Here is a 57671-nt window from a genome sequence, read left to right on the forward strand (position 1 = left end):
AGCCTGAGCCTGAGCCTGATTTCACGCCAGGCAATCCCGATAAGTACGTCGAACTTCAGCAGCTACGCAATCGCAGCAAGGGCTGGACTATTCAGCTGGTGGCTGGAAACCTGGAGCAAACTGCGCTGAACGTTATTTCTCGCTATCCATCTCTTGATGAGATGGTTTACACCTTGGGCGAGCGGAAAGGCGAGCCTTGGTTTATGGTGTTTTATGGGAATTACTCGACCAAGGATGAAGCCCGTACGGCAGTCGATCGGCTTCCGGATTCGCTGGTTTCCCGCCCTCCCTGGGTGCGCACAACCGATGGTTTGTGACAACTGGTCCAGATAAGGGTTCGATGCTTGTAACCTGTTATTTCGTATCCTGAAAGCTATCGAATCACAGGAATCTCTTCTGGAAATATTTTCAAATCTGTTTGAGTACGTGTTTGTGCGTGTGTAAAATGATCAGCCCATTTTTTTTATGTCGGTTGATTTTTGCACTATTATGGTGCATAAGTCACTGATTAAAAAGCATTTACATGTAAGAGAGCTTATATGAAGTCAGGTTTGTATCATCCCGACGAATTTAAAGACAACTGCGGCTTTGGGCTAATGGCCCACATGAAAGGCGAAGTTAGCCATCGGTTGTTACAAACGGCCATCGGGTCGCTCACGAGCATGACTCACCGGGGTGGTATTGCGGCGGATGGAAAAACCGGAGATGGTTGCGGTCTGCTCGTTCAAAGCCCTGATGCTTTCCTGAGAAAAGCTGCCAGAACTGAGTTTGGCAAAGAACCGGACGGGCTGTTTGCGGTTGGTCAGGTTTTTCTGAACCAGGACCCGGATAAGGCGTCCAGAGGGCGTGCCGCACTTGAAAAGGGGCTTGTTGATCAGGGGCTGGAAGTCATGGGCTGGCGCCAGGTGCCGGTTAATGATGACTGTCTGGGGCCAATGGCGTTGGATTGCATGCCGCGGATAGAGCAGGTGTTTGTGACGCCTGCGGCCAAGTCAGAGCGGGAATTCGCCATAAGTCTGTTTCTCGGGCGTCGAAGTGCTGAGCGGGATATGGCGGATGATTCCGAGTTCTATATCTGCAGCCTCTCCCATCGCACACTAGCCTACAAAGGCCTGATGATGCCGGCGGATCTGGCGAATTTTTATCAGGATCTGGGCGATCCCGATTTCGCCACGGCCATTTGCGTATTCCATCAGCGCTTCTCAACCAACACCATGCCTCGCTGGCCGCTGGCCCAGCCGTTCCGTTACCTGGCTCATAATGGTGAAATCAACACAATTGATGGCAACCGCAACTGGGCCATTGCCCGGGCTGCGAAGTTCAGCTCTCCGGATCTGCCAGACCTGCAGACCCTGCAGCCTCTGGTCAACTTGTCAGGCTCCGACTCATCCAGCATGGACAACATGCTGGAAATCCTCCTGGCGGGGGGGGTCGACCTGTTTCGCGCCACGCGCATGATGATTCCTCCGGCTTGGCAGAATGTCGATACCATGGATTCTGAACTCCGGGCGTTCTATGAGTATAACTCCATGCACATGGAGCCCTGGGATGGCCCTGCTGGTCTGGTTCTGTCCGATGGCCGCTATGCCGTCTGTATGCTCGATCGCAACGGCCTCCGGCCTGCACGCTGGGTGGTTACCAAAGACGATTTCATTACACTGGCTTCGGAAATAGGTACCCATAACTATCAGCCGGAGGACGTGGTTTCAAAAGGTCGCGTCGGGCCGGGACAGATGCTGGCAATTGATACCGAATCCGGTGAAGTGCTGCATACCAGGGATATTGATCAGCGACTCAAGACCGCGAAGCCTTATAAACGCTGGCTGCGCGAAAATGCGCTACGAATGGAAACGACCCTGAATTATGAGACTCCGGAGTTCCGGTTGATGGACCCGGATGAGCTTAAGGTGCACCAGAAGATGTTTATGGTGTCCTACGAGGAGCGTGACCAGATTCTGCGTCCTCTGGCGGAAAACGCCCAGGAGGCCGTGGGGTCCATGGGCGATGATACGCCTATGGCCGTATTGTCCAGCAAAGTTCGTCATGTTGCTGACTACTTCCGGCAGAAGTTTGCTCAGGTGACCAATCCGCCTATCGACCCACTGCGGGAAGCGATCGTTATGTCGCTGGAAACCTGTATCGGGGCGGAGCGTAATGTTTTCGAGGAGACCGCGGAACATGCCGACAGAATTATTCTGACTACGCCGATTCTGTCGCCGACCAAGTTTCTCCAGATTACCAATAACGAACGCCCTGGGTTTTCGGTTGCCCGGATTTCCATGGGTTACTCACCGGAACTTGGGCTTGAGCAGGCTATTCGTCGTGTCTGCGATGAGGCTGAGCAAGCGGTTCGCAGTGGCAAGGTGCTGTTGATCCTCTCAGATAAGGATCTGGTGCAGGGTGAGTTGCCTGCGAGCTCTCTGATGGTAACCGGCGCGGTTCATCACCACCTTGTGTCAAAGGGGTTGCGTTGTGACTCCAACATTATCGTGGAAACCGGCTGGGCCCGGGATCCCCATCATTTTGCTGTGCTGTTTGGATTTGGCGCTACTGCCGTCTATCCGTACCTGGCCTATCAGGTACTGAATGATCTGATCCGTACCGGTGAGTTGCTGATGGATCCCCTTGAGGCGAAGAATAACTACCGCAAGGGGATTAACAAGGGACTTCTGAAGATCCTGTCCAAAATGGGTATTTCGACCATCACCTCCTATCGCGGGGCTCAGCTGTTCGAGGCCATCGGGCTTGCGGATGAGGTGGTCGACCTTTGCTTTACGGGGGTGCCCAGCAGGATTCAGGGCGCTGGCTTCGTTGATTTTCAACAGGATCAGGAACAGCTGGCATCCGATGCCTGGAAGCCGCGGAAGCCGATTTCCCAGGGTGGTTTGTTGAAATATATCCACGGGCAGGAATATCACGCATTCAACCCGGATGTAGTTGGCAAGTTGCAGGCGGCAGTCACCACAGGTGATTACGGTCATTACAGGGAGTACGCCGCGCTGGTTAATGAGCGCCCGGTTGCAACCCTGAGGGATTTGCTGGGCTTCCGTGAAGGTATTCAGGCCATTGATATTTCCGAGGTTGAGCCGGTTGAGAATATTTTCCCCCGGTTCGACTCCGCAGCCATGTCTCTGGGAGCTCTGTCACCAGAGGCACACGAAGCGCTGGCTGTAGCCATGAACAACCTTGGTGGTCGCTCAAATTCCGGTGAGGGTGGTGAGGATCCTGCACGATATGGCACTGAAAAACGATCCAAGATCAAACAGGTAGCTTCGGGTCGCTTTGGTGTAACCGCAGAATACCTGCGTAGCGCTGATGTCATGCAGATCAAGGTTGCCCAGGGTGCCAAGCCAGGAGAAGGTGGCCAGTTGCCAGGAGGCAAGGTTAACGAACTGATCGCCCGCCTGCGCTATTCGGTACCTGGCGTCACGCTGATTTCGCCACCGCCGCACCACGACATATATTCGATTGAAGATCTTGCGCAGCTGATCTTCGATCTCAAACAGGTTAATCCGCAGGCCTTGGTGTCGGTAAAACTGGTTTCTGAGCCAGGCGTTGGCACCATTGCTGCCGGCGTGGCAAAAGCCTACGCGGATCTGATCACGGTTTCCGGATATGACGGTGGTACCGCTGCAAGCCCGCTGGCATCCATCCGTTATGCCGGTTCTCCCTGGGAACTTGGACTGACTGAAACCCAGCAAGCGCTGCGTGCCAATGATTTACGTGGCAAGATTCGCCTGCAAACCGATGGCGGTATCAAGACTGGCCTGGATGTAGTGAAAGCGGCCATTCTTGGTGCTGAAAGTTTCGGTTTCGGGACTACCCCCATGGTGGCCCTGGGCTGCAAATACCTGCGTATTTGTCATCTGAATAATTGTGCGACCGGTGTTGCAACCCAGAATGAGTATCTCCGTGAGGAGCACTTCAAAGGCACGGTGGAAATGGCCATGAATTTCTTCCGCTTTGTGGCGGAAGAAACCCGTGAATGGTTGGCTCGACTGGGTGTTCGTAGTCTGGAGGAGCTGGTTGGACGAGTTGATCTTCTCGAGCGTTTGCCGGGTGATACCGAGCGCCAGAAAAAACTGGATCTGTCGCGTTTGTTGTCTAACGATAATATTCCGGCCGACAAGCCCCAGACCTGTCAGATTGAGCGCAATATACCGTTTGATCAGGGGTTGCTGGCTGAAGAAATGCTTGCGGCAATAGCGCCCGCGATTGAAGGGAAAACCGGTGGTGCCTGGAATTTCCGGGTGACCAACTGTGATCGTTCAATCGGAGCGCGCCTTTCCGGTGAGATTGCTGCCAGGCACGGCAATCAGGGTATGAGTGATGCGCCAATTACCCTGGACCTTGTGGGCACCGCAGGCCAGAGCTTTGGTGTCTGGAATGTTGGCGGGCTGAACCTGGTTCTCGAGGGTGATGCCAATGACTATGTCGGCAAAGGTATGACTGGTGGCAAGCTGGTTATCAAGCCGCCACGTGTGAGCGCCTTCAACACCCAGGAAACTGCGATTATGGGTAACACCTGTCTGTATGGTGCTACCGGCGGCAAGCTGTTTGCTGCGGGCACCGCAGGTGAGCGTTTTGCTGTTCGCAACTCCGGGGCTCATTCCGTTATTGAAGGTGCGGGTGACCACTGCTGTGAGTATATGACCGGTGGCCTGGTAACGGTGCTGGGTTCTACGGGCGCCAACTTTGGCGCAGGTATGACCGGCGGGTTTGCCTATGTGTTGGACAGGGACAACACTTTTGTAGACAAATATAACCATGAACTGGTTGAGATCCAGCGTATTGCCCGCGAAGAAATGGAGTCTTACCGCAACCATCTGCGCAGTGTGATCCGGGAGCATATCTCGGAAACCGGCAGTGCATGGGCGGAGCATATTCTTGAAAATTTCGACGACTACATCGGCCGTTTCTGGTTGGTGAAACCCAAAGCTGCCAATTTGCGCAGCCTGTTGGCAAGTACCCGTGCACGCCCTGAATAAGCGCTGCTCGTTGAGTCTGATTACTTGCAAGGGTTCAGGGCTGCCACTAAGAGCAGCCCGTGTCGATATTGAGCTGATGAGAGCGTCAACATGAAAGAACGACTTGGTAACGATTTCCAGTTTGTGGAAGTAGGGCGGCTAGACCCAAAGAAAGTGCCTGCTAAAAAGCGCAAGAAAGAGTTCGGCGAGATATATCGCCCCTTTACCGCTGATAATGCAGCGTCTCAGGCTCACCGTTGCCTCGAGTGTGGTAACCCATATTGCGAATGGAAGTGCCCGGTGCACAACTACATTCCCAACTGGCTGAAGCTGGTTTCTGAAGGCAACATCATGAAGGCCGTCGAGTTGTGTCATCAGACCAACTCGCTGCCGGAAGTGTGTGGTCGCGTTTGTCCTCAGGACCGTTTGTGCGAAGGGGCTTGCACCCTTAATGATGGATTTGGGGCTGTTACCATCGGCTCAGTTGAAAAGTACATCACTGATACGGCTTTCGCACTCGGTTGGAAGCCGGACATGTCGGCTGTCAAATGGACAGATAAAAAAGTCGCGGTTATTGGTGCTGGCCCTGCGGGTCTGGGGTGCGCTGATGTACTGGTGCGCAATGGCGTCAAGCCTGTGGTATTTGATATTTATCCGGAAATCGGAGGCTTGCTGACTTTCGGTATTCCCGAGTTCAAGCTGGAAAAATCTGTGATGGCCCGGCGGCGCCGGGTATTTGAAGAAATGGGTGTCGAATTCCGCCTCTCAACAGAAGTGGGTAAAGACGTTCAGATGCAGGATATCCTGAATGAGTTCGATGCGGTGTTCATGGGTATGGGCACCTACAATTATATGAAGGGCGGCTTCCCGGGCGAAAATCTGCCCGGGGTATACGATGCTCTGCCGTTTCTCATCTCCAATGTGAATCGTCGTCTCGGTTTTGAAAAAGACCCTGCGGATTTCATCGATATGAAAGGCAAGCGTGTAGTGGTGCTGGGTGGCGGTGATACTGCCATGGACTGCAACCGCACTTCGATTCGACAGCAGGCGGAGAGCGTGACCTGCGCCTACCGACGCGACGAGGCCAATATGCCAGGCTCGCGCCGTGAGGTGGCGAATGCCAAGGAAGAAGGGGTGAAATTCCTGTTCAACCGCCAGCCTATTGCCATCATTGGTGAAGATCAGGTGGAAGGTGTGAAGGTGGTTTCAACACAGCTTGGTGAGCCTGATGAAAATGGCCGTCGCCGCCCGGAGGTTGTTCCCGGCAGTGAAGAGGTTATACCTGCGGATGCCGTGCTGGTTGCATTTGGTTTCCGCCCGAGCCCGGCCGAATGGTTTGACGAATATTCGATTACTATCGACGATTCCGGCCGGGTAACCGCGCCTGCAAAGGCGGATTATGGTTTCCAGACCAGCAACCCCAAGATATTTGCGGGTGGGGATATGGTTCGCGGTTCGGATCTTGTTGTTACCGCGATCTGGGAAGGTCGTCAGGCGGCTGAAGGCATCATGGATTATCTGGATATCTGAAAATTGTTTTGCTCTGGATCATCAGGCCGGCTTACTTAGTTAGGGTAAGCTGGCCTTTTTTATTATGGCAAACGGGGTATCATTGCCTCCGTTCCACTAAGACCATCTGAAAGAGACAACGTTGGAATCCTTATGACCGAGTTGAAGAATGACCGCTTCCTGCGCGCCCTGATGCGCCAGCCTGTTGATCGTACCCCGGTATGGATGATGCGCCAGGCGGGTCGTTATTTGCCAGAGTATCGCGCTACCCGGGAGAAAGCAGGTGATTTTCTCAGCTTGTGCAAGAACACGCCTCTGGCGTGTGAGGTGACCCTTCAGCCTCTTGAGCGTTTTCCGCTGGATGCGGCGATTCTGTTCTCTGACATCCTTACCGTTCCTGATGCCTTGGGGCTGGGTCTGTATTTTGAAACCGGCGAAGGCCCTAAATTCAGACACACAATTCGATCCAAAGCGGATGTGGATGCGTTGCCAAAGATCAACGCGGAAACAGATCTGGACTATGTCATGAATGCTGTTTCCACCATTCGCAGCGCCCTGAACGGTCGAGTCCCTCTGATTGGTTTCTCCGGCAGTCCGTGGACGTTGGCGACTTATATGGTTGAAGGTGGTTCCTCCAAGGACTTCCGTGAGGCCAAGAAGCTCATGTACGGCCAGCCTGAGGTGATGCACAGTTTGCTGGATCGCCTTGCTGATGCGGTCATCGATTATCTCAACGGACAGATCAGGGCCGGTGCTCAGGCAGTACAGATCTTTGATACCTGGGGTGGCGTGCTGAGTAGCTGGGCGTATGAAGAGTTTTCACTGCGCTATATGAAGAAGATTGTTGATAACCTGATTCGCGAGAATGACGGACGCTACATTCCCGTCATTCTGTTCACCAAAAATGGTGGCCAGTGGCTCGAATCAATCGCTGATTCCGGTGCTGATGCTGTTGGGCTGGACTGGACAACGGATATCGGCAATGCCCGCTCTCGTGTGGGCGACCGAGTGGCCTTGCAGGGTAATATGGATCCCACCATGCTCTATGCGCCACCTGAGCGGATTCGCCAGGAAGTGGGAGACATTCTTCGCCGCTATGGCTCAGGTTCTGGCCATATTTTCAATCTTGGTCATGGCATTACCCCGGATGTTGATCCGGAACACGCCAGAGCGTTCATTGAGGCTGTTGTTGAGTTGAGTCCTGAGTATCATCGCTAGTGCCGGTTTCCCTGAATAGCGTCCATCTGGATGGAGGTCTATAGTCATAGCAGAGATATCGACAACATGAGGAGTGCTATTTTGTCCGCCAAAGCGCCCGAGAAACGGAAGTTCCACCGCATAACCTTTGATGCCCCATGCGAGTTGCACGCATTGGAAAGCATGTGGACAACGGAAGTGCTGGATATCTCCATGAAAGGTGTTCTGGTCAGACGACCGGAGGGGTGGAATGTGCCGTTGAGCCAGCCCTGCGAGCTGATCGTTCACCTGGACGATCAGCAGGCAGGTATTGTTATGGCTGTGGATTTAAAGCACGTTGAGGCGCACAGACTGGGTTTTCGGTGTCAGTACATTGATCTGGAAAGTGCTGGTCACCTGAGGCGCCTGGTCGAGTTGAATCTTGGGGACCAGGTTCTTCTTGAACGGGAGTTTGCCCGCCTGATTGACTAGCCAGGCATTCATGCTGTTCATGCCCCGGAGATAAGAGTGTGAGCCTGGGGTCTAAAGCTCTTCCAGAGCCGTAATTGCTTCACTAAGCTTGGTCACAGGGATCACCTTCATGCCCTGTATGGCTTTACGGGGTGCGTTGGCTTTGGGCACAAGCGCGCGGGTAAACCCGTGTTTTGCCGCTTCATTGATCCGCTCCTGACCGCTGGGCACAGGGCGGATTTCTCCCGACAAGCCGACTTCCCCGAAAATTACCAGATCCTGAGGCAGGGCCCGGTCACGGAATGACGATACGATCGCAGCCAGCAAAGCCAGATCAGCGCTGGTTTCGTTAACTTTTACGCCCCCTACAACGTTCACAAACACATCCTGGTCTGATACATGCAGACCGCCATGACGATGCAGCACAGCCAGCAGCATTGCCAGTCGGTTCTGATCAAGGCCAACGGCTACACGCCGCGGGTATCCGCCCTGAGCCATATCCACCAGCGCCTGAATCTCCACCAGCATCGGCCGGGTGCCCTCCCAGACCACCATTACGACACTACCAGGAGAAGCTTCCTCGCCACGGTTCAGGAAGATTGCACTGGGATTTTTAACTTCCTTCAGGCCCTGCTCCAGCATGGCAAATACGCCCAGCTCGTTCACCGCCCCAAAGCGATTCTTTATGCCTCGCAGTGTGCGGTAGCGGCTGTCGCTGGAACCTTCCAGAAGAATCGAGCAGTCGATCATATGTTCCAGCACCTTTGGGCCAGCTAGGCTGCCGTCTTTGGTGACATGGCCGACGAGAAACAGAATGGTGCCCGTTTGTTTGGCAAACCGGGTCAGGAAGGCTGCACTTTCACGAACCTGGGAAACGGAGCCTGGGGCAGATTCAATATCTGCCACGTGCATTACCTGAATACTGTCTACTACCAGAATTCTTGGCTTTTCGGTTTCTGCTACCTGCATGACCCGCTCAACGCTGGTCTCAGAGAGCATTTTAAGGTCTTTGGTGGGCAGGCCCAGGCGTTTTGCGCGCATGGCCACCTGTTGCAGGGATTCCTCGCCAGTTACATATAGCGCCGGAACGCTGGCGGCCAGGTGACATACAGCCTGGAGCAACAAGGTACTCTTGCCGGCGCCGGGATGACCGCCCATCAGTACGGCAGATCCTTCCACAAGTCCGCCCCCGAGAACGCGGTCGAACTCCTGCATGCCTGTACTGATGCGCGTTTGCTCGGCGAGGCTTACGTCGTCCAGGCTTTGCACGGCTGATAAACTGCCGGCAAAGCCTTCAAAACGAACGCCGCGGGCGCCTTTTGCATTGTTACTGACGCCACGAACCTCGCTGATGGTATTCCAGGTCTGGCAGGCCGTGCACTGGCCTTGCCATTTGGAATAGTCTGCACCGCACTCGGTGCAGACATAAGCAGTTTTTGCTTTTGCCATCAGGCGAGCTTCTTGTACTTCATGCGCTGGGGCACCATGGCGGAATCCCCTTTGCGCTTTTTGTGATCTTCATCGTATTCGTTGAAGTTGCCTTCGAAGTACACCACTTCACCATCATCCTCAAATGCGAGAATGTGCGTGGCTACACGGTCAAGGAACCAGCGATCGTGCGAGATAACCAGGGCTGAACCGGGGAAGCTCAGCAGTGCTTCTTCCAGGGCTCGCAGGGTTTCAACATCCAGATCGTTGGTAGGTTCATCCAGTAGCAGTACGTTGCCGCCTTCCTTCAACAGTTTGGCCAGGTGCAGACGGTTCCGTTCACCTCCGGACAGGTCGCTCACGCGTTTTTGCTGATCCGAGCCCTTGAAATTGAAGCGTCCGGCGTAGGCCCTCGAAGGGGTTTCATAGTTACCTACTTTGATGATGTCCAGCCCGTCACTGAGCAGTTCCCAGACGGTTTTCGACCCGTCCAGGTCGCGACTCTGATCTACGTAAGCCAGTTTCACGGTTTCGCCTAGGGTAATCGTGCCAGCATCCGGCTGATCCTGACCGGCGATCATGCGGAAGAGTGTTGATTTACCGGCACCGTTGCCGCCGATAATGCCAATGATGGCGCCCGGTGGCACGGAGAAGGAAACGTTTTCATAGAGCAGACGGTCACCAAACGCTTTGCTGATGGCTTCCACTTCGATGACCTTGTCGCCAAGGCGGGGTCCGGGCGGGATATAGATTTCGTTGGTTTCGTTACGTTTCTGGAAGTCCTGGGAACTCATCTCTTCGAAGCGGGCAAGCCTGGCCTTGCTCTTGGACTGACGGCCTTTGGCGTTGCTGCGGACCCATTCCAGTTCCTGCTTGATCGCTTTTTGTCTTGAAGCTTCCTGTTTGGCTTCGGTTGCCAGGCGTTGTTCTTTGTTTTCCAGCCACTGGCTATAGTTACCTTCAAACGGAATGCCCTGGCCCCGGTCCAGCTCCAGAATCCAGCCAGCTACATTGTCGAGGAAATAGCGGTCGTGAGTGATGGCGACCACTGTGCCTTCGTAATCGTGCAGGAAGCGTTCCAGCCAGGCCACGGACTCTGCATCAAGATGGTTGGTTGGCTCGTCCAGCAGCAACATATCCGGGCCGGAGAGTAGCAGGCGGCACAAGGCTACACGACGGCGCTCGCCACCAGAGAGGTTCTTCACCGGCTGGTCCCAGGCGGGCAGGCGCAGTGCATCCGCGGCAACTTCCATTTTGCGTTCGATATCATGGCCGTCAGTGGCCTGGATCAGAGCTTCCAGCTGGCCCTGTTTTTTTGCTAGTGCGTCGAAATCCGCATCCGGCTCTGCATAGGCGGCGTAAACCTGATCCAGCTCCGCCAGGGCCTTATGGACGTCAGCCACGGCTTCATCAACAATTTCCTTGACGGTTTTGCTGTCGTCCAGTTCGGGCTCCTGGGGCAGGTATCCTACATTGATGCCTGGCTGTGGCCGCGCTTCGCCTATGTAATCCTGGTCTACGCCCGCCATAATGCGTAAAAGGGTGGATTTGCCTGAGCCGTTGAGACCGAGTACGCCGATTTTGGCGCCAGGGAAGAAGCTCAGAGAAATATCTTTGAGAATCTCGCGTTTGGGTGGAACCACTTTGCCCACGCGGTTCATGCTGTATACATACTGGGCCATAAAAGCACTACCCTCTTTGAAAGCGATATATGTCAGGGTGTCTGAGGCGCTGTCAGTCAGCGCATCGTTGAATGTTTCAATTGGGTTGGTAAGGTATCGAAACCCGGGAGCTATAGCAATTTCAGGAAAATGGGGGATATCGGCATGACGGTAACTGCGAACTGCATATAAGGGTGATTTTTAACCCGGTAATGGGCTAGAATAGCGGCCCGAATTTTAAGGGATTCCGGGGTCTGTTTCCAAGACTGTCCGGGCCAGCCAAGCACACAGGGGCAGCGCACCGATGTTTAATCGCGATATGAAGATCTCCGGTTTTGACGACGAACTCTGGAACGCCATGCAGGCAGAAAGCAGGCGCCAGGAGGCTCATATTGAGCTGATTGCATCTGAGAACTATACCAGTCCCCGGGTCATGGAAGCCCAGGGCAGCGATTTGACCAACAAGTACGCAGAGGGTTATCCCGGCAAGCGTTACTACGGTGGGTGCGAGTTTGTTGATATCGCTGAGCAGCTGGCAATTGACCGCGCCAAAGAATTATTTGGTGCAGCATACGCCAACGTACAGCCTCACTCTGGCTCGCAGGCTAACTCAGCTGTATTCATGGCGCTGGTGAACCCGGGTGATACGGTTCTTGGAATGAGCCTGGCCCACGGTGGTCACCTGACCCATGGTGCCAGCGTGAACTTTTCTGGCAAGATTTATAACGCCGTCCAGTACGGTATCAACACCGAAACCGGCCTGATAGATTACGATGAGCTGGAAGCCCTGGCCGTCGAGCACAAGCCGAAGATGATCATTGCCGGTTTCTCTGCCTACTCCCAGGAGCTTGATTTCGCACGCTTCCGTGCTATTGCGGATAAGGTTGGTGCATACCTGTTTGTGGACATGGCCCACGTGGCTGGTCTGGTCGCCGCAGGCGTATATCCCGACCCTGTGCCCCACGCGCATGTGGTGACCACCACCACGCACAAAACACTGCGCGGCCCCCGTGGCGGGCTGATTCTGGCCTGTGACGATGAAGCACTGCACAAGAAGCTGAACTCTGCTGTCTTCCCGGGCGGCCAGGGCGGCCCGCTGATGCACGTGATTGCTGCCAAGGCTGTTTGTTTTAAAGAAGCCATGAGCGACGAGTTCAAAGCCTATCAGCAGCAGGTGGTCAAGAACGCCGCCGCCATGGCGGATGTGTTTATTGACCGGGGTTATGACGTGGTATCTGGCGGTACCAAGAACCACTTGTTCCTGGTAAGCCTGATTAAACAGGATATTACGGGTAAGGATGCAGATGCAGCCCTGGGTCGCGCTCACATCACTGTGAACAAGAATGCAGTTCCCAATGACCCACGTTCCCCGTTTGTGACCTCAGGCCTGCGTCTGGGCACTCCAGCGGTTACCACCCGTGGTTTTGGTGAAGCAGAATGTCGTGAGCTGGCAGGTTGGATCTGCGATATTCTTGATAATCTGGACGATGAAGCTGTAAATACCCGGGTTCGCGAGCAGGTAGCAAGCCTCTGCGCGCGCTTCCCGGTATACGGCTAAGCGTTTGCAAGACCTCCCGGGCAGCGTGCTAAATAGCAGCGTTGCCCGGCATTCTCTCCGGAGTTCCTGATATGCACTGTCCTTTCTGTGGTGAAGCAGATACCAAGGTTATTGACTCTCGCCTGGTGGCTGAGGGGGATCAGGTGCGCCGCCGCAGAGAGTGCATCTCCTGTCGTGAACGTTTTACCACGTTCGAGTCGGCCGAACTGGTTATGCCCAGGGTCGTTAAGCAGGACGGTGTACGACAGCCCTTTGATGAAGAGAAGCTGCGTTCGGGGATTATGAAGGCTCTGGAAAAGCGCCCGGTCAGCATTGAGCAGATTGATGCGGCGTTGAATCGCATCAAATACCGCCTGCGGGCGACCGGGGAGCGTGAGGTTAAATCCATGCAGCTGGGTGAAGAGGTCATGACTGAACTGCGTCAGCTCGATAAAGTTGCCTATGTCCGGTTTGCCTCAGTTTACCGCAGCTTTCAGGACATCAATGAGTTCAAGGAAGAAATTGAACGGCTCTCTGCCTCCAGTGGCGAGACTGCCGTTGATGTTGCGAAAGCACTGGCGGACAATCATCGCCCTGAAGGAAAAAAATGACCGAGTTTCGTGAACGGTCCATGATGGCCCGGGCTGTGCAGCTTGCATGGCGGGGCCGCTATTCAACTCATCCCAACCCCCGGGTTGGCTGCGTGATAGCTCGTGGTGACAAGATCCTGGGCGAAGGTTGGCATGAGCGGGCCGGAGAGGCACATGCGGAAATTCGCGCCCTGAGCCAGGCTGGCCCGGCAGCCCGTGGTGCCACAGCCTATGTAACACTGGAGCCCTGCAGTCATTTCGGGCGTACACCTCCGTGTGCAAGAGCATTGATTGATGCGGGTGTGTCGCGGGTCTATGCGGCTACCAAGGATCCGAATCCATCTGTCTCCGGAAGGGGGCTGGATATGCTTCGCGAGGCAGGGATCAGAGTGAGGGAAGGGCTTTTGGCCGATGAGGCTGCCCGTCTGAATCCCGGATTCATGAAGCGCATGAACACCGGCCGTCCCTGGGTCCGGCTCAAAATGGCTGCCAGCCTGGATGGTCGGACAGCTATGGCGTCGGGTGAAAGTCAATGGATAACCGGTGATGAGGCCCGCCGTGATGTTCAGAGACTGAGGGCCACAAGCGATGCCATTCTTACTGGAGTAGGAACCGTACTTGCAGATGACCCCTCATTAACGGTGCGGCGTGAAGAGCTCGGAGATATCGGTGATGCAACCGAGCCTTCCCGGCAGCCATTGCGCGTTATTGCTGACCGGGACGCCAGAACGCCTCCTTCCGCAACCATTCTGCGCGGTGGCAAAGTTCAGGTGTTTTGTGCCTCGTCTACCCTTGCAACGGCCCCGGCACAGGATCTTGCCGCTTTGGGTATCCGGCTGAAGGGTGTTGCCTGGAAAGATAACGGTATTGATGTTGCCGAGCTGTTGGATTCGCTGGGCAAATTGGGCATTAACGAGTTGTTGGTCGAAGCAGGGCCAACGCTGGCGGGAACATTTATCCGTGAGAAGCTGGTGGATGAACTCTGGCTTTACCAGGCCCCGGTTTTTTTGGGAAGTACAGGCCGTCCGACAGCGCATCTTCCGCTGGAGACCATGGCCGACAAGATTGAGTGGATCGTACAGGACCGGCGACAGGTAGGAGACGACCAGCGTCTGATCCTGGTGCGCCGCTAAACGTTTAAATTCACAGTGCACCCCAAGGTTTTTGCGTAAGGCTGCGGCGGGTGCATTGAAAGGGTGCAAAACAGTATGGCACTGAACAGCGTTGAAGAAATAATTGAGGACATCCGCCAGGGTAAGATGGTTATCCTGATGGATGATGAAGACCGGGAAAACGAAGGCGACCTGGTGATGGCGGCCGAGTATTGCTCAGCCGAGGACATCAACTTTATGGCGCGATTTGGTCGGGGGCTTATCTGTATGCCCATGACCCGTGACCGCTGTGAACAGTTGGGCCTGCCGTTAATGGTGCAGCAAAATGCTTCAGGCTTTGGTACCAAGTTTACGCTTTCTATTGAAGCCGCTACAGGTGTAACCACCGGCATTTCGGCGGCGGATCGCGCCCGCACTGTGCAGGCAGCGGTAGCCCGTAATGCCAAAGCTTCGGATCTTGTTCAGCCAGGGCATATCTTTCCTCTGATGGCAGATCCCGGTGGTGTGCTCAGCCGGGCCGGCCATACTGAGGCTTCTTGTGATCTGGCTGCTTTGGCGGGGTGTGAGCCTGCAGGTGTTATCTGCGAAATCATGAACGACGATGGTTCCATGGCGCGGAAAGAAGATCTGGAGCGTTTTGCTGAAGAGCACAACCTGAAGGTCGGGACGATTGCTGACCTGATTCACTATCGCACCACTCATGAGCGCACAATTGAATGTGTTGAAGAGAATCAGCTCGATACCGAGTACGGCATATTCAAGCTGCGTACATACCGGGACATTGTTCAGGGTTCCACGCACCTGGCTATGGTATTTGGTGAAATTCCCACCGACGAGCCTGTGCACGTGCGCGTTCATATTACCGATACGCTTCGTGACCTGCTTGGAGCGCGCCGAAAGGATTCCCGTAGCTGGCCTTTGCATCACGCGCTTGCCAAGGTGGCAAAGGAAGGTTGCGGTGTCGTAGTTCTGCTGAACAGCGCTGAAGACAGTTATAATCTGGAAGACCGCATTCAGGAATTTTTTGATCAGGGGCACGGCCCCGCGGGTAAGGGCAGCTCTGGTGTATATTTCACTGTCGGCACTGGCTCTCAGATTCTGCGGGACATTGGGGTCAGCAAGATGCGATTGTTGAGCCCTCCCGTGAAATATTCAGCAATTTCCGGGTTTGATCTGGAAGTGGTTGAGTACATTCCCTACACCCCGGACTGATAAACCTGGCTGCAGCATTGTGTCTGCAGCCCGAGAAGGAGCCACCGATGGCAGATATCAAAGTAATTGAAGGTGATTTTACCCAGTGCAGTGGTCGTTACGCGCTGGTGGTTGGACGTTTTAACGGCTTTGTAGTGGAGAGCCTGGTAAGTGGCGCCGTTGATACCCTGCGCCGCCATGGTATTGCCGATAGTGACATCACCATTGTGCGTGTCCCCGGAGCCTATGAAATGCCGCTGGCTGTAAAGCGTGTTGCGGAAACCGGAGGATACAGTGCCATCATTGCGTTGGGTGCCGTTATTCGTGGTGGAACCCCTCATTTTGAGTATGTGGCGGGCGAAGCTTCCAGCGGCCTTGGCGCGGTCAGCCTGGAAACAGACGTGCCTGTAACCTTCGGTGTACTGACTGTTGATTCTATCGAGCAGGCAATCGAGCGCTCTGGCACAAAAGCCGGCAATAAAGGCGCTGAAGCGGCAATTACGGCGCTGGAAATGGTCAGCCTGTTCAACAAGCTGGGTGAGTAATGAGCGACACTGAAGAATCGACACCCCGCCCAGCGCCATCTGGCCAGCCAAAAGCTGGTGATCGCCGCCGGGCCCGGGTTCTGGCAATGCAGGGGCTTTATCAACGCCACTTTACCAAGAGCCCTATCTCGGATATCGAAGCCGAGTTCATGGTCGACAACGACATGACCAAGGTGGATACCCTGTACTTCCGTGACGTCCTGCGCGGGGTGCATCGCGATCAGGTAGAGCTGGATAAACTGATCGAGCCGTTTCTTGATCGCCCTCTGCATGAAGTAGATCCCGTGGAACTGGCGATTGTCCGCGTGGGTGCCTATGAGTTGCGCCACCGCTTGGATGTGCCATACAAAGTGGTGATCAACGAAGGTATTGAACTGGCCAAGCGGTTTGGTGGCACAGACGGACACAAGTTCGTGAACAGCGTGCTGGACAAGCTGGGCCGGCGTTTACGCCTTGCCGAGACCCGTCCGCGCTGATCGATGGGTGAATTTGAGCTCATCCGGCAGTTTTTTATGCCGTTAGCCCGTTTGCACGGCCCTCATTCTATTATTGTTGGGCCGGGCGACGACTGCGCAATTCAGCGCGTACCCTCTGGTTCCGATCTGGTTTTTTCCCTCGATACGCTGGTTGAGGGAGTGCATTTCCCCTTCCATTACCGCCCGGACTATCTTGGCTGGAGAGCGCTTGCGGTAGCCACCAGTGATCTGGCCGCTATGGGCGCTGATCCGACGTCCTATACTCTTGCGTTAACCTTGCCTGAGGCTGATGAATCCTGGTTGCGTGGCTTCGCTTGCGGGCTTGGGAAAGCAGCGGATGCATTCGGGCTTGTACTTGCCGGTGGTGATACAACCCGTGGTCCTCTGGCGTTGAGTTTGCAGGTGCATGGTCTGATTCCGCGTGGGGCTGCCATTCTTCGTTCCGGAGCCAGACCAGGCGACCTTGTTGCGGTATCCGGTACCCTGGGAGACGCCGGCGCTGCACTGGACTATCTCGGGGCTCAGGCGTGCTCTGACCCCCAGAGTTTCTCTGCGGATGAGGCATTTGTGCTGAAGCGTTATCATCACCCCGAACCCAGGCTGGAGCTTGGTGCTGGTCTGAGAGGTCTGGCGACGGCTGCTATTGATATATCAGATGGCTTGCTGGCAGACCTGAGTCATATTCTGGAGGCTTCCTCGGTCGGGGCGAATATCGAGGTTGCCAGGATCCCTGTTTCGGCTGCACTCAAGCGCCTGAAAGGCACTGGGGCGCGGGATTATGCGCTTCATTCCGGAGATGACTACGAGCTTTGTGTGACGATCCCTGAAGCAAACTGGACAGGTGCGCCACCATCGCTGAAGCAGCAATTCACGGTTATCGGAGTTATTGAGGAAGCGCCGGGTCTGCGACTTGATGGTGCTGCTGTAGTGTCGGAATCTGATACCCTTGGCTTTGATCACTTCAGGAGGAAATCATGAGTCAGGAAGATCAGTGGCCGGAGCCTGATTTGACCCAAGCTATATTGCCGCCGGGGTTTCTGAAAAATCCTGTACACCTATTAGCCTTCGGGTTTGGCAGCGGTGCAGCGCCCCGCGCGCCGGGAACCTGGGGTAGTCTGGCAGCGATTCCTCTATGGTACGGGTTTGCCTGGCTACCTCCTGTTGCTTACTGGTTTATTGTTGCGCTGGCCTTCGTGGTGGGCATCTGGCTATGTGGAAAAACAGCGACAGACCTGAAGGTGCATGATCATGGCGGAATAGTATGGGATGAGTTCGTAGGAATGTGGATTGCCCTGGGGCTCTTTCCTGATCAGATATACGGTGTGTTGCTGGCATTCCTGATTTTCAGGTTTTTCGATGTTCTCAAGCCCTGGCCCATCAACTGGCTCGATGAGCGCCTGCCCGGCGGGCTGGGCATCATGGTGGATGACGTGGTTGCAGGCATTATGGCATTGCTCTGCCTGCTCGCCATTGATGTCTGGCTGATGCCGTACATCCTTTAAAGCGGCTTTTCCCCGGTACTCTGGAGGTTCTTGGGGCTTTAGTGCACCACTGGTTCTTCCGGAAGCAGTTTTACTACGTGCAGAAAGCGTCTTAGTCCGGCTTCAGCTCGCTCTCTGGATGCAAAGGGGCCGCTGTCAAAGCCTTCTCTGGTCGTGAAATACCATCTGTTTCCGACACAGAAAAAACGATTGCTGCGAAAGGGCGCGCTCCCATCTTCTCCTGATCTAACCTGTACGTCCATGGCCGACTCCTGAGCCCTTGGCTTACACCCGTACTCCGGGCGCTACGTAATTAATAGGCGTGTGTTTAAAATTAATACAAATCTGGGCAAATTCAACATTTTTTAACAATTATATGGGTACTCTTGCAGTCTGGCTCACGCCGCGCTCTTTTGCGTATCTTGTTGCCCTCCGCGGCTGCTGTGTTCAGAATACGGGATAACAGGCTGTATCCTTCGTCCGTCCATGGTCTCACCCGAATCTTAAAGGAGATAAAATGAGTGTCCGTCACGTTATACGTCTTAGCAGGTTGAAGTTTAGCCATTCTGGCAGATTGATTCGGATGCTGTTTCCGGCAGTTCTTCTCGGTTTATTGGTTGGCTGCTCATCGGCGGTTACCAAGCTTGAGACCTGGGAGGGGAATCCGGCCACTGCGGTTAACGCCTCTACCCTTGAAGCGCCCGGTGCTATCAGTGTGAGCCAGGTGAACGGGCGTGCGATGACCAACTATATGATGGATGACCTGGCGCTGGATTATGCGCTGCTCCCAGGGGAAAACGAAGTTGTCTTCACCTATAAAACTATCTGGGCCAAGCCGGGAGTCGTGGGTAATGGCGAGTCGAAGGTCTATGTGATTGAAAGTGCGCCGCAGGTTGTACGGTTTGAGGCGGCCCCAAATGAAACCTATCGGTTTGAGTTTGACGAGCCGGAAAACCGGCGGCAAGCGGAACAGATGATGCCACAGTTCTCAGCTTCCATCGTCGGTGCAGGTGGTGAGGTATTGGCGCAATCGTCGGATTGGTCGCCCGCAGACAGCACCCTTGCGGTGAGAACGCCTGTTCCGACTGGCCAGCTCGCTGAAGACGGGGCTGTGTCAGGCAGTGAAATGAGTTCTCTGGATCGTTTGAAGGCCGTATGGGCTACCGCCAGTGATGAAGAGAAAAAAGCGTTTTTGCGTTGGGCCTTCGAGTAAGTGCCGGTAGTTTTACTTGCTGTTAGCGCATGAAGCGGCCTTTAAGTCTGTTTTGTGCGCTGGCGGCTTTTTCGATGGCCTCAAGGCTTTCAGTGACATGGTTTCGGAGCCTGTTGCCTTGAGCCACCACATCGGGGCAGATGGTAAAGTTGAGTGTCAGGCTGCCTTGATAGCTCATGGCCACAATAACGAGCCCCATACCTTCGGATAACGGTGCAGCATTGTATTGATGTATGAGTTTCGCGCCCTGTAAATACAGGGGCACCTGGGGGCCGGGTACATTGATAATGGGCAGGTTGAATACCGGCCAGTGGCGCTGGGTAATCTGCAGCTCAGAATACAGGCGTGCCGATAGTGCCAGCATTCCGGAGGGTAACAGCTCTGTAAGCCGGGCTGCTGCAATGGCATCCCTGTAAGGCTTTGAGGTAACAGCATTCCCGTGAATTTTGTGAATACGCAGGGCCGGATCCGGTTCGTTGGTGGCAAGATCCAGCAACATGGCGGATATTTGGTTTCCGGTGGTTCTTCGCAGTGTGTTTGAGCGCACTGAAATGGGGATCAAGGCAACCAGAGGTTGGTTCGTACGCTCCTTCTGTCCGTGGAGATATCGTTGCAATGTTTCTGCGCAGAGCCCTAACACCACGTCATTCAGTGTGACATCACCAAGCATGGCCCTGATTGCTTTGAGCCGGGATAATTGAATGCTGGCAGACAGGATTTGGCGATTAGCCGTGATTCTGCGGTTGAACGGGCTGTGGGGTGTGGAGAACAGGGGAATTTTCAGCAACTGTTTCTGGATCAGCTCCCTGGCCCTTGTTTCTGCGGCGCTTGCTGCCAGCGAGACTATTCGCCATGGGTTGCGTAGTATGTTGGCACCGGCCCGTATTAATACCTGCTCTTCAGATGGTTCCGGGCGTGATTGCCAGGGGCGGGGCGGGCGTATGGGTTGTGGCTCCGGGGTGTACTCCAGAAGTTTACTGATAATTTCCTCGCCGCTGAAGGCATCAATGGCTGCATGATGCAGCTTTACGATAAGTGCAAAGCCTTCATGGCTCTCTTCATCATCGCCGTTTTCTCCATCCAGCCGGAAGCCGTCTACGAAGGTAATATGCCAAAGCGGGCGGCCCCGTTCGAGTGGCTCTTCAAGAATCTTCGATGCAAGGTCCATAAGGCTTGCCTCTGTGCCGTTTTCGCTGAGGCTGATATAGGACAGATGTCTTTCGATATTGAAGTCAGGATCGTCGATCCAATAGGGGCGGCCCAGGCGCAGGGGAACTTCTTTCAGGCGTTGACGAAATACAGGCACCGCGTGCAGACGGCTCTGCAGGTAAGCAACAAATGTACTGAACGTCAGAGGCGCTTCCCGTTCGCTGGCATCAAACAGGTAGACGCTTTCGATATGCATCGGCGCTTTGACGGATTCAAGGTGCAGGAAGGAAGCGTCCAGTCCGGTTAGATGCCGCATCAATGGGCTCCTTTCTCTATCAAGGTTCGTCCCAGTATAGATTACTCCGGGATATCCCCGGTTGCCTCCAGGAAGTACCGGGGCTATGCAACGGACGTATTCTGGCCTTCTTCAGTTATTCAGCCAGTTAGCTATGGCAGGGTCTTTGGTCAGCCTTTGCCAGAACCATGTCAGAGCCTTGCCTTTATCATCAGTGTGTCTGGCAGCGAGAAGCGTGGCGGGTTGCCTTGGTTCGCATACCTGTTTCTCTATGAGCTGGCCCGAGGCAAGGAGTTCTTGTATGCGAGGTTTTGGTAGCCAGCCCACGCCGAGGCCTGCTTTTTGTATGGAAATTTTATGATCGATATTGGCAGCGGTCAGAGTGCGCTGTCTGCGGAAGATACCGGCGTGGCCAGCGGGTAAGGCGCGGGATGTGTCTGCGGCAACCGCTGCGGGAAAGCCAGAGATATCTTCTTCAGTTAATGGTTCTTTTGCGCTCGCCAGCGGGTGACCGGGTGCAACAGCAAAAGTAAAAGTGATATTGCCAAGTACGTGACTGGTAAAGTTTCCGGAGGGTTTACTGATGTCGTCGGCCCCGATAATCAAGTCCACTCTCCGGCTTTGGAGAGCATCCCAGGCGCCTGCAAAAACTTCTTCTATGATTTGAACGTCCACAGGAACGCCGAGCGCAAAGAAGTCCTTGATAGCCGGGAACAGGCATTCCGCCGGTAATAGCGAGTTGAAGCCGATGCGCAATCTGGGTTCCCAGCCTTGCGCAACTTGTCGGGTTGAGTGTGCCAGGTTTTCGGCGGCATCCAGCAGGGTTCTGCCTTCCTTTAGCAGGTACCGGCCGGCGGGAGTAAGCACCGCCCGGTGTCCACTCCGGTCGAATAGAACTACATTCAGGTCTTCTTCAAGCTTTTGTACGGTGTAACTAATAGCTGATGGAACCCGGAAAAGTTCACCTGCGGCACCTGCAAAACTGCCTTTGCGGTCAATGGCGTCGAGCACCCGGAGGGCGTCTATAGTAATGGCTGTGTGCATGTTCGAATTATCTGAAGTTGTTGGCCAGAATTGCTTGTTTGTGAGGGTAGCAGGGTCGCCGTTATTCTGCTCCCATTAAATGCAGGATACAGGTGTATGTTGGTTCCTGTGTCTGCACACGCACTGGCAGTTTATTCATGGGGGCAAATAGTGGGTCTTCTCGTCAACGGCAAATGGCATGATCAGTGGTATGACACCGGTAAGACCGGCGGCAGGTTCGAGCGTGAGGCTGCGCGCTTCCGGAACTGGGTGACCGTGGATGGCTCACCGGGGCTGACGGGTGAGGGTGGCTTCAAGGCTGAGTCGGGGCGTTACCATCTGTATGTTTCCCTGGCTTGCCCCTGGGCGCATCGTACGTTGATTGTCCGGCAGCTGAAGGGGCTTGAGGCTCATATTTCAGTATCAGTAGTGCATCCGGATATGCTGGAGAGTGGCTGGGAATTCCGACCTGGAGAAGAGGAGCACAGGGATGATTTGTACGATTTTCGTTTTTTGCATCAGGTTTATACGAAAGCAGCGTCGGAATATACGGGGCGGGTAACTGTTCCGGTTTTGTGGGATAAGCACGGGCAGACCATCGTCAGTAATGAGTCGGCGGATATTATCCGGATGTTTAACTCTGAATTTGATGGCCTGGATGGTGTGCGCCATGATTTGGATTTGTATCCTCAGGAGTTGCGGGCCGAGATCGATGCCGTGAATGAGCGTGTGTATCGCACAGTTAATAACGGTGTTTATAAGGCAGGCTTTGCGACGGCTCAGGCGCAGTATGAAAATGCATATTCTGAACTGTTTGATACTATGGACTGGCTGGACGCAAGGTTGTCGGGGCAGCGTTATCTGGTGGGAAACTATGTTACAGAGGCGGATTGGCGCTTGTTTACAACACTGGTCCGGTTTGATGCTGTGTATCATGGGCACTTCAAGTGCAATCGCCAGCGAGTCAGTGATTTTCCCTCTCTGTCAGGGTATCTGCGAGACTTGTATCAAGTACCTGGTGTAGCCGGTACAGTGGATATTGGCCAGATCAAGCGTCACTACTACGTGAGCCAGCGCACCATTAATCCCACGCAGATTATTCCTGTGGGGCCGCGACTGGATTTCAGCTCGCCCCATGGGCGGGGCCGTCTTAGCTGACTCGTGCTACGGCAACCTGGGTCAACAGCTCCAGAGCTTCTTTGTGTGGTGAGGCTGCAAGAGTCTTAAGGGTAGCTAGGGCTTTGGCAGCTTCCTCTCTGGCTTTCTCCATGGTGTACTCCAGGGCTCCGGATGTCTCAACAATTTTCAGGATTTGTGGCAAGTCATCCAGCCCGCCTTTGCGGATCGCCTTACGTATGAGCTGACGGTCTTCTTCACTACTGTGGGCCATGGCGTGGATAAGGGGAAGGGTGGTTTTTCCTTCCGCCAGATCGTCGCCGACATTTTTGCCCATAGTTTCGGCGTCGCCGCGATAATCCAGAACATCGTCCACCAGCTGGAACGCTAACCCCAGATGTTTGCCATAGTTTTTCAGTGCCTGTTCCCGGCCTTCGTCTGCGTTGGCTAGTATGGCTCCGGTATGGGAAGCGGCCTCGAAAAGCATGGCTGTTTTATTGTGGATAACCTGCATGTATTGATCTTCAGTCAGATCCGGGTTTTTCACGTTCGTCAGTTGCATGACTTCGCCCTGCGCAATTACTGCTGTGGCATGGGAAAGAATGGTCATAATCGGAAGGCTTTGCAGCTCTACCATCATTTCGAATGCGCGGGCGTAGAGGAAATCACCTACCAGCACGCTGGGGGCATTTCCCCACTTTGCATTTGCAGTGCTCCGCCCCCGGCGCATGTCAGAGGTATCCACCACATCGTCATGCAGGAGGGTGGCCGTATGCAGGAATTCGATGACAGCGGCCAGCTTGAGGTGCTCGTCTCTGCTATAGCCTGCAGCCTGACTGGAAAGCAGAACCAGCAAGGGTCTCAGGCGCTTGCCGCCGCTTTCAATGATGTAGTGGGCTATTTTTTCTACCAACGGGACGTCTGAAGAAAGTCGTTTGATGATCAGGTCATTAACGCGCTTGAAGTCGTCTGCCACGGTATCGTAAATGCGCTGGGCTGTCATACGGCTTCTGGATCCCTTGGTGGTGTCGTAGTTATGTGACTGTCTGGTCTGCTGATAATACAGGGAGGACGCGGCAATGCTAGGTATTGCTGCGGTTAGTGTCAACTTGACTTGTATTGCCGGGCGCGTTTTCGTACAATCACGCGCCCAACTCATCCCAACCTGCGCTCCCTGCTATAGGGTCGCCAGAGCGCTTCCCTTAGAACCAGGTGGATAAGAGCAGGGATGGGTCAATCGCGGAGAATGTGAATGTACGCAGTTATTGTTAGCGGTGGTAAACAGCACCGTGTTAAAGAAGGCGAAACTCTGAAGCTGGAAAAGCTGGAAGTGGAGACCGGTGGCAACGTCGAGTTTGATCGCGTTCTGCTGGTCGCTGATGGCGAAAACGTCAAAGTTGGTGCGCCGGTTGTTGATGGTGCCAAAGTGACTGCGGAAGTGGTTAGCCACGGTCGTCACGACAAGATCCAGATCATCAAGTTCCGTCGTCGTAAGCACTCGATGAAACGTCAGGGCCACCGTCAGTGGTTTACTGAAGTCAAGATCACGGGTATCCAGGGCTAAGCTCCCGGAAAAACCCCTTAATCAGGAGGCTTGTCATGGCTCACAAAAAAGCAGCAGGTAGTACCCGTAACGGTCGCGATTCCGAGTCGAAACGACTTGGTGTCAAGCGCTATGGCGGCGAAACAGTATCCGCAGGCAGCATTATTGTTCGTCAGCGTGGTACCCGTTTCCACGCAGGCGTTAACGTTGGCCTGGGTAAAGACCACACGTTGTTTGCGAAAGCAGACGGCCAGGTCAAATTTGAAGTAAAAGGTCCGCAAAACCGTAAGTTCGTAAGTATCGTTCCTGCTGCGTAAGCAGCGGCGATCCGGTTCTGTCGAACCTTGGGTAGGCCTGATATCCTGTTAGTATAATCAGGATTCAGAGCCACCCGGAGCCCCGCAAAGCTTCCTTGAGGCTGCGGGGCTTTTTAGTTTATGCGCTATGCGCAAAGGGTTGAATCATGAAATTCGTAGACGAAGCCACAATCATCGTTGAAGCCGGTAAGGGCGGACACGGTTGTCTCAGTTTCCGGCGTGAAAAATACGTCCCCAGGGGAGGTCCTGATGGCGGCGATGGAGGTGATGGTGGCTCGGTGTATCTTGAGGCGAGTGATGCCCTTAATACGCTGGTGGACTACCAGTTTCAGCGTAAGCACAAGGCGCCTGGTGGTGAGCAGGGTTCCGGCCGTAACTGTACCGGCACCAAGGGTGAGGATCTCGTGCTGCCTGTACCGGTTGGTACAACGGTGGTTGATGTGGATACCCATGAGGTACTTGGAGATCTGACCCGTGTCGGGCAGCGCCTGAAAGTAGCTCAGGGTGGGTTTCATGGCCTTGGGAATACCCGGTTCAAGTCATCGATCAACCGAGCGCCTCGTCAGACCTCCAAAGGCTCCGAAGGTGAGCTCCGGAATCTGCGGCTGGAGTTGAAGGTCCTGGCGGACGTCGGTCTTCTGGGGCTGCCTAATGCCGGCAAGTCCACGTTCATACGTTCTGTTTCGGCCGCGACGCCGAAAGTGGCAGATTATCCGTTTACGACACTGGTGCCGAACCTGGGTGTTGTTAGTGTGCAGGCGCACCAGAGTTTTGTTATAGCGGATATACCTGGCCTGATTGAAGGGGCTGCAGAAGGCGCAGGCTTGGGGATTCGTTTTCTGAAGCACCTTGTTCGCACCCGTTTATTGCTTCATCTGGTAGACGTGGCGCCTTACGATGGTTCCTCGCCAGCTCATGCAGTAACAACAATTGCGCACGAACTTGAAAAATTCAGCGAGACGCTGGCGGGCCGCGATCGCTGGTTGGTGCTGAACAAGGTGGATATGGTGCCGGAAGCGGATCGTGACGCCCATTGTCAGGCGATTATCGATGAGCTTGGCTGGCAAGGTCCGGTATTCCGTATTTCTGCATTAAGTGGCGAGGGTACCAGGCCGCTGACTCAGGCGGTTATGCGCTGGATTGAAGAGCGTGCAGAGGAAGAGGCTGAGAACCCTGAGGTTGCCGAACAGGAAGCGGCAAGACGTAAGCGCATGGATGAGGAGGCCCGGGCAGGTATAGAGGAAGAGCGGCAGGCTCGCCGTGCAGCCCGGGAAGAAAGTGACGATGACTTCGACGACGATGATTACGACGTTGAAGTGGTGTATGCGCCTGAGTAGATTTTGGATTTCCTTATGACAGAACGCGCCCGGCTGCATCAGGCACGCCGTTTGGTAGTGAAAATTGGTAGTGCCCTTCTGACAAACGATGGTAAGGGGCTGGATGTGCCCGCGCTCGGGCTTTGGGTGGACCAGATGGCGGCGCTGGTTGAGCAGGGTGTCGAGCTCGTTGTGGTGTCTTCCGGCTCGGTGGCTGAGGGTATGAGCCGTCTGGGATGGGAAAAGCGCCCGGAGCAGTTACACGAACTTCAGGCTGCAGCCGCAGTAGGCCAGATGGGGTTGGTTCAGACCTGGGAGGCCGAGTTCAAGCGCCATGGTATTCACACGGCTCAGATTTTGCTCACTCACGATGATCTTTCAGACCGAAAGCGTTATCTGAACGGGCGCAGTACGCTGAAGGCGCTGCTGGATTTTGGTGTCGTTCCGATCGTAAATGAAAATGATACGGTGGTGACTGATGAAATCCGCTTTGGCGATAATGACACCCTGGGGGCTTTGGTGGCCAACGTGGTTGAGGCTGACGGGTTGATTATTCTGACCGATCAGCTTGGGTTGTTTGATAAGGATCCTCGCAAGAATCCGGATGCAAGTCTGGTAACAGAGCGATTTGCCGGTGATCGGGAGCTGGATGCCATGGCCGGGGGGAGTGCGGGTGTTCTTGGTCGTGGAGGTATGCAGACCAAGCTTCGTGCTGCGCGCCTTGCTGCGCGTTCGGGAGCGTTTACTGTGATTGCGGGTGGACGCGTTGAGGGTGTTCTTGCCAGGCTGCGCCGAGGGGATGTTCTTGGCACTTTGCTGCTTCCTGAGCAGGAGCGTATGGCTGCGCGCAAGCAGTGGCTGGCAAGTCATCTGAAAACCCGGGGCAAGCTGATGCTTGATGATGGTGCAGTGAAGGTGCTTCGGCAAGGTGGTCGTAGCCTTCTGCCGGTCGGAGTCCGGCGCGTTTCCGGGCAGTTCCGGCGTGGAGAGATGGTTTCTTGCGTTGACTCTGAGGGTAACGAGATTGCCCGTGGGCTGGTTAACTACGATTCCCGCGATGCCGGGGCTATTGCTGGCCGGTCAAGCCACAGTATTGTCGATGTTCTTGGCTATGTTTCCGACGAGGAGATGATTCATCGGGACAACATGGTTATTGTCTGAAATAAAAAAACCGGCCAGAAGGCCGGTTTTTTTATAGCAGTAAGAGCTTTGCGCTAGTGCTGCAAAATGCTATCAGGCGCTTTTCAGAGCCTTGATTTTTGCGCTCATGCGGCTCTTCTGACGGGCAACCTTGTTCTTGGCAAAGATGCCTTTGTTGACCATGCTGTCCATGATCGGCTGGGCAGCTTTGAAAGCAGCCTGGGCTTCTTCGTAGTTGCCGGCTTCAATCTGAACCTGAACTTTTTTCATATAAGTGCGAGTCATGGAACGCAGGCTTGTGTTGTGCTTGCGGTTCTTCTCGTTCTGACGTGCGCGCTTTTTGGCTTGCGGGGTATTTGCCACCGTAAAACTCCTGAAAGTACTTAAATTCGTTACTGAATGATTCGTACAGAAAACTCTGGGCAAAATACCAGCCAGAGAATTCCTGAAATCGCGGGCGCGCCCATAACCAGCGCGTCGAAATAAATGACGCGGAACTATGCCGCCCAAACCCGTAAATGTCAATACTAAACCCCATTTGATCCCATGGATCAACAGGGCTGTGGTAAACTCCCGGCTCGCTGTGTACGGGGCTTGGCGGGGAAACAGGTAATTCCCGAAGTGCCCGGCCGAAAGAGTGTGCAACCCGGATATAAAGCCCGAATGTCATCACAACCCGAAACGTCACAGGATCAACAACCTCCCGCGAGAGCACCAGGCTTGCTCAGGTCTTCCGGATTGGTGGGTATAATGACCATGCTCTCCCGGGTCCTGGGCCTGGTGCGAGACATGGTCATAGCCCGTTATTTTGGTGCCGGAACCGGTGCCGATGCATTTTTTGTTGCCTTCAAGATTCCCAATTTTTTACGCCGGCTTTTTGCTGAGGGTGCATTTTCCCAGGCATTTGTTCCCGTACTCTCATCTTACCGCGAGAACTGCCCAACCACTGACGTAAAGCGCCTGGTCGATGCTGTTGCAGGCTCTCTCGGCCTTGTTCTGCTGGGTATTACCCTGGCCGCTATGCTGGGCGCCCCGCTTTTGACCGCGGTTTTCGCTCCGGGGTTTCTGGATGATGATGTCAAATTTGCGCTGACCAGCGACATGTTGCGCATTACCTTTCCTTATCTCTTGCTGATTTCTCTGACTGCGTTTGCTGGTGGCATTCTGAACAGTTATGACAGGTTTGCTGTCCCTGCTTTTACGCCGGTGCTGCTTAATCTCGCGATGATTGGTGCGGCTGTGTACCTGGCACCTTTAATGAACGAGCCGGTTATGGCCTTGGCCTGGGGGGTCTTCATTGCCGGGGCGCTGCAGCTTTTCTTTCAGTTACCGTTTTTGATGCGGCTGGGGTTGATGCCCCGGCCCCGGGTGGACTACCGGCACGAAGGTGTCAGCCGAATTCTCAAGCTGATGGTGCCAGCGCTGTTCGGTGTATCGGTCAGTCAGCTCAATCTGCTGCTGGACACTGTTTTGGCCTCATTTCTGCAAACCGGGAGTGTATCCTGGTTGTACTATTCCGACAGGCTCTCAGAATTGCCTTTGGGGGTATTCGGAATTGCTATAGCAACAGTGATTCTTCCGAGCTTGTCCCGCAAGCACGCAGCGGCTTCCAACGATCAGTTTGCCGCAACGCTGGATTGGGCTGTTCGTGCTGTTCTGATTATAGGTGTGCCTGCAGCCCTGGCTCTGGCGCTGTTGGCTGAGCCCCTGATAGCGACGCTCTTTCATTATGGTGAAGTCACCGACCGGGATGTTGCCATGTCAGCTCAGAGCTTACGGGCATACTCCGCCGGTTTGCTCGCTTTTATGGTAATCAAGGTTTTGGCGCCGGGGTTCTTTGCCCGCCAGGACACGAGTACTCCAGTGAAAATCGGGATCATAGCCATGGTCGCGAATATGGTATTCAATCTGGCTCTTATTGTTCCTCTGGCGCACGCGGGTCTGGCTCTGGCAACGTCTCTGTCCGCATGGCTTAATGCGGTTTTACTCTGGCGTGGCCTGAAGCATCAGGGCGCCTGGAAAAGCCAGCCTGGCTGGCCCGAATACCTCGGGCAAATTGGTGTGGCGAATGTCGCGATGGTTGCAGTCATACTCTGGTTGAATATGCCTGTCATGCACTGGCTGGCGGCGGATGGCATCGAGCGCTCTCTGCATATGGGCATGCTGGTGGCTGTGGCGGGTGGTACCTACTTTATTGTTCTGGGGCTGGTGGGGGTTCGGGTAAGACATTTTCGCCACAGGTGAGGTATAATCGCGCGTTTTCTCGCCAGCGCCTTACACACGGATTTAGCGCTGAAAGCCAACTGCCAAATGAAGGTTCGCATTGCATGCGTCTGATTCGGGGTCTGACCAACCTGAAAATACTCTCCCGGCAGGTGAATTCACCACTGGCAGAAGGCTGTGTCGCCACCATTGGCAACTTTGATGGTGTCCATCTGGGCCATCAAACCATTATTGATCAGGTTAAAAGCAAAGCCCGGGCATTGAACCTGCCTTCGGTGGTTATCATATTTGAACCGCAGCCAAGGGAGTTCTTTCAGGGGCTTGAGGCTCCACCCAGGCTGATGGGGTTCCGGCATAAGCTGGGAGCCTTGCTGGCGGCCGGTATTGATATCGTGTTATGCCTGAAATTTGATGAAACCTTTCGTGGTTATTCCGGCATGGGTTTTATCGAAGATGTTCTCATTGAGGGACTGGCGGTACGCCACCTTGTTGTTGGCGACGATTTCCGCTTTGGATGTGATCGGGCCGGCGACTTCGGATTATTGGAGGCCGTGGGTGCGATTGTCGGCTTTTCAGTGGAAAATACCCGCACAATAACCGTTGCGGGTGAGCGAGTAAGCAGCACTCGTATCCGTAACCTGCTTCTTGAAAACCAGTTGGAAAAAGCCGAGGCTCTGCTTGGATATCCTTATTGCATATTCGGCCGGGTCGTCTATGGCAGACAACTGGGTCGTCGTATCGGGTCGCCTACGGCCAATGTTCTGCTGTCTCAGATGCCCGCTTTGCGTGGTGTTTATGTGGTTCGAGTAACACTGGAAAGCGGTGCGGTACAGGATGGTGTCGCCAATATAGGGCTACGCCCGACGGTGGATGGCAGGCAGCCAGCATTGGAAGTGCACCTGTTTGACTATACTGGCACACTTTACGGCCAGCATATTGACGTTGTCTTCCGCCACAAACTGCGGAATGAAGAAAAGTTTGATTCTATCGATGCGCTTAAAGCGCAGATAGCCAGGGATTTCGACGCAGCCAGATTGTGGCTGGCCGAACACCCCCGTATGGAACATCACTGACCCAAACTGACCAAAAGAGTACGCACACAAACCATGAGCGACTACAAGCACACCCTGAATCTGCCGGAAACCGCGTTTCCAATGCGTGGCAACCTGGCCAAACGCGAGCCTGAGATGCTCAGGCGTTGGCAGGACCTGGATGTATACGCCAATCTGCGCAAGCAGCGTGAAGGGCGTGAAAAGTTTATTCTTCACGATGGCCCTCCTTATGCCAACGGCAGTATTCACATTGGTCATGCGGTTAACAAGATCCTGAAGGATATGATTGTGAAATCCCGCGGTTTCATGGGCTTTGATGCGCCCTATGTGCCGGGCTGGGATTGCCATGGTTTGCCCATTGAACACAAGGTTGAGCAGGAGATTGGCAAGGCAGGTGTGAAGGTCGATTACAAAACCTTCCGTCAGGCATGTCGCGACTATGCTACCAAGCAGATCGCAGGCCAGAAGGCTGACTTTGTCCGTCTGGGTGTGATGGGAGCGTGGGACAAGCCATACCTCACCATGGACCCGAAGGTAGAAGCGGGCATTGTGCGGGCACTGGGCAAGATCATCGCCAAAGGTCATCTGGTTCGTGGGTATAAGCCTGTTTACTGGAGTGTGGTTGGTCAGTCCGCACTTGCAGAAGCCGAAGTGGAATACCAGGATAAAACCTCAACACAGATTGATGTGCGCTTTACAGCGGTGGATCAGGCTAAAGCCCTGTCGCTGTTCGGCTCGGATAAAGGCGAAGGTGACGTTTCCCTGGTTATCTGGACCACCACTCCCTGGACCATTCCTGCCAACCAGGCTGTGTCTGTTAACGCTGACCTGGAATATGCACTGGTGCAAGTTGATGCCGGCAACGGTCCTGAACGCATGATTCTGGCGGCAGCCATGGTTGAAGGCGTTATGGCACGCTGGGGTATTGAAGATTTTGAAGTGCTGGGTACCTGTCTGGGTGCTGCGCTCGAACACTTGTCTTTGCATCACCCGATCTATGACAAGCAGGTGCCCACGATTCTGGGTGACCACGTTTCTCTCGAGGCGGGTACAGGTGCCGTGCATACTGCTCCCGACCACGGTATGGAAGACTTTGTGGTGGGCAAAGCCTACGACATAGGCACCCTGAATATGGTGCAGGCCGATGGCACCTATACCAGTGCCGCCGGAGAGTTTGCCGGTATTCACGTCTATAAAGCGGATGACCCGGTCTGCGACGCTCTGGCACGCGAAGGCAAACTGGTCCGCAAGGAAAAGTTCCGCCACAGCTTCCCCCATTGCTGGCGCACCAAAACGCCGCTGATCTACCGTGCGACACCGCAATGGTTTATCAGCATGGAAAAAGAAAACCTCCGTGCAGACGCTTTGGAAGCTATCAAGGGCGTGCGTTGGGTGCCTGCCTGGGGCCAGAATCGCATTGAAGCCATGGTTCAGCAGTCTCCGGACTGGTGTATCTCGCGCCAACGTACCTGGGGCGTGCCAATCACCCTGTTTATTCATAAAGAAACGCAGGAGCTGCATCCGGATACTCAGAATTTAATTGAGAAAGTAGCCCAGGCTATCGAAACCGGCGGCATTGATGCATGGTATGAGATCGATGCCCGTGAGCTGCTTGGCGACGATGCGGATCACTACGAAAAAGTCCTGGATACCCTGGATGTATGGTTTGATTCCGGTGTGACCCATGAGTCGGTTTTGCGTGTGCGCCCGGAGCTGGGCCAGTTCCCGGCTGATATGTATCTGGAGGGCTCTGATCAGCATCGTGGCTGGTTCCAGTCGTCTCTGAAAACCTCTATCGCCATGAATGGTGTAGCGCCTTACCGGCAAGTGCTGACCCACGGTTTTACGGTGGATGGCAAGGGTCTGAAAATGTCCAAGTCCCTGGGTAACGTCATCGCGCCCCAGGAAGTCATGAACGAGCTGGGTGCTGACATTCTTCGCCTGTGGGTATCTGCTACCGATTACAGCGGCGAAATGACAGTTTCCAAGGACATCCTGAGGCAAACAGCCGACGGGTATCGCCGTATTCGTAATACCTCACGCTTCCTGTTGAGCAATCTCACTGGCTTTGATCCGAAGCAGCACATGGTCGCTCCGGAAGAGATGATTGCTCTGGATCGCTGGATGGTCGACCGTGCTCTGCAACTGCAGAACGAGCTGCACGAGGACTACCAGAACTACGCCTTCCTGCGGATCTATCAGAAGATTTACAGCTTCTGTGAAGCAACGCTGGGAGGCTTTTACCTCGATATCATCAAGGATCGCCAGTACACCACTCAGGCTGACAGCCTGGCACGCCGGTCCTGTCAGACCGCCCTGTATCATGTGGCCGAGGCTCTGGTTCGCTGGATTGCGCCAATTCTGAGTTTCACTGCGGATGAAATCTGGCAGCATCTGCCAGGTGAACGTGGCGACACTGTATTTTATGAAACCTGGTATCAGGGTCTCACAGAGCTTCCTGATGATGCCGAGCTCGGTCGCGATTACTGGCGCCGGATTTACGGTGTGAAAGAAGCCGTAAACAAGTGTATGGAAGAAGCCCGTGCCCGCGGTGAGATCAAGGGATCTCTGAGTGCTGAAGTCACTCTGTACTGTGAAGGTGATCTGGCTGCAGACCTGGAATATCTCGGGGAAGAACTCCGGTTTGTTCTTATTACCTCAGAGGCAACTGTAAGGCCGGTATCGGAAGCAGGGGATGCCGAGATGACGGGTTATGAGGGGCTGCGCGTGAAAGTGAGCCCGGCAACCTACGCGAAGTGCGAGCGTTGCTGGCATCACCGGGAGGATGTCGGCGCGAACCCGGCCCATAAAGACCTTTGTGGCCGCTGTATCACCAATGTGGATGGGCCGGGCGAAACCCGCGCGTTTGCCTGATGGGTATGGCAATGGCGGAGCAGGGAGCCGGAACCAAACTGAAATGGCTCTGGCTGGCGGTGCTGGTGGTTGTGCTTGATCTTGGTTCCAAGATGATGGCAACCGCAATGTTGACCTATGGCCATCCGGTACCGGTTGTCCCGATGTTTAACCTGACGCTGCTCCACAATACCGGTGCAGCCTTCAGCTTTCTCGCCGGCGCTGCTGGCTGGCAGCGATGGTTCTTCGTTGTTCTGGCCCTTGTTGTCAGTGTGGTTCTTGTGGGCTGGCTGCGAAAGCTGAAAAGACAGGAAACCTGGACTGCCATCGCTATCGCACTGATCCTGGGGGGGGCTCTCGGCAACGTGTATGATCGTGTTGTTCACGGTTACGTTGTTGATTTCCTGCATTTTTACTGGCAGGACTGGCACTTTCCTGCATTCAACCTGGCTGATACAGCTATTACGATAGGTGCGGCCATGATGATTCTTGACATGTTTCGCAAGCCTGGTGATTCCAAAACGGCTGCGGACAGGAGCGAATAAAATCCATGAAAGAGCTGCCTGTAGGTAAGGGAACACGTGTAACTCTGCATTTTGCGCTGAAGTTCGAGAGTGGAGAAGTAATCGATAGCACCTTTGATAAAGATGCGGCGACTCTGGAAATAGGTGATGAAAGCTTGCCTGAGAACTTCGAGGCCTGTCTGATGGGTATGACCGCAGGCGACAAGGCCAGCTATCGGGTACCCCCGGAAAAGGCTTTTGGTCAGCGCAACCCTAACAATGTGCAGATTTTCAAAAGGCACGAGTTCAGTGCTGATATGGTCCTTGAGCCGGGTGTGATGATTTCGTTTGCGGATGCGCGCCAGCAAGAACTTCCGGGTGTTGTGAGCCGTGTGGAAGGTGACGAGGTGGAAGTAGACTTCAACCATCCGTTGTCCGGGCGTACACTGACTTTTGACGTAGAAGTTATTGATGTAGAACCGGCAGGGCAGACGCACTGACTATGCAGATAAGATTGGCAAACCCCCGTGGCTTTTGTGCTGGCGTGGATCGCGCTATCGAAATTGTAAATCGGGCGCTGGACGTGTTTGGTGCGCCGATCTACGTCCGCCATGAGGTGGTCCACAATAAGTTTGTGGTTGATAATCTCCGCAATCGCGGCGCCATCTTTGTGGACGAACTGGATGAAGTGCCAGACGACAAGCTGGTCATCTTCAGTGCTCATGGTGTATCCCAGGCAGTACAGAGCGAAGCAGCCCGTCGAGGCCTCAAAGTATTCGACGCTACTTGCCCCCTGGTTACCAAAGTGCACCTGGAAGTCATGCGCTTCAGTCGGGACGGCCGCGAGTGCGTGCTGATCGGGCATCAGGGCCATCCGGAAGTGGAAGGCACTATGGGCCAGTACGATCACGGTAATGGTGGCGATATCTATCTCGTTGAGAACGTAGAAGACGTGTCATCTCTGGAAGTAAAGGATCCGGCGCATCTCTCCTACGTTACACAGACTACGCTTTCCATGGACGATACCGCGCGCGTCATCGACGCATTGCGTGAGCGGTTTCCTGAGATCGAAGGCCCGCGTAAAAACGACATTTGCTATGCAACCCAGAACCGCCAGGACGCAGTAAAGCAACTTGCCGGTGACTGTGACCTGATGCTGGTTGTCGGTTCGCCCAACAGCTCCAACTCCAACCGCCTGCGCGAGCTGGCGGAACGCATGGGTACTCCAGCCTACCTGATTGATGAAGCCTCCCAGATTGACCCTCAATGGCTGGAGGGCCGCTCTTCCGTTGGTGTTACCGCCGGCGCCTCGGCCCCGGAAGTGCTTGTCAACGATGTAATTTCCCGTCTGCAGGATCTTGGGGGCAGCGTTCCCGAGGAGATTGCCGGGCGCGAGGAGAATATTGTCTTCTCTATGCCGAAAGAGTTAAGGATTGATGCTGTTAATGTTTCATGAAGATCTGCGCCATCGCTGGTTACTGAAAAACACCTGATGGCGCACTTCGTTTTGTGATCCGGGTCTGATTCTGGGCGACCGGTTACCGTTTATCCCTTCCGAATGTCCGTTTGTCCTGCCGCAATGGCATGAAAGCGACAGTCTGATTATCCTCTAGATCAAAAGAACAGGATGGCGAGTCTATGTCTGGCAAGTTCAGAAATGGTTTCACGTTAATAGAGCTGCTTGTACTCATGGCGGTGTTAGGTGTTGTCGCGGCTATTGCCGTGCCGAACTTTACCCGTTTGATACAAAGCAATCAGCTCACAACAACCAATAACGATCTGGTAGGTGCTTTGAATGTGGCGCGCGCTGAGGCTGTCCGCATAGGCGCTCCAGTCTCTTTGGTACCTAACCCCACGTTCACTCAGGGGTATCAGATCACCACAGATGCGGGGGCCGTGGTAAGTGAATACCAGGGAGCTTCCGGGCAGTTCGTGATCGCATTGAGCAGTGGTGGTAATCCACGATTCCGTGCAACAGGCCTGCTCGTTGGTGGTGGCTCAGAGTTCACTGTTTGCCGCGCATCTGGCGAAGAAGGAACCGAAATAAAGGTAACGGCGGGTGGCCAGATCAGATCGGCCAGGATCACTTGTCCATAATGAGGTCATAACGATGATAAAACCCCTTCTGTCCGGAAAGCCTCAGGGTGGGTTCACCATGATTGAGGTTCTTGTCGCAGTGCTCGTGCTCGCAATTGGCTTGCTTGGAGTGGCAGGCGTCCAGTTGGTATCCATGCAACAGACGGTCAATTCTACATTGCGGTCTGAGGCCACCATGTATGCCCAAACGGTTGCCGAAAGATTGAGGTCGAATGGCGGTGCCACACTTAGCACAACCGATATGGCGGCCCTGAAAAAACAGATGCTGGCTGACCTAGGATCGGGGGCTGATCTTAAGGTGACCATGAACGGAACCGCAACTTCCGCTGAGGTGGAGGTGACCTGGGTAGAGCGAGATCCCTTCGCTGCAGCTGCTGGCCTGGCAACCCAAACTTTGACAGTGGATGCGAGATTGTAAATGAAACGCTTCTTTCGTTTTTCAGCGAATCCGACAACTCAGACAGGGTTGTCTCTAATAGAGTTGATGATCGCGTTGTTGCTCGGCACATTGCTGACGGTGGGACTTGTTCAGGTTTTTACATCCAACAGCCAGTCGTTTCGCCATAACGAAGCTGCAGCAAGGTCTGCGGAATCGGGGCGGATCGCAGCTGACATCTTGTCCCGCGCCATCCGCAATGCCGGCTTTTTTGGTTGTTTTCCGGTAAATGGCATAACCAATAGCCTGGACAGCACTGACGGCGAATACGATGAGGTCCGACATGGTTTTGTTACCTTGGGCGTATCGGCCACAGAAACCGGGGGTTATACCGAACGACCGGGTTCGTCTATTGCGGGAACCGGTTTTATCAATGTGACAGGGGTAAGACGCCCTGGGGCGATCGTGAAGTTGGGCGCCGATCTGACAGCTACCAATGACATTCAGCTTGAAGATAGCGATGAAGATGGTGTGGATGATCCTGGCAGTCTGGTTGTTAACGATCTGGCATACATCACTAATTGCGAGATGGGCGATATTTTCCAGATATCGGAACTTACCACCTCCGGTAACGACATCACACTGAAAGCTGATGACAGTGCAGGTGCCGATGGTAATCCGGGAAATGATCTGAGTGGGAATATTCCGCTCGCATGTACGTCAGTCGGATCATGCCTGAGCACTGTTTACGCGCAAGGCACGGAGATTTTTGAGCCTTACAGCGAAGCCTATTTTATTGGCACTGCTGCGGACGGTGGCCGTTCCCTGTTCATGAGACAGGCTGACGGAACAGATATTGAACTGGTCGCTGGTGTTGAGGATATGAGCGTGCGGTTTGGCGAAGGCACGGTTGCTGCGGGCGTTCAGTTCTGGCGTGCGGCTTCGGCAGTTGTTAACTGGGATGATGTGCTCGCTGTGGAGGTCAGCCTCCTGATAGCTTCACCTAACGACAATGTTATGGACAGCACTCAAACCTATTGTTTCCCCGGCTGGGAGGACTGTGTCACCGATACGAGCAAGCTGACAACGGCGGGAGACCAGCGGATGTATAGGGTATACACATTTTCCAATACTCTCAGAAATCCGTTCTAGAAGGATGGTACAAATATGCAAATAGCGAACAAACAGAAGGGCGCGGCACTGTTGTTGTCACTGGTGATATTGCTGGTGCTGACTTTGCTCGCGGTTTCGGGAATGCAGGGCAGTATCATGCAGGAGCGCATGTCGACGGCTCAGCGAGACGGTATGTTAGCACTGGAAATTGCGGAAACGGCCATGCGTGAAGCCGAAGCAACACTCGACGGTCTCTCTGATCTGGACGATTTCGGCTCGGTAACCGGTTTTCATGATGGAACCGATCCCAGCGGTCTGGCGCCGTCTCCGTTCGCGTCGGAGAGCTGGGAGCTGGATGGCTCCGGTGATCCCAAGGAGGCAATTAAAGGGACTGCTGTAGACGGTGTTACCCCCCTGTATATGTTTGAGTACAAAGGCAAAGTTGTCGTGGATGCTGAAGCTCAGCTACCACGGGACTTCAGTCAGTACGGTTCAGAGGGCTCCGCTGAATTTGATTATGCACGTATCCTTGTAAGAACCGCCGGGCCCTCGGGCACGAGCACGCGCTTACTTGAGGGTTTTTATGTATTTCTGCCCGGTGGGCTGTGAGGAGGTAATCCATGAGCACGTTAAACCTGAGAGTGATGTTATCCACTGCTTTGCTCGTTCTTCCCACTGCGGGATATTCCGCACGACCTGATTTTGCGCAGGAACCCCTGTTTATCGGAAGTGCGGTGGCACCGAACCTGATGTTTATTCTGGATGATTCGGGGTCCATGGCCTGGCAATATATGCCGGATGATATAAGTGGTTATAACGGTATAAATTCCCACGGTGGAGACCAGGATGGTAGCGATGCCAGATATCCATACTATTATTCTTCCGAAGTGAACAAAATATGGTACAACCCCGACGTAACATATAACCCGCCGCTCAAGGGAGACGGGACGGGATTTCTTCCAGATTCCTCTTATACTGCTGCTCCGACAAACGGATATAACAGTAGTAGTGGAACCCGTAATCTGACAAACAGGTTCTCGATCAGAACCTACGATGTTGAGGGTGGTGGCTTTTACTGGCAATTCAATAGCTCTTCATCCTGCGATGCAAATCCCAGGCAGAATAGCTGTTATACCTATGTCTCGGTTAATGGCCTGTCCGAAAGCGAGAAAACGAATTTCGCAAACTGGTATTCCTACTACAACACGCGTGTTAAAGCGGCAAGGGCGGGTATCAGTACAGCATTTTACGATCTGCCAGAGAATTTCCGCCTTGGTTGGGGGCGTATTAACTATGGCTCCCATACTATTGATGGTGCCTCCAGCGTTCGTGCTGTCCAGCAGGGTGTAAGGGAGTATACCACCGACAGAAGAGAAGACTTCTTTGACTGGCTTTATGATGCGCCGTCGAGCGGTGGCACGCCTTTGAGACGAGCTCTGGAGGGCGCCGGCAAATATTTTGAAAAAAGCGAGCGCGCCTGGGCCGATGATCCGGGGCAGAGCGTAAGCAGTACCAACCCGGTCCGGGAATGCCGGTTGTCATATACGATTCTGATGTCTGATGGTTATTACAACGGTAGTAACCCGGATGGATCTACCTTTTCGGCAGATGATAACGATGGCAATCAGATTAATAACAGCCAGGGTGATTCATTCAAGTATCTTGCGGACGATCCGTTTGAGGATGGACGGAGTAGCACGTTGGCTGATGTTGCGATGTATTACTGGAAGCGGGATCTGAGAACGGACATAAATAATTATGTGCCAACCTCGGAGAAGAACCCTGCATTCTGGCAGCACATGTCGACTTATACCGTGGGGCTGGGTGTAGAGGGGTCGGTTGATCCTGTTGCCGCGTTCAATGCCATAGAAACCGGAACCTATATTGACTGGTGGGGTGGATCGTCAAACGAAGATAAAGTAAACGATATGATCCACGCCGCAGTTAACGGGCGAGGCGGATTCTTTAGCGCGGCAGACCCGGAAACTTTTGCCACAGAGCTTGCTGGAACTGTCGGAGATATTGTTGCTGAGGCTGGTTCTTCCACAGCGGTTGAGTTCGACGTTTCTTCTTTCCAGGAAGGCGCGCTGATTTTTGCATCCCAGTTTGACCCTAACGGATGGACGGGTGATCTGAAAGCAGCGGAGCTGGGTGGTACAGAGGAGAACCCTGTTGTACCCGATATGAATGACGCAATAGCTGCCGGTGACGGCTGGTCTGCACGGACTATTCTGGATGACCGTGATCTGTCTACGAATGACAGGGTAATCGTTACCTATGGTAATGGTGCAACAGGCTTCCGCTGGGATAATTTGTCTGCCAGCCAGAAAAATGATCTCCGGTATGGAAGTGTCGGGGATACTGTTGCTGAGCAGCGGCTTGATTATATTCGAGGGGACACGTCTCTTGATGGAACCACTGGATGGCGTAAACGTGGTAGCCGCCTGGGATCCATTGTTAATTCCTCACCGGAATATGTTGCCGCGCCTCGAGGGATCTGGCCTGATGCGTCGCCCTTCGGAACTACATCCAAGCGCTTCTCCGATTATGTAGAAGATAACGAGTCACGTGCGCCGGTTGTGTACTCTGGCTCCAATGACGGGATGCTACATGGTTTTAGTGGAACGGCGAGTGGGGGTAATGAAGTGCTCGCGTACATTCCAGGGTTTGTCTATAACTCGACTGCGAACAATGCCGGGTTGCACTTCCTGACAGATCCCTCCTATCAGCACCGGTACTATGTGGATCTGGAAATCCGCCAGCAAGACATCTTTACCAAGGGCAAGGAGATTGATGGCTCTCTGACTACGGATGAAGACTGGAGAAGTATCATCGTTGGTGGTGGCCGTGCAGGCGCAAAAGGTATTTTTGCTCTGGACGTTACCGATCCTTCCGGTTTTTCTGAAGCAAATGCCAAAAAAATTGTGCTCTGGGAATTTACAGGTACTGATGACAGCCGCATGGGTTATGTTACTCAGGCCCCTATCATTGGTGTGACAAAATGGGGTACAGATACACGCTGGACGGCTTTTGTATCCAATGGATATAACTCCGATACAGCCAGTACTGGATTTTTCATGCTTGATATTGAGGGCGGAATGGACGGCACCTGGGATGCTGCTGATGTCCGTTATGTCGAGTTTGAAGGTGGCGGTGACGGCCTTTCTCCTCTGCTGGCCCTCGATACCACGGGTGACTATCTGGTAGATCGTGTTTATGCAGGTGACCTGGATGGCAATCTATGGGCCGCGAGCCTGAGCAGCACCGGTACCTGGGCCTCGACCTATCAATCGGGTGGATCTCCAGAACCTGTTTTTACTGCAGGGTCTGATCAGCCGATTACTGCGGCGCCAGTTGCGGCGGCAAACAGTACAACTTCCCGAGCAGGTAACCTTCCGAACCTGATGATTTATTTCGGTACAGGTCAATACCTGGAGGCAAACGATGTTACTTCCAATGATACTCAGTCTGTTTACGGTATCTGGGACAGAGGTAGTTCTGGTCTGACGCGCAGCAGCCTGGAGTCTCGCAGCATCACCCAGGGAACGCTGGAGGTTTCCGGTGTAACTACTGACGTTCGCTATTCGACGGGCGATGCAATGGACTTTACAACGGCCACAGGCTGGTACGTTGATCTGCCTACGAGCGGGGAGCGAGCTGTGGTCAGCCCTCAGGTTCGTGGAGAGTTCCTGTATCTGAACACTACAATCCCGGATCAAAACCCCTGTCTTGGCGGCGGCAGTGGTTGGTTGATGGCATTTGGTCTGGATGGCCGGACTCCTGAAAGTCGTGCTTTCCTTAAATTCGGAGATAAGGTTGCGGGGTACCGGAGCAGCGGCTTACCGAACCAATCTACTATTTTGGGTAATTTCCGCTTCACTCCGGGCAGTGATGATGATGACGCGGTGGACGTTGTTGAGATTCCGCCTCTTAGCGGATCCGTGGCCAACGCAGGGCGGCGTGGCTGGAACGAGCTGGTAAACGAATAGGCCGGCCGGAAACGTCACCGATCAGATAACAGAGGATAACTGCATGAGAATATTATTTTCGATCATTGTTGCAACGTCTCTGGGCGTGTGGAGCCTGAGCTCAGTGGCCCAGGAGAGTGTGACTCCCGATTCCCAGGGCTATAGTGATTCAGGCGTCGAGGGAGCGCAGTACGCGGTACTCGACGCCGTCTATCGGGAAGAAAGCCGGATCGTTATAGATGACCGTGAATACTTCCTTGAAGGCTCTGTCACCGTCAATAACCAGGTTATTTCAGCCGGTAGTGCGCTGGCTATCCTTCGGGAGGGGCAGCGCCTGTTAAATGTTGTTGCTGAGTACAAGGGTGATGATGGACGTTTGGTGCTGCAGGGAGTGGATACGTTTTGAACATTAATCTGGGCACGGGCTACCGGGGGCGAGCAGCCGGTTTTACGCTGATTGAACTGATGATTGTCGTGGCAATCATTGGAATCATTGCTGCAATTGCTTACCCATCCTACGTGGACAATGTCAGGCAGACCCGCAGGGCAACCGCCCAGGCGGATCTGATGGAACTTGCGCAATGGATGGAGCGGCAATATTCGGCTGATTTCTCCTATCTTGAAGGTGGCAATCAGCCAGTATTGCCATTTACCCAGTCTCCACGCAACGGAACGGCCTTTTATAACCTTAGTTTGAATGGTGTGGCCACGGCTAATGCATTCTCTGTGCAGGCTGTTCCGACGGGAGATCAGGTTAACGATGATTGCGGGACGCTGAGATTGGCTCAGACAGGAGCCAAAACATCAACGTCCGGAGTCGACTGCTGGTAAGGAAACGGTCAGCAGCTTAGTGGTTGGCCTTTAGAGTCTTCCGGGATACCGTCGTTATCGGTATCCCGGGCAACTCTGACCCGACCACCCCGGCTGATTATAATCTGGCCAGCCAGCGAAGCGTCCCCTGATTCCGGGCACCAGGTGATGTTTCCCAAATCACTGTGAATAAAACCTGTGGGCCGGAACTGAAAGAAACTTCTGTTAAGGGAACGCGCTATAAGCTGTCCGCCATCGGTCGGCGAGATCGTTCTTAGAAGTGCGCGGCTTGTGGTCAGCTTGCGGGCGTTGTCCGGATCCAGAAAAGCGTGAATGTCGCTGTTCCAGTCCTTGCCACAGGCGCCGGATGGGTCAAGCGGGCACACAGTTACAATTGCCCCGTTCATTACCGCGTGCTGTCTGGCAAATGCAAACATGCCCATAAGATCATGCAACACACCTTTTCGCTCCTGACTGCTTATAAAAGAAGTGAATGAAGGTAGTGCCATATTGACCAGTGTTGCAGCAATAACCACAACAATTATTAACTCTAATAGCGAAAAACCACGATTTTTGTGGGCAAACATTTTTCAACATCCTTGTTATAACATTTATATAGCGAACGCATCCTGCGTGCCGCTGCCATTTCACTTTCAAGCCATCTTGAAAGTCACTCCATTTCCAGCTTCTTCAGCCGGTACCGCAGCGCACGAAAACTGATTCCCAATCTCTTTGCTGCTGCAGTCTTGTTCCAGCGTGTTGCTTCCAGAGCTTTCTCAATAGCCTGGCGCTCAATAGACTCCAGATATCTCTCCAGATCAATGTTGCCCTCTGGCACCGAGGCAGGTCTGACATCAGAAGTATCTCCGCCATTTATATTATCTGCCTCGCTGTGCAGACCATTGCCAAGGTGGAGGTCGGACGCGCTGATCTTTTCTGCGTCACACAGAGTGAATGCACGTTCAAGAATATTTTCAAGCTCCCGCACGTTCCCCGGGAAATCATGCTCTTTCAGCCTGTTAATCGCGTCCGGGGTGAGCGTTGCTTTATCACACTCATATTCCCGGGCGATGCGCTCAAGGATGTGGTCGGCCAGAAGCCCGATATCGTCCGTGCGATCCCGGAGGGGCGGGACCACCAACTCGATCACGTTGATCCGGTAAAACAAATCCTGTCGGAAGCTTCCTTCCTGAACAAGTTCTGCCAGATTTTTATGGGTCGCGCTGAGTAACCTGATATCGACCGGTAGTTCTTTGGTGTCGCCGACAGGGCGAACAGCTTTTTCCTGAATGGCCCGTAGCAGTTTCACCTGCATAGCCAGAGGCAGGTCAGCTACCTCGTCCAGAAACAGCGTGCCGCCGTTAGCGGAACGGAAGAGACCATCCTTGTTTTCAACTGCGCCGGTAAAACTGCCTTTCTTGTGCCCGAAAAACTCACTTTCCATCAACTCTGAAGGGATTGCACCGCAGTTGACGGCAATGAAAGGTTTGTCACTACGGGGGCCCTGGAGGTGAATCATCCGTGCGACCAGTTCTTTCCCGCTGCCAGACTCGCCACTGATAAACACCGGTGCCTGACTTCTGGAAAGCTTGCGGGTCTGGTTGCGTAGTTTTTTAATCTGTGCAGAGTTGCCAAGCAGAAGGCCGGGGTCATCACTGGGGTCGGTAACATCCGGGCCCGGCTCAGATAGCTTCAATGCGCTGTTCACGAGTTCCCGTAGCCTTGGAAGCTCAACCGGCTTGGATACGAAATCAAATGCGCCGGCCTTGAGGGATTCGATGGCGGTGTCCATGCTGCCATAGGCGGTGATGACGGCCACGGGAGTGTCTGGTCGGTTCTGCTGAATCCACTGTACCAACTCAATACCATTACCGTCCGGCAGGTTCATGTCGGTCAGGCACAGCTGCGGCGAATGCTCTTCTAGCAGCTTGAGCGCGCTGGTAAGGTCCGGTGCAGTCAGGGTTTTAATGCCCATGCGGGTGAGCGTAATTTCAAGAAGATCCCGGATGTCGGGTTCGTCGTCAACAATCAGCGCTGTATGAGTGGTCATCTTGTTTTATCAGTTCCATGTCAGATCAATCGTCCTGGGGGCGCAAAGGTAATGCGAAAACAGCAGCCGGGTTGGTTGTCTTCCACAAGTGACAAATGGGCCTGGTTAGCCTCGCACAGTTCCTTTGCGAGATAAAGCCCAAGGCCCGTACCGCCCTTATCGGTTGTGTAAAACGGCTCAAAAACCTGATGGCGAGAGCTTGGCTCTATACCAGGGCCAAAGTCCCTTACATCCACATAAGCCCGCTTTCCATCGGCAGTGGCACCTGCACGCAATTCGATTTTGCGTTCACCGGAATGCTGATGGCTGTAGCGCAAGCCATTATCACACAGATTTACCATTACCTGTTCGATCTGGCTTTTGTCGAAGCGTGCTTCAGGTATCGTTGACGCGGTATTTAATCTCACAACTGTGGCGGGCACGGTATTTTCCTGTGTCTGGAGGAAGTCTGTTCTGAATTCCTTCAGCCAGTTGCCTACATCAACAAGATCTGCATTAGCAGATTTACGCCGTGAAAGGCTGAGTACATTCTCGATAATACCGTTCACCCGACGTGAGTGGCGCTGGATAATATCCAGCATCTTCGCGTCCCCACGATCGAGGTGATCAGATTCCTCCATTAACTGGGCTGCGTGACTGATGGCCCCCAGCGGGTTGCGGATTTCATGGGCAATACCAGCGGTTAACCGCCCAAGAGAGGCCAGCTTCATATGCTGGGCCTGCTGTGTCACTTTGCTCATGTCCTCAATAAATACCAGTATCTGATCTCCGCGCTCCTGATCAAGCTGAGTAAAGTTTACCTGGAGCAGAGGAGAGGTGGGAGCTGATTGAAATGGTTCTGTGCGCTTTTCGGGGTTTTTGAGCCAGGCATCAAGCCCGGATTTGAGTGGCTGGGGGAGATCCCGGGATTTCGTGTCGGGCACGTCCAGATCATCGGTGGGGATCCCGAACAGAAGTTCTTCCGCGGCTGCATTCGCCAGGCGGATATGGTTGTGCCGGTCAAGTACAAGAATACCGGTGCGCATGCGCTGGATAATCTGCTGGTTAATTTGTTCCAGCTCTACAATGCTTTGCGCCCGGCTGCTGGCGAGAGCCTCACTTTTCATCATCCTTCGCGAGATGTTCTGCAATATAAATGCTGCGGCGAAGTAAACAATGCCCAGAGAACCTGCCCGCACAATTTCATCAGCAGATTCACCTAGCGTCAGCATCGCCCATCCCGAAACGCTGAGGGAGCTGATGGCAGCAAGCGCTGCATAGAAAGTGCCAGTGCGGCTGGGAGTAAGAATGTTACCGGCAGCTACGGATACGATGACGAGGTTAGCGAGCCCGTTGGTTACACCAGTGCTGGTAAGCAAAAGCCCGTGCAGGATAAGAATGTCCAGCAGAATCGATAGGGTGATGTGCCGTTTTTTTGGCTGGAAGCCTGCCAGCAGTGTGAGTGAAATAAAACCGTTCAGGGCGAGATAGCCCATCACGCCAAACTGGTAGTAATCCAGAAACCTGAAACGAGTATCAAAATTGACAGGGTCAACAAACAGCAGGGCGACCAGCACCAGGCTGATTACAACCCGGTAATGGTTGTATATGCGGAAAAGTTTAGCCTGTTGAAAGCCGGGTGTTCTCTTGCCGGTACTGACTGCTGATACCGTATCTGTCGCCATGGTTTTCAGAAATCCGTTGATGAGCGGAAGAAATCAGGGTCTGTGGGGGGTTATAATAGCCTTTTCGCGGCAATGAGTTACAGGAGCCAATTTATGTCTGTTTCCGGGAGCGCCCCGCTTTCCAATACATCGCATCGCAAGCTGCGGGTTGTGATGGCGCAGATTGATTTTCTGGTGGGGGATATTCCCGGCAATACCGGGCTGGTTATTGAGGCTGCGAAGCGTGCCTGTTCTGATCATCAGGCAGATATCGTCGTTTTCCCGGAGCTTTGTATTACCGGATACCCGCCGGAAGACTTATTGCTGCGTCCCAGCATGGATCTCAGAGTGAGTGAAGCTCTGGAGCGCCTGCAAACTGCGGAAGTTGATGCAGCGATTATTGTCGGCGCACCTCTGAGAGTTGATGGCCTCCTTTATAATGCAGCCGTTGTGATTGAAGGTGGTAAAGTTACGGGTCGCTACTTCAAACGGTTTCCGCCCAATTACCAGGTGTTTGACGAGAAGCGCTATTTTTCGGATGGTAAGGCCGCAACGGTGATTGAGATATGTGGCGTGCCCGTAGGCCTGACAGTCTGTGAAGATATATGGTCTGACGGGCCGGTGGAGGACTCGGCCGCAGCAGGTGCACGGTTGATTATTAACCTGAACGCCTCCCCCTATGATATTGGCAAGCAGGAGCGCAGAAAGGCGCTGCTTGAGCGCAAATCCCGCGAGAACTGTGTGAGCATTGTCTATGTGAACCTGATAGGGGGGCAGGATGAACTGGTGTTCGACGGTGGCTCGATGGTTTTCGACCACTCGGGTACGCTTGCTGTGGAAGTCCCCCAGTTCACTGACGGCCTGTTCCCGGTTGATTTCCTGTGTGACCATCATTGCCAGCCGGCTTCTCAGCCCTTGCCTGACACGCTTTCGCTTGAAGCGAGTGTTTACAATGCGCTTGTGACAGGCGTGCGAGACTATGTAAACAAAAATGGTTTCAAATCGGTAGTGCTTGGCCTCTCCGGAGGTATTGATTCTGCCGTAACTCTGGCAATTGCTGTAGACGCGCTGGGATCGGATCGTGTTCGTGCCGTCATGATGCCTTTCAGATACACGTCGGGTATCAGCCTTGAAGACGCAGAGGCTCAGGCCGCAGCCATGGGTGTGCAGTACGATGTGTATTCGATAGAGCCAATGTATGAAGCTTTCATGGCAACGCTTGCGGCCCCATTTGAGGGGACGACTCCGGATACCACAGAGGAAAACCTGCAGGCACGTATCCGCGGTGTTTTGCTCATGTCTCTCTCCAACAAGTTTGGCTCGCTGGTACTGACAACCGGTAATAAGAGTGAAATGGCTGTTGGGTACTCCACTCTTTACGGAGATATGGCTGGCGGCTTCGATGTTCTCAAGGATGTACCAAAGACGCTGGTTTTTCGCCTCGCCTGGTACCGCAACTCCGTATCGTCAGTGATCCCCGAAAGGGTTATCACGCGTCCGCCATCGGCAGAGCTGGCTCCGGACCAGAAAGATGAAGACAGTCTTCCCGGCTATGATGTGCTGGATCAGATCCTGAACCTCTATGTGGAGCGGGATTTCAGTGCTGATGCAATTGTTGCGGAGGGATTCGATCAGGCGGATGTAAGTCGCGTTGTTCGTCTTGTGGATATCAATGAGTACAAGCGCCGGCAGGCACCGATCGGGGTCCGGATCACAGAGCGGGGTTTCGGGAAGGATCGCCGCTATCCCATTACCAGTGGCTGGAAAAGCGGCAACTAGACTTAAAAGGGGGCGAGGTTACTCGTCGCCCATAAGTCCAAAAGTGACCACGCTGGAGAGCGAACGGTTCTCGCGCTTCAGCAGATTTGCCTCAAATTCGCCGTCGCTGTTGAATGCATCGCTTTCCGGAAAGTTCTGGCGAAGCAGCGCGACCGCATCCTGAGCGCCTTTCTTGAATTTCAGAAAGTCGAAAGTTTCTGCAAGAATGATCAAAGCCTCTTCAACGGCAGGTGAAGAGGGGAAGTTTTCTATGATGAAACGCGCCCTGTTATTGGCGGCAACGTAGGCTTCGCGCTTGATATAGTAGCGCGCAGCGAAAAGTTCCAGCTCCGCCATACGGTTACGGATAGCAATCATGCGTTGACGGGCATCTGCCGCGTACTCACTCTCCGGGTAGCGGTTCAACAGCTCGCTGAAATCACGAAATGCCTGCTGTTGCTCTCCCGGGTCCCGGGCGGCGACATCAATTGGGAGATAGCGTGCAGCCAGGCCTATATCAAGGTTATAGGAAGCGAGCCCGCGCATATAAAGTGCGTAATCGGCATGTTCACTCTGAGGATTCAGGCGCAGGAACCGGTCCGCTGCGGCTCTGGAACCTTCAAGGTCCAGGTTCTGGTAGCGGGCATAAATAAGATCAAGCTGTGCTTGTTCCGCATAGCGGCCGAACGGATAGTATGTCTCCAGAGCATCAAGGTTCTGTTCGGCTTCGTTGAAGTTGCCTGAATTCATTGCCTGGCGGGCATTGTCGTAGTAAAGCTTCTCCGGCAATACTTCCTCCTGCTTGTGTGACGCGCAGGCACTGATCAGTACAACCAGTGTGGAAAGTAGCAGTAAACGAAAACCTGATCTCATGCCGGAATCCCGTATAATGTCGATAAATTCGAGTGCGGTATTGTAGCGGGGAACTTGTCTCATGTGCAGTCTCACGTAATCCAAGTAGAGTGTACACCCCAGATGCTTCAAATATTCTGACTGAAACGTAACACACACAAGGCCCCGGGGGCTTAATGTCATCTGAAAACCGAATAATTGCCAGTTTTTCTGTGCCGCCAGCTCTCAGTGACCGGCGCCTGGATCAGGCTGCTGCTGAACTCATGCCGGAGCATTCCCGTTCGCGCCTGCAGTCATGGATTCGCAGCGGCGCGTTAAGGGTGAACGGCGAAGTTCGCAAGCCAAGAGACAAGGTTATGCTGAGCGACCGGCTGGAGCTTGACGCTGAGCCTGAGGCTCAGGTGACCTGGCAGGCCGAAGCAATCAGCCTGGATATCGTCTATGAAGACGAACACATTCTCGTGATCAATAAACCCGCTGGTCTGGTTGTTCATCCGGCTGCGGGTCATGCTGATGGCACACTGGTGAACGCGCTTCTGAACTACGCGCCAGAAGTGGAAAACCTGCCCCGTGCCGGCATCGTCCATCGTCTTGATAAAGACACCTCCGGCGTTATGGTGGTAGCTCGAAGTCTGATTGCTCACACCTCCCTGGTCAGCCAGTTGCAGACCCGGACCATGGGTCGTGAGTACGAAGCGGTTGTCGTAGGCACACTGACAGGTGGCGCCACAGTAGATGCACCTATTGGCCGTCATCCTCATGAGCGTAAAAAAATGGGTGTGGTGAAAAGCGGTAAACCTGCAGTAACCCACTACCGCCTGATTGAGCGTTTTGCTGCCCATACCCACGTGCGTTGCAAGCTTGAAAGCGGTCGTACTCACCAGATTCGCGTACATATGGCTCACGTAAAGCACCCACTGGTTGGCGATCCGCTCTATGGTGGTCGTCTGCGCCTGCCAAAGGGTACAACGGAAGAGCTGCGCGAAGTGTTATCGGCATTTCATCGGCAGGCGCTGCATGCGCGTCAACTCACTCTGGAGCATCCGGAATCCGGTGAGATTCTGAGCTGGGATGTGCCTTTGCCGGAAGATTTCGTTGGCCTGCTCGCCGCTCTGCGTAAGCATGCTCGTGATCTGGAGAGTGATGAGTTCTGAAGCTGCTTCTTCGTTAACGCTTATTCATCCTGACTGGCCAGCGCCTGAGAATATCCATGCCCTGTGCACAACCAGGGCGGGTGGTGTCAGTCAGCCCCCTTGGGCGAGCCTCAATCTGGGGGCTCATGTAGGTGACGCGGCAGAACATGTGCTGGAAAATCGTCAGAGGCTCGCAGATGCTTGCAAGCTTCCGGTCGGTGCCTTTGGGTGGTTGAACCAGGTTCATGGCACGAGGGTTGTCGATTTGTCTGCCGGAGATTTCGCCGGTGCACCGGACGCAGATGCAAGCTTTACCCGGGTAGCGGGTAAGGCCTGTGCAATTCTCACGGCAGATTGTTTGCCGGTCATTCTCTGCGATCAGGATGGAACCACTGTGGCAGCAGCTCATGCCGGTTGGCGGAGTCTTTGCAATGGAGTCCTGGAAAACCTGGTTGCCAGGATGGAGTTACCGGGAGACAGGCTGATGGCCTGGCTTGGGCCAGCGATAGGTCCGCAGGCGTTTGAGGTCGGACCAGAAGTAAAGGCGGCTTTTACAGGACAGTACCCGCAGGCAGAAGTGGCTTTCAGTTCGTTGGGTGCCCGCAAGGGGCATTATATGGCAGATATATATCGTCTTGCCCGGCAAAGGCTCGGGATGCTTGGCGTCAAAAATATATCAGGCGGTACATTTTGTACGGTTGCTGACAGTCAACGTTTCTATTCCTATCGTCGTGATGGCGTGACTGGCCGCATGGTAACGCTCATCTGGAAAAACTGAGCCATGTCAATTTCCTGACGGTTGCCTTTGGCGCTGACCTTGAACTTCCCCCGAATGCCCCTACATTAGTTGTCAATGAAAAGCAAAATGCACGTTTAACGATCGCATTTGCCGAATAAATCGGGGAAATATTCATGAGAATTGACAAGCTTACCAGTCTTCTGCAAACCGCGCTTGCTGATGCCCAGTCACTTGCTGTAGGCAAGGATCATAACTTTATTGAACCCCTGCATTTAATGCAGGCGATGCTCGATCAGCAGGGCAGTTCTATCAAACCGCTTCTCAAACAGGCAGGAGCAGATCCTTTGCGTGTCCGACAGGCCGTGGCGAAGGAAATTGAGGATCTGCCTGAAGTAAGTGGCAGCGCAGGTGATGTTGCCATGTCCAACGATATGGGGCGCCTGTTTAATATCGCTGACAAATTGGCTCAGAAGCGTAAAGACCAGTTTATTTCGAGCGAGCTTATGTTGCTGGCCGCCTTGGAAGATCGTGGCACGCTTGGTCGCGTCCTGCGTGAGCAGGGTGTGGATAAAGCGGCGCTGGAAGATGCTATTAATACGGTGCGAGGTGGTGAGACAGTGAACGATGCGGGTGCTGAAGAGAACCGTCAGGCATTATCCAAGTATACGATTGACCTGACCGAGAGAGCTGAAGCCGGGAAACTTGATCCGGTCATAGGCCGTGATGACGAGATTCGTCGTACCATTCAGGTGTTGCAGCGTCGGCGTAAAAATAATCCGGTACTGATTGGTGAGCCAGGTGTGGGTAAAACAGCAATCGCGGAAGGTCTGGCCCAGCGGATTGTAAACGGCGAAGTACCGGAAGGTCTGAAAAACAAGCGGGTTTTGTCCCTGGACATGGGCTCGCTTATTGCTGGCGCCAAGTTCCGGGGCGAGTTTGAAGAGCGTCTGAAAGCGGTGTTGAGTGAGCTCGCCAAGCAGGAGGGGCAGGTCATCCTGTTCATCGATGAAATTCACACCATGGTGGGTGCAGGTAAAGCTGAAGGTTCCATGGATGCTGGCAATATGCTGAAGCCGGCGTTGGCTCGTGGCGAATTGCATTGCGTGGGCGCGACTACTCTAAACGAATACCGTGAGAACATTGAGAAGGATGCCGCTTTGGAGCGTCGCTTCCAGAAGGTGTTGGTGGATGAGCCGAGCGAAGAGGATACTGTTGCGATCCTTCGTGGTCTGAAGGAGCGCTATGAGGTACACCATGGTGTAGAGGTTACTGACGGAGCAATTATCGCTGCTGCAAAGCTGTCGCAGCGTTACATAACAGACCGCCAGTTGCCGGATAAGGCCATTGACCTGATCGATGAAGCTGCAAGTCAGATTCGTATGGAAATGGACTCGAAACCAGAGCCTCTCGACCGTTTGGAGCGCAGGCTGATTCAGCTCAAAATTGAGCGTGAAGCCTTGAAGAAGGAAACCGATGCGGCATCGAAGAAGCGCTTGGAGGAGTTGTCCGAGGTGATTCAGGGTATTGAGCGCGAGTACGCAGACCTTGAGGAAGTATGGAACACTGAGAAAGCTGCGTTGCAGGGCTCCCAGAAAATCAAGAGCCAGCTGGAGCAGGCTCGTATTGATCTGGAAAACGCTCGTCGTGCAGGGGATCTGGGCAAGATGTCCGAGCTTCAGTATGGCCGCATTCCGGAGCTGGAGCGTCAGTTGGATATGGCGAGCCAGGCTGAAATGATGGAAATGAAGCTGCTGCGAAACCGCGTCACCGATGAGGAAATCGCGGAGGTAGTTTCCAAGTGGACAGGAATTCCGGTCTCCAAAATGCTTGAGGGCGAGCGCGAAAAACTTATGCGCATGGAAGATGCGCTGCATAAACGCGTAATTGGCCAGAATGAAGCTGTAGAAGCTGTATCGAACGCAGTTCGGCGTTCACGGGCTGGTCTGGCCGATCCGAACCGGCCAAACGGGTCGTTTCTGTTTCTCGGACCAACCGGTGTGGGTAAAACAGAGCTTTGTAAAGCTCTGGCCTCGTTCCTTTTCGACACTGACGAAGCCATGGTGCGTATCGACATGTCGGAGTTTATGGAGAAACACTCCGTTGCTCGTTTGATTGGCGCCCCTCCTGGCTATGTGGGTTATGAGGAGGGTGGATACCTCACTGAAGCTGTTCGTCGCCGTCCATACTCCGTGCTTTTGCTCGACGAAGTTGAAAAAGCGCACCCGGATGTATTTAACATACTTCTGCAGGTGCTTGATGACGGCCGCCTTACCGATGGCCAGGGGCGCACAGTAGACTTCCGCAATACAGTGATTGTGATGACCTCGAACCTTGGTTCGGACATCATTCAGCAGAAGGCGGGCGAAGAGAATTACGAGGCCATGAAGAGTGCCGTGATGGAAGAAGTGGGTACTCACTTCCGTCCGGAGTTTATTAACCGCGTTGATGAAGTGGTCGTATTTCATCCGCTTGGGGAAGATCAGATACATGGCATCGCGAAAGTCCAGATCGGAACTCTTGGCAAACGCCTAAAAGAGCGGGATATGAAGCTGGAGCTGGATGAAAGTGCAATGGATCTGCTGGCAGAAGTCGGATACGACCCGGTATACGGCGCACGGCCCCTCAAACGGGCGATTCAGCGGATGATTGAGAACCCTCTGGCGCAGAGGTTGCTGCATGGTGACTTTGTTGCCGGTGACACCATTCGGGCCAAAGTGGAGGGTGGTAAGCTGGTTTTCGACAAAGCCTGATCCAGGCATAAAACTCAAGGGGCAGAATGTTGGTTCTGCCCCTTTTTTCATGAATGGCTACAGGCTTTATTCAGAGGCTTCAGGCCCGCAATTCTCAGCTGCAATTTCTTCCAGCTTCTCACGCTGTTTGGCGATTTCTTCCGGGCTCAGGTAACGCATCTCGCCGTTTTCCTCGATACGGATACGAGCGTTGTTTTCGATGACCTCGAGATTTGTGCGAGCGGTTTCGCAGTTGGCCTCGCGTTGTTTGCGGCGCGCAGCTTCGACCGCCGAGTCTTTTTCCCGGTCGGCTTCTTTCTGTTGTTTTTCCTGAAGTTCCCCGAGCTGCTCCTGGGCGCTGGGCCGTTTGGATGCAGCGCTCGAAGATGTGCCAGAGCGGACGTTAACCGTTTCAGAGGCAGCGCCCACTGGCTGTCGGTCACCAAAATGCGTTACGCCATTTTCGTCGGTCCATTTGAATACGGAGGCGCTCATGGCAATGCCAGGAGCTATGGCCATCAAAAGTGTCAGCGTGAGGGTTTTTCTGTTCATGGCTATACTCATGGTGTGTGCACTGCTCCCGGAAAGGTTGGCAACCTTTGCATATCCGGGCCCGTTATTCTGTTTCATGTTTCACTATAATGCCATTTGAGCGAAGCATTTTCTTCCGCCTAGTTCAAATCTAGGCATCTGAGTTGCAGATAATTATGCCAGAGCATTAGCCGGTATGGGCATAGAAAGCTGCAGAGGCTATTGACAGGGAGTTTCGCGCTGTCAGAATTACCGATTGCCTGAAGACTGGGGTTAATACCGCCGGCAATCCCGAGCAAGTATCCCCTGTTATTTACCACACTGAGCGTGCCGCACATCTGTCGCGGAATGGTTGTTGCTTACGTGCAACCCGTCGATTGGTCGTTCTCCGCAACCCTCAGGAGGGCGGCTGGCCAGGAGACAACCTCTTAACAAGGTGTGGAGCGCCCGGTTCCGCTTTCAAAAGAAGCAGGGAAGCCGTGGATCCAGGCAATCGGGCATGTGCCCGGCTCATTCACTCGTAGAAGAGGGTAGAAAATCGTGGAGTTATTGTCTGGCGCCGATATGCTGATCCGTTCCCTGCAGGATGAAGGGATCGAGTACATATACGGCTATCCGGGTGGCGCAGCCCTGCATATTTACGATGCGTTGTTCAGGCAGGATAAGGTCAAACATATTCTGGTAAGGCACGAGCAGGCAGCTGTGCACATGGCTGACGGCTATGCGCGGGCAACCGGGCTGCCCGGGACTGTGCTTGTGACCTCTGGCCCTGGAGCCACCAACACCATTACAGGTATCGCGACGGCTTTCATGGATTCCATTCCGATGGTGGTTCTGTGTGGCCAGGTTGCGTCCACCCTGATCGGCGAAGATGCCTTTCAGGAAACCGATATGATTGGTGTTTCCCGGCCCGTAGTTAAGCACAATCTCAGTGTGCGTCATCCTTCTGAGATCCCGGAAGTTATCCGTAAGGCGTATTATATTGCGTCGACCGGGCGTCCCGGGCCTGTTGTTGTTGATATTCCCAAAGATATGACCGCGCCCAATGAGCGCTTTGAGTATGCTTACCCGAAGAAGGTCAAGCTACGCTCATACAGCCCGGCAATACGCGGTCATGCTGGTCAGATCAAAAAAGCCGTGGATATGATGTTGGCTGCCCGTCGGCCAATCATCTATGCCGGTGGCGGTGTCATTCTCGGCAAGGCTTCGGGTCAGTTGACCGACCTGGTGCGCAAGCTGGGTTTTCCGATCACCAATACGTTGATGGGGATTGGCTGTTATCCGGCCAGTGACAAGCAGCATCTTGGCTGGCTGGGCATGCACGGAACATACGAAGCCAATATGGCGATGCACCACTCAGATCTTATTCTGGCGGTCGGTGCACGGTTTGATGACCGTGTAACCAATGCGACTGAAAAGTTTTGTCCTGGTGCCCGGATTATTCACATTGATATTGATCCGGCGTCCATCTCCAAAACCATTGATGCAGACGTTCCGATTGTTGGGCCCGTTGATGCGGTTCTCAAGGAGATGATTGCTCTGGTTAAGGAAAGTAAGGAAAAGCCGGATGCCGAGGCGCTTGCGGCCTGGTGGAAGCAGATCGATGAATGGCGTGCTTTTCATGGTATGCGATACGAGACCAGTCCGGATGTCATCAAACCACAGGAGGTGATAGAAATGCTGCATCGCCTCACTGGTGGTGATGCGTTTGTTACCTCCGATGTGGGGCAGCATCAGATGTTTGCCGCCCAGTACTACAAGTTCGACAAACCCAACCGTTGGATCAACTCGGGTGGGCTCGGCACAATGGGGTTCGGCTTGCCTGCAGCTATGGGCGTCAAGCTGACGCATCCGGATGACGAGGTGCTTTGTATCACAGGAGAAGGCAGTATCCAGATGAATATCCAGGAACTGTCTACCTGTAAACAGTACGATTTGCCCGTGAAGATCATCAACTTGAATAACCAGTCATTGGGTATGGTGAGGCAGTGGCAGGACATGAATTACGAGTCTCGTCATTCTCATTCATACATGGAATCCCTGCCGGACTTTATCAAGCTGGCGGAAGCCTATGGGCATGTGGGTGTCCGGATCGATAGAAAGGAGGATCTGGAGCCCAGGCTCAAAGAAGTTCTGGCCATGAAAGACAAGTTGGTTTTCGTGGATATTCAGGTTGATCGCTTTGAGCATGTTTATCCGATGCAAGTGGCCCGCGGCTGTATGAAAGATATGTGGATCAGCAAGACGGAGAGGGTGTGATCATGCGTCGAATCATTTCTGTGTTGCTTGAAAACGAACCGGGCGCTCTGTCCCGAGTTGTTGGGCTGTTTTCGCAGCGGAACTACAACATTGAGACACTGACTGTCGCGCCCACCGAGGATGAAACCTTGTCCCGGCTGACAGTTACCACGTCCGGTTCAGATCGGGTCATTGAGCAGATCACCAAGCAGCTGAACAAGCTTGTTGAAGTGGTGAAGCTGGTCGATTTGACTGAAGGGCCTCACATTGAGCGTGAGCTGATGCTGGTCAAACTCAAGGCAACAGGGTCTCAGCGTGCTGAAATAAAACGCACGGTGGATATTTTCCGGGGCCAGATTGTTGATGTTACCAGTTCTGTTTATACGGTTCAGTTAGCAGGCGACAGCGACAAGCTGGATGGCTTTATTCAGGCTATCGGTACGTCGGGTGTTCTTGAAGTTGTGCGCTCTGGCGTTTCCGGAATTGCCAGAGGCGAGAAGGTTTTAAGCCTTTAAGCTTTTTCAAATATTACGAACGGTCTGGCCTTTTAAATGGCCGCCATAAATAACAGAGGTTTGTCATGCAGGTTTATTACGATAAGGATTGCGATCTTTCCATTATCCAGAGCAAGAAAGTTGCCATCATCGGTTTTGGCTCACAGGGCCACGCGCACGCGTGTAACCTGAAAGAGTCCGGTGTTGATGTAACTGTAGGTCTGCGTCCGGGGTCTTCTTCGATCGCAAAGGCAGAAGCGTACGGTCTGAAGACCAGCGATGTGCCATCTGCCGTGGCCGCTGCTGACGTAGTTATGGTTCTGACTCCGGATGAGTTCCAGTCTCAGCTGTACAAGGCTGAAATCGAGCCCAATCTGAAACAGGGTGCAACCCTGGCATTTGCGCATGGCTTTGCCATCCACTACAACCAGATCGTTCCGCGTAAAGATCTGGACGTTATCATGGTTGCCCCCAAGGCTCCCGGTCACACTGTTCGTACGGAATTCGCCAATGGTGGCGGTATTCCTGACCTGATTGCTGTCTTCCAGGATGCTTCAGGTAATGCCAAGAACCTGTCCTTGTCATACGCCAGCGGTATCGGCGGTGGTCGTACCGGTATCATTGAGACAACCTTCAAGGATGAGACTGAAACCGATCTGTTCGGCGAGCAGGCTGTTCTGTGTGGTGGCGCGGTTGAACTGGTAAAAGCCGGTTTTGAGACACTGACTGAAGCGGGCTACGCTCCGGAAATGGCGTACTTTGAGTGTCTGCACGAGCTCAAGCTTATTGTGGATCTGATGTATGAAGGTGGCATCGCCAACATGAACTACTCCATCTCTAACAATGCAGAGTATGGTGAGTATGTGACTGGCCCTGAGGTTATCAATGAACAGTCTCGCGAAGCCATGCGCAATGCGCTGAAACGTATTCAGAGTGGCGAGTACGCGAAGATGTTTATTTCCGAAGGTGCTCTTAACTATCCGTCCATGACTGCACGCCGTCGTCAGAACGCTGCGCATGAGATTGAAGTGACGGGTGAAAAGCTTCGCGGCATGATGCCGTGGATCTCTGCCAACAAGATCGTGGATAAGGATAAAAACTAAGCGGAGTTCTGCCTGGTTTGAAAAAACGCGGCCCGGGTGGCCGCGTTTTTCGTATATACTCCGCCCAAATACTTTCCGGAGTAATGGGAATGACTGAAGAAAGAAAAAATGCCGACATGGATTCTGCTGCCAGCGAGTCTAAGCCATCTT

General features: G+C 53.8%; 52 protein-coding genes (1 of these 52 running past the window's edge). 40 read left to right on the top strand and 12 right to left on the bottom strand.

Features of this window, described 5'->3' with window-relative positions:
• The 5 genes from DS878_RS15675 to DS878_RS15030 all read left to right on the top strand — a co-directional run.
• A partial coding sequence (locus DS878_RS15675) for an SPOR domain-containing protein (protein WP_261977934.1) occupies window positions 1–317 on the top strand: 317 nt, incomplete at its 5' end.
• 222 nt (window positions 318–539) lie between these two features.
• Window positions 540–4988 (top strand): glutamate synthase large subunit, encoded by a 4449-nt coding sequence (gene gltB, locus DS878_RS15015; RefSeq protein WP_113816812.1) that lies wholly within the window; start codon window positions 540–542, stop codon window positions 4986–4988.
• A 90-nt stretch (window positions 4989–5078) separates the two neighbouring features.
• Window positions 5079–6497 (top strand): FAD-dependent oxidoreductase, encoded by a 1419-nt coding sequence (locus DS878_RS15020; protein ID WP_113816813.1) that lies wholly within the window; start codon window positions 5079–5081, stop codon window positions 6495–6497.
• A 132-nt stretch (window positions 6498–6629) separates the two neighbouring features.
• Window positions 6630–7694 (top strand): uroporphyrinogen decarboxylase, encoded by a 1065-nt coding sequence (gene hemE / locus DS878_RS15025; protein ID WP_113816814.1) that lies wholly within the window; start codon window positions 6630–6632, stop codon window positions 7692–7694.
• An 81-nt stretch (window positions 7695–7775) separates the two neighbouring features.
• Window positions 7776–8144: a PilZ domain-containing protein gene (locus tag DS878_RS15030; protein WP_113816815.1), complete on the top strand. Its 369-nt coding sequence runs from the start codon at window positions 7776–7778 to the stop codon at window positions 8142–8144.
• 51 nt (window positions 8145–8195) lie between these two features.
• On the opposite strand, the gene radA is transcribed toward DS878_RS15030, so the two are convergent.
• Complete coding sequence (radA, locus tag DS878_RS15035) at window positions 8196–9572, bottom strand: DNA repair protein RadA (RefSeq protein ID WP_113816816.1); 1377 nt, start codon at window positions 9570–9572, stop codon at window positions 8196–8198.
• Window positions 9572–11233, bottom strand: coding sequence for an energy-dependent translational throttle protein EttA (ettA, locus tag DS878_RS15040; protein WP_113816817.1), 1662 nt, complete (start codon window positions 11231–11233; stop codon window positions 9572–9574). The genes radA and ettA overlap by 1 nt, the downstream gene beginning before the upstream one ends.
• Window positions 11234–11516: 283 nt before the next feature.
• Between ettA and glyA the strand changes: the two genes are divergently transcribed.
• The 8 genes from glyA (at window position 11517) to DS878_RS15080 (ending at window position 18165) form a co-directional block, all read left to right on the top strand.
• Window positions 11517–12770, top strand: coding sequence for a serine hydroxymethyltransferase (gene glyA, locus DS878_RS15045; RefSeq protein WP_113816818.1), 1254 nt, complete (start codon window positions 11517–11519; stop codon window positions 12768–12770).
• Window positions 12771–12841: 71 nt separating this feature from the next.
• A complete protein-coding gene (gene nrdR / locus DS878_RS15050; protein WP_113816819.1) occupies window positions 12842–13360 on the top strand; it encodes a transcriptional regulator NrdR in 519 nt (172 codons plus the stop codon).
• Complete coding sequence (gene ribD / locus DS878_RS15055) at window positions 13357–14472, top strand: bifunctional diaminohydroxyphosphoribosylaminopyrimidine deaminase/5-amino-6-(5-phosphoribosylamino)uracil reductase RibD (protein ID WP_113816820.1); 1116 nt, start codon at window positions 13357–13359, stop codon at window positions 14470–14472. Before nrdR ends, ribD begins: the two co-directional genes overlap by 4 nt.
• Window positions 14473–14547: 75 nt before the next feature.
• Window positions 14548–15663 carry a bifunctional 3,4-dihydroxy-2-butanone-4-phosphate synthase/GTP cyclohydrolase II gene (gene ribBA, locus DS878_RS15060; RefSeq protein WP_113816821.1) on the top strand — a complete coding sequence of 372 codons (1116 nt, stop codon included), beginning with the start codon at window positions 14548–14550 and terminating at the stop codon, window positions 15661–15663.
• A 47-nt stretch (window positions 15664–15710) separates the two neighbouring features.
• The gene (gene ribE / locus DS878_RS15065; protein ID WP_096784053.1) at window positions 15711–16187 is read left to right on the top strand and encodes a 6,7-dimethyl-8-ribityllumazine synthase; all 477 of its coding nucleotides are present in this window, start codon (window positions 15711–15713) and stop codon (window positions 16185–16187) included.
• Complete coding sequence (gene nusB, locus DS878_RS15070; protein ID WP_113816822.1) at window positions 16187–16663, top strand: transcription antitermination factor NusB; 477 nt, start codon at window positions 16187–16189, stop codon at window positions 16661–16663. The genes ribE and nusB overlap by 1 nt, the downstream gene beginning before the upstream one ends.
• Before the next feature lie 3 nt (window positions 16664–16666).
• Window positions 16667–17641 (top strand): thiamine-phosphate kinase, encoded by a 975-nt coding sequence (gene thiL / locus DS878_RS15075; protein ID WP_113816823.1) that lies wholly within the window; start codon window positions 16667–16669, stop codon window positions 17639–17641.
• Window positions 17638–18165, top strand: a complete 528-nt coding sequence (locus DS878_RS15080) for a phosphatidylglycerophosphatase A (protein WP_113816824.1) — start codon at window positions 17638–17640, stop codon at window positions 18163–18165. Before thiL ends, DS878_RS15080 begins: the two co-directional genes overlap by 4 nt.
• 38 nt (window positions 18166–18203) lie before the next feature.
• On the opposite strand, the gene DS878_RS15545 is transcribed toward DS878_RS15080, so the two are convergent.
• Window positions 18204–18407 carry a DUF6316 family protein gene (locus tag DS878_RS15545; protein WP_113816825.1) on the bottom strand — a complete coding sequence of 68 codons (204 nt, stop codon included), beginning with the start codon at window positions 18405–18407 and terminating at the stop codon, window positions 18204–18206.
• A gap of 254 nt (window positions 18408–18661) precedes the next feature.
• Here DS878_RS15545 and DS878_RS15090 point away from each other — a divergent pair, with 254 nt between their 5' ends.
• A complete protein-coding gene (locus DS878_RS15090) occupies window positions 18662–19357 on the top strand; it encodes a DUF2057 family protein (RefSeq protein WP_113816826.1) in 696 nt (231 codons plus the stop codon).
• A gap of 22 nt (window positions 19358–19379) precedes the next feature.
• Here the strand turns inward: DS878_RS15090 and DS878_RS15095 are convergent, their stop codons facing one another.
• Both DS878_RS15095 and DS878_RS15100 read right to left on the bottom strand, forming a co-directional pair.
• Complete coding sequence (locus DS878_RS15095) at window positions 19380–20822, bottom strand: WS/DGAT/MGAT family O-acyltransferase (RefSeq protein ID WP_113816827.1); 1443 nt, start codon at window positions 20820–20822, stop codon at window positions 19380–19382.
• A 111-nt stretch (window positions 20823–20933) separates the two neighbouring features.
• Entirely contained in the window at window positions 20934–21845 is a 912-nt protein-coding gene (locus DS878_RS15100; protein ID WP_113816828.1) for a LysR substrate-binding domain-containing protein, read from the bottom strand.
• A 150-nt stretch (window positions 21846–21995) separates the two neighbouring features.
• Here DS878_RS15100 and DS878_RS15105 point away from each other — a divergent pair, with 150 nt between their 5' ends.
• Window positions 21996–22982 (top strand): glutathione S-transferase family protein, encoded by a 987-nt coding sequence (locus DS878_RS15105; RefSeq protein ID WP_113816861.1) that lies wholly within the window; start codon window positions 21996–21998, stop codon window positions 22980–22982.
• Here the strand turns inward: DS878_RS15105 and ispB are convergent.
• The gene (gene ispB / locus DS878_RS15110) at window positions 22975–23943 is read right to left on the bottom strand and encodes an octaprenyl diphosphate synthase (protein ID WP_113816829.1); all 969 of its coding nucleotides are present in this window, start codon (window positions 23941–23943) and stop codon (window positions 22975–22977) included. The two genes, DS878_RS15105 and ispB, sit on opposite strands and share 8 nt — an antisense overlap.
• Before the next feature lie 249 nt (window positions 23944–24192).
• Here ispB and rplU point away from each other — a divergent pair, with 249 nt between their 5' ends.
• The 4 genes from rplU (at window position 24193) to proB (ending at window position 27277) form a co-directional block, all read left to right on the top strand.
• A complete protein-coding gene (gene rplU, locus DS878_RS15115) occupies window positions 24193–24504 on the top strand; it encodes a 50S ribosomal protein L21 (protein ID WP_113816830.1) in 312 nt (103 codons plus the stop codon).
• 35 nt (window positions 24505–24539) lie between these two features.
• Window positions 24540–24800 carry a 50S ribosomal protein L27 gene (gene rpmA, locus DS878_RS15120; RefSeq protein ID WP_113816831.1) on the top strand — a complete coding sequence of 87 codons (261 nt, stop codon included), beginning with the start codon at window positions 24540–24542 and terminating at the stop codon, window positions 24798–24800.
• A gap of 146 nt (window positions 24801–24946) precedes the next feature.
• Window positions 24947–26137, top strand: coding sequence for an Obg family GTPase CgtA (cgtA, locus tag DS878_RS15125; RefSeq protein ID WP_113816832.1), 1191 nt, complete (start codon window positions 24947–24949; stop codon window positions 26135–26137).
• Between the two features lie 15 nt (window positions 26138–26152).
• Window positions 26153–27277 carry a glutamate 5-kinase gene (gene proB, locus DS878_RS15130; RefSeq protein ID WP_113816833.1) on the top strand — a complete coding sequence of 375 codons (1125 nt, stop codon included), beginning with the start codon at window positions 26153–26155 and terminating at the stop codon, window positions 27275–27277.
• A 72-nt stretch (window positions 27278–27349) separates the two neighbouring features.
• Here the strand turns inward: proB and rpsT are convergent, their stop codons facing one another.
• A complete protein-coding gene (rpsT, locus tag DS878_RS15135; protein WP_113816834.1) occupies window positions 27350–27619 on the bottom strand; it encodes a 30S ribosomal protein S20 in 270 nt (89 codons plus the stop codon).
• 300 nt (window positions 27620–27919) lie between these two features.
• On the opposite strand from rpsT, the gene murJ reads away from it, so the two are divergent.
• The 13 genes from murJ to DS878_RS15200 all read left to right on the top strand — a co-directional run bounded on the left by murJ (window position 27920) and on the right by DS878_RS15200 (window position 42272).
• Entirely contained in the window at window positions 27920–29500 is a 1581-nt protein-coding gene (gene murJ / locus DS878_RS15140; RefSeq protein ID WP_113816835.1) for a murein biosynthesis integral membrane protein MurJ, read from the top strand.
• Window positions 29501–29583: 83 nt separating this feature from the next.
• Entirely contained in the window at window positions 29584–30552 is a 969-nt protein-coding gene (gene ribF, locus DS878_RS15145) for a bifunctional riboflavin kinase/FAD synthetase (protein WP_113816836.1), read from the top strand.
• A 33-nt stretch (window positions 30553–30585) separates the two neighbouring features.
• The gene (ileS, locus tag DS878_RS15150; protein ID WP_113816837.1) at window positions 30586–33405 is read left to right on the top strand and encodes an isoleucine--tRNA ligase; all 2820 of its coding nucleotides are present in this window, start codon (window positions 30586–30588) and stop codon (window positions 33403–33405) included.
• On the top strand, window positions 33405–33929 hold the full coding sequence (gene lspA / locus DS878_RS15155) for a signal peptidase II (RefSeq protein WP_113816838.1): 525 nt from the start codon (window positions 33405–33407) through the stop codon (window positions 33927–33929). Before ileS ends, lspA begins: the two co-directional genes overlap by 1 nt.
• A 5-nt stretch (window positions 33930–33934) precedes the next feature.
• Window positions 33935–34387, top strand: coding sequence for an FKBP-type peptidyl-prolyl cis-trans isomerase (gene fkpB / locus DS878_RS15160; protein WP_113816839.1), 453 nt, complete (start codon window positions 33935–33937; stop codon window positions 34385–34387).
• A 2-nt stretch (window positions 34388–34389) separates the two neighbouring features.
• Window positions 34390–35343, top strand: coding sequence for a 4-hydroxy-3-methylbut-2-enyl diphosphate reductase (ispH, locus tag DS878_RS15165; protein WP_113816840.1), 954 nt, complete (start codon window positions 34390–34392; stop codon window positions 35341–35343).
• Window positions 35344–35525: 182 nt separating this feature from the next.
• Window positions 35526–35984, top strand: a complete 459-nt coding sequence (locus DS878_RS15170) for a GspH/FimT family pseudopilin (protein ID WP_113816841.1) — start codon at window positions 35526–35528, stop codon at window positions 35982–35984.
• 13 nt (window positions 35985–35997) lie between these two features.
• The gene (gene pilV, locus DS878_RS15175; RefSeq protein ID WP_113816842.1) at window positions 35998–36402 is read left to right on the top strand and encodes a type IV pilus modification protein PilV; all 405 of its coding nucleotides are present in this window, start codon (window positions 35998–36000) and stop codon (window positions 36400–36402) included.
• Window positions 36403–37512: a PilW family protein gene (locus tag DS878_RS15180; RefSeq protein WP_113816843.1), complete on the top strand. Its 1110-nt coding sequence runs from the start codon at window positions 36403–36405 to the stop codon at window positions 37510–37512.
• Window positions 37513–37527: 15 nt separating this feature from the next.
• Window positions 37528–38082 (top strand): PilX N-terminal domain-containing pilus assembly protein, encoded by a 555-nt coding sequence (locus DS878_RS15185; protein WP_113816844.1) that lies wholly within the window; start codon window positions 37528–37530, stop codon window positions 38080–38082.
• Window positions 38083–38093: 11 nt separating this feature from the next.
• Window positions 38094–41462: a PilC/PilY family type IV pilus protein gene (locus DS878_RS15190; RefSeq protein ID WP_113816845.1), complete on the top strand. Its 3369-nt coding sequence runs from the start codon at window positions 38094–38096 to the stop codon at window positions 41460–41462.
• Window positions 41463–41505: 43 nt separating this feature from the next.
• A complete protein-coding gene (locus DS878_RS15195; protein WP_113816846.1) occupies window positions 41506–41847 on the top strand; it encodes a hypothetical protein in 342 nt (113 codons plus the stop codon).
• Window positions 41848–41906: 59 nt separating this feature from the next.
• Complete coding sequence (locus DS878_RS15200; RefSeq protein WP_113816862.1) at window positions 41907–42272, top strand: type IV pilin protein; 366 nt, start codon at window positions 41907–41909, stop codon at window positions 42270–42272.
• Between the two features lie 8 nt (window positions 42273–42280).
• Here DS878_RS15200 and DS878_RS15205 read toward each other — a convergent pair whose 3' ends face one another.
• The 3 genes from DS878_RS15205 to DS878_RS15215 all read right to left on the bottom strand — a co-directional run bounded on the left by DS878_RS15205 (window position 42281) and on the right by DS878_RS15215 (window position 45965).
• Window positions 42281–42838: a GspH/FimT family pseudopilin gene (locus tag DS878_RS15205; protein WP_113816847.1), complete on the bottom strand. Its 558-nt coding sequence runs from the start codon at window positions 42836–42838 to the stop codon at window positions 42281–42283.
• Between the two features lie 83 nt (window positions 42839–42921).
• Window positions 42922–44301, bottom strand: coding sequence for a sigma-54-dependent transcriptional regulator (locus tag DS878_RS15210; protein WP_113816848.1), 1380 nt, complete (start codon window positions 44299–44301; stop codon window positions 42922–42924).
• Window positions 44302–44321: 20 nt separating this feature from the next.
• Window positions 44322–45965 carry a sensor histidine kinase gene (locus DS878_RS15215; protein WP_113816849.1) on the bottom strand — a complete coding sequence of 548 codons (1644 nt, stop codon included), beginning with the start codon at window positions 45963–45965 and terminating at the stop codon, window positions 44322–44324.
• A 93-nt stretch (window positions 45966–46058) separates the two neighbouring features.
• On the opposite strand from DS878_RS15215, the gene DS878_RS15220 reads away from it, so the two are divergent.
• Window positions 46059–47723, top strand: a complete 1665-nt coding sequence (locus DS878_RS15220) for an NAD+ synthase (RefSeq protein WP_113816850.1) — start codon at window positions 46059–46061, stop codon at window positions 47721–47723.
• An 18-nt stretch (window positions 47724–47741) separates the two neighbouring features.
• Here the strand turns inward: DS878_RS15220 and DS878_RS15225 are convergent, their stop codons facing one another.
• Window positions 47742–48575, bottom strand: coding sequence for an outer membrane protein assembly factor BamD (locus DS878_RS15225; protein WP_113816863.1), 834 nt, complete (start codon window positions 48573–48575; stop codon window positions 47742–47744).
• A 155-nt stretch (window positions 48576–48730) separates the two neighbouring features.
• On the opposite strand from DS878_RS15225, the gene rluD reads away from it, so the two are divergent.
• The 3 genes from rluD to clpB all read left to right on the top strand — a co-directional run bounded on the left by rluD (window position 48731) and on the right by clpB (window position 53176).
• Entirely contained in the window at window positions 48731–49708 is a 978-nt protein-coding gene (gene rluD / locus DS878_RS15230) for a 23S rRNA pseudouridine(1911/1915/1917) synthase RluD (RefSeq protein WP_113816851.1), read from the top strand.
• Window positions 49698–50465 (top strand): peptidoglycan editing factor PgeF, encoded by a 768-nt coding sequence (pgeF, locus tag DS878_RS15235; protein ID WP_113816852.1) that lies wholly within the window; start codon window positions 49698–49700, stop codon window positions 50463–50465. Before rluD ends, pgeF begins: the two co-directional genes overlap by 11 nt.
• Before the next feature lie 134 nt (window positions 50466–50599).
• Complete coding sequence (gene clpB, locus DS878_RS15240) at window positions 50600–53176, top strand: ATP-dependent chaperone ClpB (RefSeq protein ID WP_113816853.1); 2577 nt, start codon at window positions 50600–50602, stop codon at window positions 53174–53176.
• 66 nt (window positions 53177–53242) lie between these two features.
• Here the strand turns inward: clpB and DS878_RS15245 are convergent, their stop codons facing one another.
• Entirely contained in the window at window positions 53243–53707 is a 465-nt protein-coding gene (locus DS878_RS15245) for a DUF4124 domain-containing protein (protein WP_113816864.1), read from the bottom strand.
• A gap of 519 nt (window positions 53708–54226) precedes the next feature.
• Between DS878_RS15245 and DS878_RS15250 the strand changes: the two genes are divergently transcribed.
• The 4 genes from DS878_RS15250 to pssA form a co-directional block, all read left to right on the top strand.
• Window positions 54227–55945: an acetolactate synthase 3 large subunit gene (locus DS878_RS15250; RefSeq protein WP_113816854.1), complete on the top strand. Its 1719-nt coding sequence runs from the start codon at window positions 54227–54229 to the stop codon at window positions 55943–55945.
• A gap of 2 nt (window positions 55946–55947) precedes the next feature.
• A complete protein-coding gene (ilvN, locus tag DS878_RS15255; RefSeq protein WP_096784020.1) occupies window positions 55948–56439 on the top strand; it encodes an acetolactate synthase small subunit in 492 nt (163 codons plus the stop codon).
• A 65-nt stretch (window positions 56440–56504) separates the two neighbouring features.
• On the top strand, window positions 56505–57521 hold the full coding sequence (gene ilvC / locus DS878_RS15260; protein WP_113816855.1) for a ketol-acid reductoisomerase: 1017 nt from the start codon (window positions 56505–56507) through the stop codon (window positions 57519–57521).
• An 89-nt stretch (window positions 57522–57610) separates the two neighbouring features.
• Window positions 57611–57671 carry the beginning of a CDP-diacylglycerol--serine O-phosphatidyltransferase gene (pssA, locus tag DS878_RS15265; protein WP_113816856.1) on the top strand. It continues 809 nt past the right edge of the window, so the window shows 61 of its 870 coding nt (coding positions 1–61); the start codon lies at window positions 57611–57613; the stop codon falls past the right edge of the window.

The sequence above is a fragment of the Marinobacter sp. F3R11 genome, from assembly GCF_003318275.1.
Lineage (GTDB): Bacteria > Pseudomonadota > Gammaproteobacteria > Pseudomonadales > Oleiphilaceae > Marinobacter.

Bases quoted from the DNA above. Each gene is read 5' to 3' on its own strand.
- proB (WP_113816833.1), top strand. From the start codon at position 26,153: ATGACAGAACGCGCCCGGCTGCATCAGGCACGCCGTTTGGTAGTGAAA.
- gltB (WP_113816812.1), top strand. From the start codon at position 540: ATGAAGTCAGGTTTGTATCATCCCGACGAATTTAAAGACAACTGCGGC.
- DS878_RS15190 (WP_113816845.1), top strand. From the start codon at position 38,094: ATGAGCACGTTAAACCTGAGAGTGATGTTATCCACTGCTTTGCTCGTT.
- DS878_RS15545 (WP_113816825.1), bottom strand. From the start codon at position 18,407: ATGGACGTACAGGTTAGATCAGGAGAAGATGGGAGCGCGCCCTTTCGC.
- glyA (WP_113816818.1), top strand. From the start codon at position 11,517: ATGTTTAATCGCGATATGAAGATCTCCGGTTTTGACGACGAACTCTGG.
- DS878_RS15225 (WP_113816863.1), bottom strand. From the start codon at position 48,575: ATGAGATCAGGTTTTCGTTTACTGCTACTTTCCACACTGGTTGTACTG.
- ileS (WP_113816837.1), top strand. From the start codon at position 30,586: ATGAGCGACTACAAGCACACCCTGAATCTGCCGGAAACCGCGTTTCCA.
- DS878_RS15080 (WP_113816824.1), top strand. From the start codon at position 17,638: ATGAGTCAGGAAGATCAGTGGCCGGAGCCTGATTTGACCCAAGCTATA.
- thiL (WP_113816823.1), top strand. From the start codon at position 16,667: ATGGGTGAATTTGAGCTCATCCGGCAGTTTTTTATGCCGTTAGCCCGT.
- DS878_RS15180 (WP_113816843.1), top strand. From the start codon at position 36,403: ATGAAACGCTTCTTTCGTTTTTCAGCGAATCCGACAACTCAGACAGGG.
- DS878_RS15200 (WP_113816862.1), top strand. From the start codon at position 41,907: ATGATTGTCGTGGCAATCATTGGAATCATTGCTGCAATTGCTTACCCA.
- ribE (WP_096784053.1), top strand. From the start codon at position 15,711: ATGGCAGATATCAAAGTAATTGAAGGTGATTTTACCCAGTGCAGTGGT.
- DS878_RS15090 (WP_113816826.1), top strand. From the start codon at position 18,662: ATGAGTGTCCGTCACGTTATACGTCTTAGCAGGTTGAAGTTTAGCCAT.
- ispB (WP_113816829.1), bottom strand. From the start codon at position 23,943: ATGACAGCCCAGCGCATTTACGATACCGTGGCAGACGACTTCAAGCGC.
- DS878_RS15245 (WP_113816864.1), bottom strand. From the start codon at position 53,707: ATGAACAGAAAAACCCTCACGCTGACACTTTTGATGGCCATAGCTCCT.
- rluD (WP_113816851.1), top strand. From the start codon at position 48,731: ATGTCATCTGAAAACCGAATAATTGCCAGTTTTTCTGTGCCGCCAGCT.
- DS878_RS15220 (WP_113816850.1), top strand. From the start codon at position 46,059: ATGTCTGTTTCCGGGAGCGCCCCGCTTTCCAATACATCGCATCGCAAG.
- DS878_RS15210 (WP_113816848.1), bottom strand. From the start codon at position 44,301: ATGACCACTCATACAGCGCTGATTGTTGACGACGAACCCGACATCCGG.
- nrdR (WP_113816819.1), top strand. From the start codon at position 12,842: ATGCACTGTCCTTTCTGTGGTGAAGCAGATACCAAGGTTATTGACTCT.
- DS878_RS15205 (WP_113816847.1), bottom strand. From the start codon at position 42,838: ATGTTTGCCCACAAAAATCGTGGTTTTTCGCTATTAGAGTTAATAATT.
- ribBA (WP_113816821.1), top strand. From the start codon at position 14,548: ATGGCACTGAACAGCGTTGAAGAAATAATTGAGGACATCCGCCAGGGT.
- murJ (WP_113816835.1), top strand. From the start codon at position 27,920: ATGTCATCACAACCCGAAACGTCACAGGATCAACAACCTCCCGCGAGA.
- fkpB (WP_113816839.1), top strand. From the start codon at position 33,935: ATGAAAGAGCTGCCTGTAGGTAAGGGAACACGTGTAACTCTGCATTTT.
- DS878_RS15195 (WP_113816846.1), top strand. From the start codon at position 41,506: ATGAGAATATTATTTTCGATCATTGTTGCAACGTCTCTGGGCGTGTGG.
- ettA (WP_113816817.1), bottom strand. From the start codon at position 11,233: ATGGCCCAGTATGTATACAGCATGAACCGCGTGGGCAAAGTGGTTCCA.
- nusB (WP_113816822.1), top strand. From the start codon at position 16,187: ATGAGCGACACTGAAGAATCGACACCCCGCCCAGCGCCATCTGGCCAG.
- rplU (WP_113816830.1), top strand. From the start codon at position 24,193: ATGTACGCAGTTATTGTTAGCGGTGGTAAACAGCACCGTGTTAAAGAA.
- ribF (WP_113816836.1), top strand. From the start codon at position 29,584: ATGCGTCTGATTCGGGGTCTGACCAACCTGAAAATACTCTCCCGGCAG.
- DS878_RS15170 (WP_113816841.1), top strand. From the start codon at position 35,526: ATGTCTGGCAAGTTCAGAAATGGTTTCACGTTAATAGAGCTGCTTGTA.
- DS878_RS15100 (WP_113816828.1), bottom strand. From the start codon at position 21,845: ATGCACACAGCCATTACTATAGACGCCCTCCGGGTGCTCGACGCCATT.
- clpB (WP_113816853.1), top strand. From the start codon at position 50,600: ATGAGAATTGACAAGCTTACCAGTCTTCTGCAAACCGCGCTTGCTGAT.
- DS878_RS15020 (WP_113816813.1), top strand. From the start codon at position 5,079: ATGAAAGAACGACTTGGTAACGATTTCCAGTTTGTGGAAGTAGGGCGG.
- ribD (WP_113816820.1), top strand. From the start codon at position 13,357: ATGACCGAGTTTCGTGAACGGTCCATGATGGCCCGGGCTGTGCAGCTT.
- DS878_RS15185 (WP_113816844.1), top strand. From the start codon at position 37,528: ATGCAAATAGCGAACAAACAGAAGGGCGCGGCACTGTTGTTGTCACTG.
- pgeF (WP_113816852.1), top strand. From the start codon at position 49,698: ATGAGTTCTGAAGCTGCTTCTTCGTTAACGCTTATTCATCCTGACTGG.
- cgtA (WP_113816832.1), top strand. From the start codon at position 24,947: ATGAAATTCGTAGACGAAGCCACAATCATCGTTGAAGCCGGTAAGGGC.
- rpmA (WP_113816831.1), top strand. From the start codon at position 24,540: ATGGCTCACAAAAAAGCAGCAGGTAGTACCCGTAACGGTCGCGATTCC.
- lspA (WP_113816838.1), top strand. From the start codon at position 33,405: ATGGGTATGGCAATGGCGGAGCAGGGAGCCGGAACCAAACTGAAATGG.
- DS878_RS15095 (WP_113816827.1), bottom strand. From the start codon at position 20,822: ATGCGGCATCTAACCGGACTGGACGCTTCCTTCCTGCACCTTGAATCC.
- ilvC (WP_113816855.1), top strand. From the start codon at position 56,505: ATGCAGGTTTATTACGATAAGGATTGCGATCTTTCCATTATCCAGAGC.
- ispH (WP_113816840.1), top strand. From the start codon at position 34,390: ATGCAGATAAGATTGGCAAACCCCCGTGGCTTTTGTGCTGGCGTGGAT.
- radA (WP_113816816.1), bottom strand. From the start codon at position 9,572: ATGGCAAAAGCAAAAACTGCTTATGTCTGCACCGAGTGCGGTGCAGAC.
- hemE (WP_113816814.1), top strand. From the start codon at position 6,630: ATGACCGAGTTGAAGAATGACCGCTTCCTGCGCGCCCTGATGCGCCAG.
- DS878_RS15215 (WP_113816849.1), bottom strand. From the start codon at position 45,965: ATGGCGACAGATACGGTATCAGCAGTCAGTACCGGCAAGAGAACACCC.
- ilvN (WP_096784020.1), top strand. From the start codon at position 55,948: ATGCGTCGAATCATTTCTGTGTTGCTTGAAAACGAACCGGGCGCTCTG.
- pilV (WP_113816842.1), top strand. From the start codon at position 35,998: ATGATAAAACCCCTTCTGTCCGGAAAGCCTCAGGGTGGGTTCACCATG.